General features: G+C 68.4%; 50 protein-coding genes and 2 tRNA genes (1 of these 52 running past the window's edge). 35 read left to right on the top strand and 17 right to left on the bottom strand.

What is annotated here, in order from left to right; all coding sequences use genetic code 11:
- Together AB8M85_RS09430 and AB8M85_RS09425 are read right to left on the bottom strand one after the other, a co-directional pair.
- Window positions 1-453 carry the 5' end (the start) of a LacI family DNA-binding transcriptional regulator gene (locus AB8M85_RS09430; protein ID WP_372698520.1) on the bottom strand. The gene continues 564 nt to the left of window position 1, outside the view, so the window shows 453 of its 1,017 coding nt (coding positions 1-453); the start codon lies at window positions 451-453; the stop codon falls past the left edge of the window.
- A 60-nt stretch (window positions 454-513) separates the two neighbouring features.
- The gene (locus AB8M85_RS09425; RefSeq protein WP_372698519.1) at window positions 514-2,298 is read right to left on the bottom strand and encodes a glycoside hydrolase family 13 protein; all 1,785 of its coding nucleotides are present in this window, start codon (window positions 2,296-2,298) and stop codon (window positions 514-516) included.
- A 206-nt stretch (window positions 2,299-2,504) separates the two neighbouring features.
- Between AB8M85_RS09425 and AB8M85_RS09420 the strand changes: the two genes are divergently transcribed.
- The 10 genes from AB8M85_RS09420 to AB8M85_RS09375 all read left to right on the top strand — a co-directional run bounded on the left by AB8M85_RS09420 (window position 2,505) and on the right by AB8M85_RS09375 (window position 17,127).
- Window positions 2,505-3,803: an extracellular solute-binding protein gene (locus tag AB8M85_RS09420; protein ID WP_372698518.1), complete on the top strand. Its 1,299-nt coding sequence runs from the start codon at window positions 2,505-2,507 to the stop codon at window positions 3,801-3,803.
- A 134-nt stretch (window positions 3,804-3,937) separates the two neighbouring features.
- Window positions 3,938-5,566, top strand: a complete 1,629-nt coding sequence (locus tag AB8M85_RS09415) for an ABC transporter permease subunit (RefSeq protein ID WP_372698517.1) — start codon at window positions 3,938-3,940, stop codon at window positions 5,564-5,566.
- Window positions 5,563-6,498 carry a sugar ABC transporter permease gene (locus tag AB8M85_RS09410; protein WP_372698516.1) on the top strand — a complete coding sequence of 312 codons (936 nt, stop codon included), beginning with the start codon at window positions 5,563-5,565 and terminating at the stop codon, window positions 6,496-6,498. Before AB8M85_RS09415 ends, AB8M85_RS09410 begins: the two co-directional genes overlap by 4 nt.
- A gap of 61 nt (window positions 6,499-6,559) precedes the next feature.
- Window positions 6,560-8,548 (top strand): alpha-amylase family glycosyl hydrolase, encoded by a 1,989-nt coding sequence (locus AB8M85_RS09405; RefSeq protein WP_372698515.1) that lies wholly within the window; start codon window positions 6,560-6,562, stop codon window positions 8,546-8,548.
- Window positions 8,545-9,180 carry an NTP transferase domain-containing protein gene (locus AB8M85_RS09400; protein WP_372698514.1) on the top strand — a complete coding sequence of 212 codons (636 nt, stop codon included), beginning with the start codon at window positions 8,545-8,547 and terminating at the stop codon, window positions 9,178-9,180. The genes AB8M85_RS09405 and AB8M85_RS09400 overlap by 4 nt, the downstream gene beginning before the upstream one ends.
- A gap of 278 nt (window positions 9,181-9,458) precedes the next feature.
- Entirely contained in the window at window positions 9,459-11,114 is a 1,656-nt protein-coding gene (locus AB8M85_RS09395; protein ID WP_372698513.1) for a xanthine dehydrogenase small subunit, read from the top strand.
- Window positions 11,111-13,480 (top strand): xanthine dehydrogenase molybdopterin binding subunit, encoded by a 2,370-nt coding sequence (xdhB, locus tag AB8M85_RS09390; protein WP_372698512.1) that lies wholly within the window; start codon window positions 11,111-11,113, stop codon window positions 13,478-13,480. The genes AB8M85_RS09395 and xdhB overlap by 4 nt, the downstream gene beginning before the upstream one ends.
- 15 nt (window positions 13,481-13,495) lie before the next feature.
- Entirely contained in the window at window positions 13,496-14,299 is an 804-nt protein-coding gene (gene xdhC, locus AB8M85_RS09385; protein ID WP_372698511.1) for a xanthine dehydrogenase accessory protein XdhC, read from the top strand.
- Window positions 14,296-15,606, top strand: a complete 1,311-nt coding sequence (locus tag AB8M85_RS09380) for a guanine deaminase (protein WP_372698510.1) — start codon at window positions 14,296-14,298, stop codon at window positions 15,604-15,606. Before xdhC ends, AB8M85_RS09380 begins: the two co-directional genes overlap by 4 nt.
- A gap of 93 nt (window positions 15,607-15,699) precedes the next feature.
- A complete protein-coding gene (locus tag AB8M85_RS09375; protein ID WP_372698509.1) occupies window positions 15,700-17,127 on the top strand; it encodes an NCS2 family permease in 1,428 nt (475 codons plus the stop codon).
- Between the two features lie 42 nt (window positions 17,128-17,169).
- Here AB8M85_RS09375 and AB8M85_RS09370 read toward each other — a convergent pair whose 3' ends face one another.
- From AB8M85_RS09370 to AB8M85_RS09355, 4 genes are all read right to left on the bottom strand, one after another.
- Entirely contained in the window at window positions 17,170-18,534 is a 1,365-nt protein-coding gene (locus tag AB8M85_RS09370) for a DUF4032 domain-containing protein (protein ID WP_372698508.1), read from the bottom strand.
- A gap of 100 nt (window positions 18,535-18,634) precedes the next feature.
- Window positions 18,635-19,786 (bottom strand): ABC transporter ATP-binding protein, encoded by a 1,152-nt coding sequence (locus AB8M85_RS09365; RefSeq protein ID WP_372698507.1) that lies wholly within the window; start codon window positions 19,784-19,786, stop codon window positions 18,635-18,637.
- A 62-nt stretch (window positions 19,787-19,848) separates the two neighbouring features.
- Window positions 19,849-20,622 carry a trehalose-phosphatase gene (otsB, locus tag AB8M85_RS09360; RefSeq protein WP_372698506.1) on the bottom strand — a complete coding sequence of 258 codons (774 nt, stop codon included), beginning with the start codon at window positions 20,620-20,622 and terminating at the stop codon, window positions 19,849-19,851.
- Window positions 20,623-20,624: 2 nt separating this feature from the next.
- Window positions 20,625-22,133: a trehalose-6-phosphate synthase gene (locus AB8M85_RS09355; RefSeq protein ID WP_372698505.1), complete on the bottom strand. Its 1,509-nt coding sequence runs from the start codon at window positions 22,131-22,133 to the stop codon at window positions 20,625-20,627.
- A 180-nt stretch (window positions 22,134-22,313) separates the two neighbouring features.
- Between AB8M85_RS09355 and AB8M85_RS09350 the strand changes: the two genes are divergently transcribed.
- Together AB8M85_RS09350 and AB8M85_RS09345 are read left to right on the top strand one after the other, a co-directional pair.
- Window positions 22,314-23,183 carry a DsbA family protein gene (locus AB8M85_RS09350; RefSeq protein WP_372698504.1) on the top strand — a complete coding sequence of 290 codons (870 nt, stop codon included), beginning with the start codon at window positions 22,314-22,316 and terminating at the stop codon, window positions 23,181-23,183.
- Between the two features lie 109 nt (window positions 23,184-23,292).
- A tRNA-Thr gene (locus AB8M85_RS09345) sits at window positions 23,293-23,366 on the top strand.
- Window positions 23,367-23,965: 599 nt separating this feature from the next.
- Here the strand turns inward: AB8M85_RS09345 and AB8M85_RS09340 are convergent.
- The 4 genes from AB8M85_RS09340 to AB8M85_RS09325 form a co-directional block, all read right to left on the bottom strand.
- Window positions 23,966-24,346, bottom strand: coding sequence for a hypothetical protein (locus tag AB8M85_RS09340; protein ID WP_372698503.1), 381 nt, complete (start codon window positions 24,344-24,346; stop codon window positions 23,966-23,968).
- A gap of 122 nt (window positions 24,347-24,468) precedes the next feature.
- Window positions 24,469-25,152, bottom strand: a complete 684-nt coding sequence (locus AB8M85_RS09335; protein WP_372698502.1) for a TMEM175 family protein — start codon at window positions 25,150-25,152, stop codon at window positions 24,469-24,471.
- A gap of 215 nt (window positions 25,153-25,367) precedes the next feature.
- Complete coding sequence (locus AB8M85_RS09330) at window positions 25,368-26,123, bottom strand: MgtC/SapB family protein (RefSeq protein ID WP_372698501.1); 756 nt, start codon at window positions 26,121-26,123, stop codon at window positions 25,368-25,370.
- Between the two features lie 25 nt (window positions 26,124-26,148).
- Window positions 26,149-26,349: a hypothetical protein gene (locus AB8M85_RS09325; RefSeq protein ID WP_372698500.1), complete on the bottom strand. Its 201-nt coding sequence runs from the start codon at window positions 26,347-26,349 to the stop codon at window positions 26,149-26,151.
- Window positions 26,350-26,582: 233 nt separating this feature from the next.
- Here AB8M85_RS09325 and AB8M85_RS09320 point away from each other — a divergent pair, with 233 nt between their 5' ends.
- The 4 genes from AB8M85_RS09320 to AB8M85_RS09305 all read left to right on the top strand — a co-directional run bounded on the left by AB8M85_RS09320 (window position 26,583) and on the right by AB8M85_RS09305 (window position 31,526).
- Window positions 26,583-28,613: a SpoIID/LytB domain-containing protein gene (locus tag AB8M85_RS09320; RefSeq protein ID WP_372698499.1), complete on the top strand. Its 2,031-nt coding sequence runs from the start codon at window positions 26,583-26,585 to the stop codon at window positions 28,611-28,613.
- Between the two features lie 215 nt (window positions 28,614-28,828).
- A complete protein-coding gene (locus AB8M85_RS09315) occupies window positions 28,829-30,655 on the top strand; it encodes an SH3 domain-containing protein (protein WP_372698498.1) in 1,827 nt (608 codons plus the stop codon).
- A 211-nt stretch (window positions 30,656-30,866) separates the two neighbouring features.
- Window positions 30,867-30,943 (top strand) — tRNA-Val (locus AB8M85_RS09310).
- Window positions 30,944-31,265: 322 nt separating this feature from the next.
- Entirely contained in the window at window positions 31,266-31,526 is a 261-nt protein-coding gene (locus AB8M85_RS09305) for a hypothetical protein (RefSeq protein ID WP_372698497.1), read from the top strand.
- 51 nt (window positions 31,527-31,577) lie between these two features.
- Here the strand turns inward: AB8M85_RS09305 and AB8M85_RS09300 are convergent, their stop codons facing one another.
- The gene (locus AB8M85_RS09300; protein WP_372698496.1) at window positions 31,578-32,609 is read right to left on the bottom strand and encodes an LLM class flavin-dependent oxidoreductase; all 1,032 of its coding nucleotides are present in this window, start codon (window positions 32,607-32,609) and stop codon (window positions 31,578-31,580) included.
- A 166-nt stretch (window positions 32,610-32,775) separates the two neighbouring features.
- On the opposite strand from AB8M85_RS09300, the gene AB8M85_RS09295 reads away from it, so the two are divergent.
- Window positions 32,776-35,073, top strand: coding sequence for a threonine/serine exporter family protein (locus AB8M85_RS09295; RefSeq protein ID WP_372698495.1), 2,298 nt, complete (start codon window positions 32,776-32,778; stop codon window positions 35,071-35,073).
- A 140-nt stretch (window positions 35,074-35,213) separates the two neighbouring features.
- Here AB8M85_RS09295 and AB8M85_RS09290 read toward each other — a convergent pair whose 3' ends face one another.
- Window positions 35,214-35,993: a uracil-DNA glycosylase gene (locus tag AB8M85_RS09290; RefSeq protein ID WP_372698494.1), complete on the bottom strand. Its 780-nt coding sequence runs from the start codon at window positions 35,991-35,993 to the stop codon at window positions 35,214-35,216.
- Window positions 35,994-36,140: 147 nt separating this feature from the next.
- On the opposite strand from AB8M85_RS09290, the gene AB8M85_RS09285 reads away from it, so the two are divergent.
- From AB8M85_RS09285 to groL, 3 genes are all read left to right on the top strand, one after another.
- Window positions 36,141-36,437, top strand: coding sequence for a DUF3263 domain-containing protein (locus tag AB8M85_RS09285; protein ID WP_372698493.1), 297 nt, complete (start codon window positions 36,141-36,143; stop codon window positions 36,435-36,437).
- A gap of 53 nt (window positions 36,438-36,490) precedes the next feature.
- Window positions 36,491-37,222: a LytR C-terminal domain-containing protein gene (locus tag AB8M85_RS09280; protein WP_372698492.1), complete on the top strand. Its 732-nt coding sequence runs from the start codon at window positions 36,491-36,493 to the stop codon at window positions 37,220-37,222.
- A gap of 309 nt (window positions 37,223-37,531) precedes the next feature.
- A complete protein-coding gene (gene groL / locus AB8M85_RS09275) occupies window positions 37,532-39,160 on the top strand; it encodes a chaperonin GroEL (protein WP_372698491.1) in 1,629 nt (542 codons plus the stop codon).
- 91 nt (window positions 39,161-39,251) lie between these two features.
- Here the strand turns inward: groL and AB8M85_RS09270 are convergent, their stop codons facing one another.
- Genes AB8M85_RS09270 through AB8M85_RS09250 form a run of 5 tightly spaced genes read right to left on the bottom strand, consistent with a single transcriptional unit; the run spans window position 39,252 to window position 43,420 of the window.
- Window positions 39,252-40,154, bottom strand: coding sequence for a DUF4031 domain-containing protein (locus AB8M85_RS09270; RefSeq protein WP_372698490.1), 903 nt, complete (start codon window positions 40,152-40,154; stop codon window positions 39,252-39,254).
- Window positions 40,155-40,191: 37 nt separating this feature from the next.
- Window positions 40,192-40,572 carry a flagellar assembly protein FliW gene (locus tag AB8M85_RS09265; RefSeq protein ID WP_372698489.1) on the bottom strand — a complete coding sequence of 127 codons (381 nt, stop codon included), beginning with the start codon at window positions 40,570-40,572 and terminating at the stop codon, window positions 40,192-40,194.
- Window positions 40,569-41,495, bottom strand: a complete 927-nt coding sequence (flgL, locus tag AB8M85_RS09260; RefSeq protein WP_372698488.1) for a flagellar hook-associated protein FlgL — start codon at window positions 41,493-41,495, stop codon at window positions 40,569-40,571. Before flgL ends, AB8M85_RS09265 begins: the two co-directional genes overlap by 4 nt.
- Window positions 41,496-41,506: 11 nt before the next feature.
- Window positions 41,507-42,925 (bottom strand): flagellar hook-associated protein FlgK, encoded by a 1,419-nt coding sequence (gene flgK / locus AB8M85_RS09255; RefSeq protein WP_372698487.1) that lies wholly within the window; start codon window positions 42,923-42,925, stop codon window positions 41,507-41,509.
- A gap of 9 nt (window positions 42,926-42,934) precedes the next feature.
- Window positions 42,935-43,420 carry a flagellar protein FlgN gene (locus tag AB8M85_RS09250; protein ID WP_372698486.1) on the bottom strand — a complete coding sequence of 162 codons (486 nt, stop codon included), beginning with the start codon at window positions 43,418-43,420 and terminating at the stop codon, window positions 42,935-42,937.
- 252 nt (window positions 43,421-43,672) lie between these two features.
- Between AB8M85_RS09250 and AB8M85_RS09245 the strand changes: the two genes are divergently transcribed.
- The 15 genes from AB8M85_RS09245 to AB8M85_RS09175 all read left to right on the top strand — a co-directional run bounded on the left by AB8M85_RS09245 (window position 43,673) and on the right by AB8M85_RS09175 (window position 55,815).
- Window positions 43,673-44,488: a sigma-70 family RNA polymerase sigma factor gene (locus AB8M85_RS09245; protein WP_372698485.1), complete on the top strand. Its 816-nt coding sequence runs from the start codon at window positions 43,673-43,675 to the stop codon at window positions 44,486-44,488.
- Between the two features lie 106 nt (window positions 44,489-44,594).
- On the top strand, window positions 44,595-45,449 hold the full coding sequence (locus AB8M85_RS09240) for a flagellin (protein ID WP_372698484.1): 855 nt from the start codon (window positions 44,595-44,597) through the stop codon (window positions 45,447-45,449).
- Between the two features lie 168 nt (window positions 45,450-45,617).
- On the top strand, window positions 45,618-46,493 hold the full coding sequence (locus tag AB8M85_RS09235) for a flagellin (protein ID WP_372698561.1): 876 nt from the start codon (window positions 45,618-45,620) through the stop codon (window positions 46,491-46,493).
- A 144-nt stretch (window positions 46,494-46,637) separates the two neighbouring features.
- Complete coding sequence (gene fliD / locus AB8M85_RS09230; RefSeq protein ID WP_372698483.1) at window positions 46,638-47,957, top strand: flagellar filament capping protein FliD; 1,320 nt, start codon at window positions 46,638-46,640, stop codon at window positions 47,955-47,957.
- Complete coding sequence (gene fliS, locus AB8M85_RS09225) at window positions 47,954-48,373, top strand: flagellar export chaperone FliS (protein ID WP_372698482.1); 420 nt, start codon at window positions 47,954-47,956, stop codon at window positions 48,371-48,373. The genes fliD and fliS overlap by 4 nt, the downstream gene beginning before the upstream one ends.
- 25 nt (window positions 48,374-48,398) lie before the next feature.
- Window positions 48,399-48,665, top strand: a complete 267-nt coding sequence (locus AB8M85_RS09220) for a hypothetical protein (RefSeq protein WP_372698481.1) — start codon at window positions 48,399-48,401, stop codon at window positions 48,663-48,665.
- 221 nt (window positions 48,666-48,886) lie between these two features.
- Entirely contained in the window at window positions 48,887-49,228 is a 342-nt protein-coding gene (locus AB8M85_RS09215) for a flagellar basal body rod protein FlgB (RefSeq protein WP_372698480.1), read from the top strand.
- Window position 49,229: 1 nt separating this feature from the next.
- Entirely contained in the window at window positions 49,230-49,622 is a 393-nt protein-coding gene (locus AB8M85_RS09210; RefSeq protein ID WP_372698479.1) for a flagellar basal body rod protein FlgC, read from the top strand.
- A complete protein-coding gene (locus AB8M85_RS09205; protein ID WP_372698478.1) occupies window positions 49,622-49,951 on the top strand; it encodes a flagellar hook-basal body complex protein FliE in 330 nt (109 codons plus the stop codon). The genes AB8M85_RS09210 and AB8M85_RS09205 overlap by 1 nt, the downstream gene beginning before the upstream one ends.
- Window positions 49,951-51,564 carry a flagellar basal-body MS-ring/collar protein FliF gene (fliF, locus tag AB8M85_RS09200; RefSeq protein WP_372698477.1) on the top strand — a complete coding sequence of 538 codons (1,614 nt, stop codon included), beginning with the start codon at window positions 49,951-49,953 and terminating at the stop codon, window positions 51,562-51,564. Before AB8M85_RS09205 ends, fliF begins: the two co-directional genes overlap by 1 nt.
- Window positions 51,561-52,577 (top strand): flagellar motor switch protein FliG, encoded by a 1,017-nt coding sequence (gene fliG / locus AB8M85_RS09195; RefSeq protein WP_372698476.1) that lies wholly within the window; start codon window positions 51,561-51,563, stop codon window positions 52,575-52,577. Before fliF ends, fliG begins: the two co-directional genes overlap by 4 nt.
- Window positions 52,567-53,268: a FliH/SctL family protein gene (locus tag AB8M85_RS09190; protein WP_372698475.1), complete on the top strand. Its 702-nt coding sequence runs from the start codon at window positions 52,567-52,569 to the stop codon at window positions 53,266-53,268. Before fliG ends, AB8M85_RS09190 begins: the two co-directional genes overlap by 11 nt.
- 77 nt (window positions 53,269-53,345) lie before the next feature.
- Window positions 53,346-54,626, top strand: a complete 1,281-nt coding sequence (locus tag AB8M85_RS09185; RefSeq protein WP_372698560.1) for a FliI/YscN family ATPase — start codon at window positions 53,346-53,348, stop codon at window positions 54,624-54,626.
- Window positions 54,626-55,054 carry a flagellar export protein FliJ gene (locus AB8M85_RS09180; protein ID WP_372698474.1) on the top strand — a complete coding sequence of 143 codons (429 nt, stop codon included), beginning with the start codon at window positions 54,626-54,628 and terminating at the stop codon, window positions 55,052-55,054. The genes AB8M85_RS09185 and AB8M85_RS09180 overlap by 1 nt, the downstream gene beginning before the upstream one ends.
- Window positions 55,051-55,815 (top strand): C40 family peptidase, encoded by a 765-nt coding sequence (locus tag AB8M85_RS09175; RefSeq protein WP_372698473.1) that lies wholly within the window; start codon window positions 55,051-55,053, stop codon window positions 55,813-55,815. Before AB8M85_RS09180 ends, AB8M85_RS09175 begins: the two co-directional genes overlap by 4 nt.
- Window positions 55,816-56,454 lie beyond the last annotated feature (639 nt).

Below are 56,454 nucleotides of genomic sequence, written 5' to 3'. Positions count from 1 at the left end.
TTGGGGGATGAGCCCGCCTATGGCGACGACGGGCTTGCGCACCGAGGCGAGCTGGCCGATTTCCGCCGGTTCCAACTTCAGGGTGACCGTGATGACCCCGTCCAGCCGTTTGCGCAGCAGCAGCTCGGAAAAGACCGAATCCCGGTAGCGTTGTTCGCCTCCCGTGTTGTAGAGGGTGAGGTCGTATCCGGCGTCGATGAGCGCACTCGTGGCGCCTTGGAGCACCGTCGAGTAGAACCACCGCCCCACGGTGGGGACCACCAGCCCGATGTTCCGACTCCGCCCGGAGGCCAGCGACGAGGCGTTGAAGGACACGACGTAGCCGAGGGCCTCGGCGGCTTCGCGCACGCGTTCGCGGCTGGCAGCGGAGACCTTGCCGTTCCCGCTCAGGGCACGCGAGACGGTCGCGACGGACACTCCGGCCCGTTCGGCGACGTCCTTGATGCTGGCCATCCGTTTTCCTTCCGCTGCGGCCAGGGGGCCGTCCTGGTGCTTGTCTGCCGGGTCCTGCGACTACCGCGGTGCCGGCCGGAGCCATACCGCGGCATCCGGCGCCAGCCTGGGGACCCCGCCGTCGTGCTGGATGGCCTCGGCACCACTGGTGGCCAGCACGTCCCCGGACGGCAGGGCCGCCGGGTCCTTCGACATGTTGAGCACGACGACGATGCCGGAATTCTCGAAGGCGATCACCCCGGGGTCGTGGTCGCTGGCCAGCCAGCGCAGGCCGCCGGAACCGAGCTTTAGCCTACGCCGCGCCTCCAGGGCCCGGCGGTACAGCGACAGGGTCGACGCCGGGTCGGCCAGCTGCACGGACCGAGCGAGGTCCTCCCAGCCGTCGGGTTGCGGCAGCCAGGTGGACTCCGACGGGCTGAAACCCAGTGTCGGGCCCTCCGGTGTCCAGGGCAGCGGGACGCGGCAGCCGTCGCGCCCGACCCGCTCCCCACCGGTGCGGAAGAAGTTCGGATCCTGGCGGAAACGGTCCTCGAGCATGGTGTGGTCCGGCAGGCCCAGTTCCTCGCCCTGGTAGAGGTAGGCACCGCCGGGCAGGGCCAGCATGAACAGGCTTGCGGCCCGGGCCCTGGCGCGTCCGAGCTCGTGGTCCGGTTGCGGGTCGCGCGGGCCGAGCCCATCGCCGAAGCGCACCGCGGTGGAGGAGCCGAAACGTGTCACATGGCGCGAGACGTCGTGGTTGGAGAGCACCCAGGTGCTCGGGGCGCCGACCGCGTCGAAGGCGGCCAGCGAGCGGTCCACCACGGCGCGCAGGGCGCTGGCATCCCATCCGGTGTTCAGATAGGGGAAGTTGAAGGCCTGGTGCATCTCATCGGGGCGGACCCAATCAGCGACGGCGTCGACGGGATGGGCATTGGCCTCGGCACAGAGGATGCGTTCTCCGTCGTACTCGGAGAGGATGCCCCTCCAGCGCCGGTAGACCTCGTGCACGCCGGGGCGGCCGAACATGGGGGCGGCGGAAAACGGGAAGCCGGGGGTGGGGGAGCCGTCGGCCGTCCCTCCCCAGTCGGGCAGGCCCGGTTCCTTGACCAGCGCGTGGGCGACGTCGACCCGGAACCCGGCGACGCCGCGGTCCAGCCAGAAGCGCAGGACGCGGTCGAACTCCGCGTGAACTGCCGGGCTGTCCCAGTTGAAGTCCGGTTGCGAGGAATCGAAGAGGTGCAGGTACCACTGGCCCGGCTCGCCGCCGGGGCCGGCGACGCGGGTCCACGCCGGGCCGCCGAAATGGGACTGCCAGTTGTTCGGTGGCTCGTCCCCGCCGGGGCCGCGCCCGTCACGGAAGACGAACAGGTCGCGCTCCGTGGATCCCGGGCCCGCGGCCAGGGCCGCCCGGAAGGCCGGATGCTGGTCCGAGCAGTGGTTGGGGACCAGATCGACGATGACCCGCAGGCCCACCGCGCCCGCCCGGGCGATGAGCGCGTCGAAATCGTCGAGATCGCCGTAGAGCGGGTCGACGTCCGTGTAATCGGCGACATCGTATCCGGCGTCGCGTTGCGGGGAGGGGTAGAAGGGGGAGAGCCAGATGGCATCCACGCCGAGCTCGGCGATCTGGTGCAGCTCGGCGGTGACCCCGGCCAGGTTGCCGGTGCCCGTGCCCCGCACGTCACGGAACGAGCGCGGGTAGACCTGGTAGATCACCGCGCTGCGCCACCACGAACCGTCGGCGGAGGGCGCGTGGGCCAGGGGCCCGGGGGCAAAAGACGACCGGGGCGGCGCGGCCTGCACGGTGGCGGGGGAACCGGCGGCTGGCAGGACGGTGCCCGGGGACGGGGCAGGGGGTGGGAACATGCGCTCCAGCCTAGCGTCGGATCCCACCTTTTGGAAACGCTTGCATTGGTCAACCCGGGTCATAGCGTCGGTGTGGACGTCATTGATGAAAGCGCTTACAGTTATGCCATACATCACAATGTTCCCCGCTGGTGGGGCCGGTGAGGCGGCGACGCGGACCGGTCCGGGGGCCAGGGGGCACCGTACTGAGCTTCGGAGAGGCACACATGAAGAACACCACCGACGGCCGGGCACTGGTTTCCCGACGTTCTTTCGCCCTGGGCGCCTTCGGCACCTCGGCGGCCCTGATGCTCGCCGCGTGCGGCGGCGGCACCAGCACCACCGCACCGTCGTCAAACCCCGCGTCCACCGGGGCCGCGAAGTCCACGTCGGCGACCCTGACGCTGTGGGTCGACGCCGAACGCTCCCCGGCGCTGAAGCAGATCGCTGCGAAGTTCAAGGACGAAAAGGGCATCGCGGTCAAGCTGGTCGTCAAGGACTTCGCCGCAGTGCGCGACGACTTCATCACCCAGGCCCCGACCGGCAAGGGCCCCGACGTCCTCGTGGGCCCCCACGACTGGCTGGGCAAGCTCGTGCAGAACGGTGTCGTCGCCCCGCTGCAGCTTGGTGACAAGGCCTCACAGTTCGCCGAATCCTCCATCCAGGCCATGACGTACGAGGGCCAGGTTTACGGGCTGCCGTACTCCATCGAAAACGTGGCACTGGTGCGCAACACCTCCCTGTCGGCCGAGCCGCTGAAGACCTTCGACGAGGTCGTGGCCGCCGGACGGAAGGCCGTTTCCGGGGGCAAGGCCAAGTATCCGTTCCTCGTCGGGCTGGACCCGAAGCAGGCCGACCCGTACCACACCTACCCGCTACAGACCTCCTTCGGGGCTCCGGTGTTCGCACAGATGTCCGACGGTTCCTATGACGGCACGAAGGTCATCATGGACAACGCGGGGGGCATCAAGTTCGCCGAGTTCCTGGCCAAGAACGGCGACAAGGGGACCAAGGTCTTCAACTCGAACATCACCGGGGACATCGCGAAGGAGAAGTTCCTGGCCGGACAGTCCGCCTACTTCCTCACGGGGCCGTGGAACATCCCGGACATCCAGAAGAAGGGCATCAAGTTCGTCGTGGATCCGCTGCCCACCGCGGGCGACCAGCCGGCCCAGCCGTTCATCGGTGTCAACGGGTTCTTCATCTCCTCCAAGAGCAAGAACACGCTGGCGGCCACCGAATTCGTCGTGAACTACCTCAGCCAGGAAACGGCCCAGGACGCCCTGTTCAAGACCGGCGGCCGGCCTCCGGCCCTGACATCCTCCTTCGAGAAGGCCTCCTCCGATCCGGTGGTGAAGGCCTTCGGCGAAATCGGCGCCAACGGCGTCCCCATGCCCGCGGTGCCCGCCATGGACGCCGTCTGGGCCGACTGGGGCGGCACCGAACTTGACCTCATCAAGGGCAAGGAAGCCAACCCGGGCGCCGCCTGGAAGAAGATGGTCGCCACGATCAACAAGAAGATCTAGCCGGCCCACCCGCTGCCCGGGCGCAGCACCGGTGCACGGGGCCGCCACCACGGCGCGCCCCGTGCACAGCACTTCACACCGCACCCCAGCTCGAGTCCGCCCCGCGGCCGCGCACAACGAAGGTACAGACTCTGATGGCAGGCACCACGCTCACCACCTCCAGCACATCCCGGGCCACCCCCGGACCCGGCAAGCCGCCGACACCGCGGCGGCCGAAGCGCACCCCGGACTCCTTGATGGGCACGGTGGCGAAGATCGTGCTCCTGGGTTTCGTCGACGCGATCGCCGTGTTCGTGATGTTCCAGCTGGTGGCCAGCGCCGAATGGCTCATCCTGGCGATCTGCGTCGTCGTCACCGCAGTCGTCAACTGGATCTACCTGCGCAGCGACGGGCTGCCGGCCAAGTACCTGGCCCCGGGCGTGTTCTTCCTGCTGCTCTTCCAGGTCTTCGTGATGGTCTTCTCGACCTACATCGCGTTCACCAACTACGGCGACGGGCACAACTCGTCCAAGGCCGATGCCATCGAGTCCATCCAGCTCTCCGCGCAGGAACGCGTCCCCGATTCCCCGCAGTATGCCGCGTCCGTGCTGGAGAAGGGCGGTGACCTGTACCTGCTGGTCACCGCGCCCGACGGAGCCGTGAAGCTCGGCGGAAACGACCAGCCGCTGCAGGACGCCACCGCCTCGACCACCGGGCCCACCGGCGCGGCCGCCGGCGTGGAGGGCTACACCACCCTGGACTTCGCCACCCTGCTCCAACGCCAGCAGCAGATCGCGGAGCTGAAGGTGCCCATCAGCGACGATGCCGAGGACGGCTCGCTGCGCACCGCCGACGGCTCGACCGCCTACGTCTACAAGCCCAAGCTCTCCTATGATGCCGCGGCGGACACGTTCACCGACACCACCACCGGCACCGTCTACCGCGACTCGGGCGAGGGGACTTTCGCGGCGGCGGACGGCACCGAGTTGGCCACCGGGTGGAAGATCAACGTCGGGCTCGACAACTTCACCCGGGCCTTCACCGACCCGAACCTGCAGGGCCCGCTGCTGCAGGTCGTGCTGTGGACCTTCGCATTCGCACTGCTCTCGGTCGCCAGCACCTTCGCCCTGGGCCTGTTCCTGGCCATCGTTTTCAACCGGGCTGACCTGCGGGGCAAGAAGATCTACCGGGTGCTGATGATCCTGCCCTACGCCTTCCCCGCATTCCTCTCCGGCCTGGTCTGGTCCGGGCTGCTCAACCCGGAATTCGGTTTCATCAACAACGCCCTGCTCGGCGGCGCCCAGATCCCCTGGCTGACCGACCCCGTGCTGGCGAAGGTCTCGGTGCTGGTGGTGAACCTGTGGCTGGGCTACCCCTACATGTTCCTGGTCTGCACCGGGGCCCTGCAGTCCCTGCCCGAGGACGTCGAGGAGGCCGCGCGCATGGACGGCGCCGGCGCCTGGCGGATCTTCCGGGCCATCAAGCTGCCCCTGCTGCTGGTGTCCCTGGCCCCGCTGCTCATCTCGAGCTTCGCGTTCAACTTCAACAACTTCAACGTCATCTACATGCTCACCGGCGGCGGGCCGCGCTTCGACGGCACCACGTTCGACATCGGGGGCACCGACATCCTGATCACGATGGTCTACAAGATCGCCTTCGGGGCCGGCACCGGGCGCGACTACGGGCTTGCCAGCGCCCTGGCCATCATCATCTTCATCATCGTCGCCGTCGTCTCCGCGATCAGCTTCCGGCAGACCAAGTCCCTCGAGGAGATCAACCGATGAGCACCTCCACCATGACGGCACCGGCATCCGGCGCCGGACACGACGCCGGCACCCCGGTTCCGCTCCAGCGTCGCCGGTCCTTCGGACGCTGGTTCGCGGACAAGGGCTGGCGGCACATCGTGGCCATCCTGGCCACCGTCTTCTCCGTCTTCCCCCTGCTCTATGTCCTCTCCGCGGCCCTGAACCCCGACGGCACGATGGCCGGGGCCTCCACCTTGTTCACCCACTTCGGCTGGGGAAACTTCGAGGCCCTGTTCGCCAACCAGGAACGGCCCTTCGGCCGCTGGTTCGCCAACACCCTGCTCATCGGACTGGTCACCAGCGCGCTGACCGTGTTCCTGGGGGCGATGGCAGCCTATGCGTTCTCCCGCATGCGCTTCGCCGGGCGCCGTGTCGGGCTGCTGACCCTGTTGCTGCTGCAGATGTTCCCCCAGCTGCTGACCGTCGTGGCGATCTTCCTGCTGCTGAACTTCCTCGGCGACATCATCCCGGCCATCGGCCTGGGCAGCTCGCTGGGCCTGATCATGGTCTACCTCGGCGGGGCACTCGGGGTGAACACGTACCTGATGTACGGGTTCTTCAACACCGTGCCTCTGTCCCTGGACGAGGCCGCCCGCATCGATGGTGCCTCCCACGTCCAGGTGTTCTTCAAGATCATCCTGCCCCTGGTCACCCCGATCCTCGCCGTCGTCGGGCTGCTGGCCTTCATTGCGATCTCCAGCGAATTCGTCATCGCCTCGGTGGTGCTCACCGACCCCGAGTCGCAGACACTCGCCGTCGGGTTGTACTCCTACGTCGCCCAGCAGCGCTCCGAGAACTGGGGCGTCTTCGCGGCCGGCGCCGTGCTGGCGGCCATCCCCGTGATGGCCCTGTTCCTGTTCCTGCAGCGCTACATCACCACCGGGCTGACCGCCGGCGGGGTGAAGGGCTGATCGCCGCTGCCGGCGGCCGCGGGGGCCCGGCGATGAGAGACTGTCCAGCAGGAGGACACCCATGATTTTAACGCCGCACCACGACGGCTCCGCCCTGCACGTCGACCGCCAGGACCCCGCCCTGGGCGAGACCGTCGCCGTCCGGCTCCGCGTCCCCGCCGGCCAGCCCACCCCCGGCGGGGTGTGGCTGCGCAGCATCCGCGACGCCGAACCCCACTACGACGCCGCCACCCGGCTGGGCGAGGGCGACGGCTGGGTGTGGTGGCAGGCCCGGCTGCTCGTCGTCAACCCGGTCCAGAAGTACCGCTGGCTGCTGCGCACCGGCGGCACACCCGGCAACCTCTGGGTCAACGCCCGGGGGACCGGCGCCCTGGACGTGCCCGACGTGCAGGACTTCAGGATCTGCGCCGGCCCCGCGGCGCCGGCATGGATCCACCGGTCGGTGATGTACCAGGTCTTTCCCGACCGCTTCGCCCGATCCGCGGCCGCCGCCGGGAGGACGCTGCCGGACTGGGCCGTGGCCGCCGAGTGGGACACCAGCGCCGTCATCGGCCGTGGCCCGGACACCCCGTACCAGTACTTCGGCGGCGACATCGAGGGCATCCGCGAACATCTGGACCATCTCGAGTCGATCGGCGCCACGGTGCTCTACCTGACACCGATGTTCCCCGCCCGGTCCAACCACCGCTATGACGCGGCAGCCTTCACCGGGATCGACCCGCTGCTCGGCGGCGACGAGGCCCTCATCCGGCTCGTCGAGGCCGCGCACGCACGGGGCCTGCGTGTGGTCGGCGACCTGACGACCAACCACTCCGGCGACGCCCACGAATGGTTCCGCGCCGCCTACCGCCACCCCGCCGCTCCCGAATCGGACTTCTACTACTTCAGCGCGGACAACACCGCGTACCTCGCCTGGCTCGGCGTCGAATCGCTGCCGAAGTTCAACTGGCGTTCGGAGGGACTCCGCGAGCGCTTCATCCTCGCCGACGACTCGATGGCCGCCCGCTGGCTGCAACCGCCCTTCAACCTGGACGGGTGGCGGATCGACGTGGGCAACATGACCGGCCGCGCCGGTGGCGACGACTTCAACCACGAGATCGCCGCCCTCATCCGCGACAGGATCCAGACGATCAACCCCGAGGCCCTGCTCGTGGCCGAATCCACCTCCGACGCGGCCCCCGATTTCCAGGGCGACACCTGGCACGGGGCAATGACGTACACGAACTTCACCCGGCCGCTCTGGCAATGGCTGGCCCGCCCGCACACCATGGGCGACGGCGATGCCCCCGGGGGGCACCTCGCCGGTGCCGAACCCGGCGTGACCCGCGACGGATCCGGCAACATCACCGGCCAGGCCTGGCCCGACTACTTCGGGCTGCCGCAGCGCGGGCCCGAGAGGATCGACGCCGGGGACTTCCTGGCCACCCATCTGGACTTCGCGGCCGCCTTCCCCTGGCGGGTGCGGTTGGCGAACCTGAACGCCATCGACACCCATGACACCGCCCGGGCCGCCAGCGCCATCCTTCCCGGGGCCCAGCCGCTCGCCGCCGCCCTGCAGTTCACCCTGCCGGGGGTGCCGATGGTGTTCATGGGCGATGAATTCGGCTTCGAGGGATTCAACGGGGAGAACTCCCGCACGCCCATGCCCTGGAACGCCCCGGAGCGCATCCCCGCGGACCTGCGCGGGCTCTACGCCGGGCTGTCCGCATTGCGCAGAGACCATCCGGCGCTGACCGCCGGCGGTCTGCGCTGGCTCCACGCCGCGGGCGGGACGCTGGCCTTCATCCGCGAGACAGCCGAGGCATCGGTGCTGGTGGTCCTGTTCCGCGATGCGGCCACCGGTGTGGACCTGGGCGATCTGGCCCCCGGGCTGGCTCCCGGTTTCGCCCCGCGTCGGCTCTGGGGGCACGGCACCGCCAGCGCCGTGCGCGGGGCCGGCACCGGCGTCGTGGTCTCCGGGCAGGCCCTGTCCGCGGCGGCGTTCGCGCTGCCCGGGACCATCGTGCCGTCGGCTGCCGCGCCGGGTGTTCAGCCATCGGAACGCCCATGAGCCGGGTGCCGGATCCGGTGGCTGCGGTCCTGCTGGCCGCCGGCCAGGGCACGCGGCTGGGGCGTGGCCCGAAGGCGCTGCTGCGCCGTGCAGACGGGACCACGCTGGTGGAGCATCTCTCCGGAGTCCTGCACGAGGGCGGCTGCGGCCCGGTGGTCGTCGTCCTCGGTGCCGGGGCGGCCACGGCCGCGATGCTGCCGGGGCTGGCGCGGCACCTGGTGGCGGAGAATGCCGACTGGGTGCAGGGGATGGGCAGTTCCCTGCGCGCCGGCCTCGCCGCGCTGCCCGCCGGGCACGGCGCGCTGGTTGCCCTCGTCGACCAGCCGGGGGTCGATGCGGCCATGGTTCGCCGGCTGCTCGCGGCACACCGGCCCGGGCGCATCACCGCTGCCGGATTCCGCGAGCCCCAGGCTCCGGGGGGAGTCCCGGCCGCGGGCTCCGGGTTGCGACGTGGCCATCCGGTGGTGTTCGGCCCCGGCGACCTGCCCGCGGTGCGGGCCGCCGCCCATGGCGAGATGGGGGCGCGGGACTACCTGGCGGCCGACCCGGGGCGCATCGATCTGGTGGACTGCTCCGATCTCTCCGATGGCGGCGACGTGGATGCGGTGGCGGACCTGTACCGGCTGGGCTGATCGAAGCCCCTGGCGGACCGCGGGGCCGCACTGCGCGGCCTCATGCGACTGGCCGGCAGGCGGTAGCGGGACCGGGCGCAGCACCCCTGCGAGCTCATTTTGGAAAAACTCTTCCACAATCGCGTCCGGCTGTGTAAGCTGCGTCACAGGAGCCATCCTCTGTTCGCATGGATAACCTGATGTGGCTCTCCCGACCTCGTCGGCCTCAACCATGCCCACAACGATGCTGCGACGCATCGCGACGGCATCGTTGTGCATAGGCCAGAGGAGGGTTTTCAATGACCGGATCCATGCATCCAACCGCCACGGACGCGGCCACCACGGCCGTGACCGTCAATGGCAGCGAGATGTCCGTTGCGGAGGTTGCCCCGCACACGACCACGTTGCAGTGGCTCCGTGGCAGCGGCATCACCGGGCCCAAGGAGGGCTGTGCCGAAGGGGAGTGCGGCGCCTGTGCCGTGATGGTCGCCCGCCCCGACGGCGACGGCGGAACCCGCTGGACCTCGATCAATTCGTGCCTGGTGCCCGCCGCGGCTCTCGCGGGCCAGGAGATCTACACGGCCGAGGGGCTGGCCTCCTCCGAGGCGTTGCATCCCGTCCAGCGGGAGATGGCGATGCGGGGCGGCTCCCAATGCGGATTCTGCACCCCGGGTTTCGTCTGCTCGATGGCCGCCGAATACTACCGGAAGGACCGATCGGGGTGCGCCTGTGGCGAGGCAGGGTGCGGCACTGCCCCCACCACCTCGGACATCGTCTCCGCGGCACGCATCGTGCCGTCCGGGAACGAACTGCCGTGGTCCCTGGCCGTCGACGACGATGCCCGGCCTCTCGCCCCCGGGCTGCCCCCGCGCACCGCCGTGGATCCGCCGGCCCGGACCGAACCGGCGACACGGTATGGATCGGCCCCCGGACACGAACCGGAGACCGGACCCAATGGATTCGACCTCCACGCCCTCTCGGGAAACCTGTGCCGCTGCACCGGATACCGGCCCATCCGGGACGCTGCCTTTGCACTGGGGGACGTCGACCCCCGGGACCCCCTCGCCCAACGCCGTGACCGGCCCGCACCGGCCAGCCGTCCGCTGCGCCTCGGAAGCCCGGGCAGCGCCTTCGTCCGACCGGCGGATCTCGGCGAGGCCCTCGGCCTGCTGGCCGAGACACCGGATGCCGTGCTGCTGGCCGGATCGACGGACTGGGGCGTGGAACTGACGATCAAGCACCGCCGCGCACCCCTGACCATCGCGATCGACCAGCTGGACGAACTGCGCCGGTTCAACGTGTCCGACGACCACGTGGAGATCGGCGCGGGACTCACCATCACCGAGGTCGAACGCCACCTCGACGGTTCGGTGCCCCTGCTCGCCGAGCTCGTCCCGCTCTTCGCCTCCCAGCTGATCCGCAACGCGGCCACGATCGGCGGGAACCTCGGCACCGGCTCGCCCATCGGGGACACGGCCCCCGCGCTGCTGGCCCTGGACGCCGGGCTGGTCCTCGCCTCCAGCCGGGGTGAACGCACGATCGCGTTGGCCGACTACTTCACCGGCTACCGCAAGAGCGTGCGGACGGCCGACGAGATCATCAAGTCCGTGGTCATCCCGACGCCGGTCCTGCCGCTGGCGCGGTTCTACAAGGTCGCCAAACGCAAGTTCGACGACATCTCCTCGGTGGCCGTGGCCATCGCCGCCCGCCTCACCGACGGGGAGGTCGCCGAGATCCGGGTCGGCGTGGGAGGTGCCGCCGCCACGACCATCCGCGCCCGCGAAACCGAGGCCTTCCTCCGGGGCAAACCCTGGACGGCCGAGACGTTCGAGGCCGCCGCGGAGATCATGCGGGTCGAGGGGACCCCCATGTCGGACCACAGGGCCAGCGCCCGGTACCGCAGCGCCACCCTGGCCCAATCCATCCGCCGCTTCCACGAGGAGGTCGCATCATGAACCCCTTTTCCTCCCGGCCCCTCGCCGAGATCCCCGATGGCAGTGTTGCCGGCGTCGTCATTCCCCATGACGCAGCCTGGGACCACGTGACCGGCAAGGCCCTCTACACCGACGACCTGTCCCACCGCTTCGCCCACGTCCTGCATGCGTGGCCGGTGCAGGTCTTCGTCGCCCACGCCCGCATCGATTCCCTCGACGCCGCCGCGGCCCGGACCATGCCCGGGGTCGCCGGGGTGCTCACCGCGGCGGACGTCCCGGGCATCAACGACTACGGCGAGCTCGGTGACGAGCCCCTCTTCCCCAACGAGGTGCAATTCCATGGGCAGGCGGTGGCCTGGGTACTCGCAGATACCCTCGAGCAGGCACGGCTGGCCAGCGAGGCCATCGAGGTTTCCTACACGGAGCTGCCATCCATCATCACCACCCAGGAGGCCATCGCCGCGGGGCAGTTCCAGGGGCCACGGGCCACCCTGCAGCGCGGCGACGCCGACGCGGCACTCGCCACGGCCCCGCACCGCCTCAGCGGGGGGATCGACATCCAGGGCCAGGAGCACTTCTACCTCGAGACCCAGGCATCCTTCGCCACCGTGGACGAAAGCGGCCAGGTCTTCATCCAGTCCTCGACCCAGGCGCCGAGCCACACCCAGGAGGTAGCGGCCCAGGTGCTGGGCATCCCGTCGAACCAGGTCACCGTGCAGTGCCTGCGCATGGGAGGTGGTTTTGGGGGGAAGGAGACGAATGCGAATCCGTATGCCGCCGTCGCCGCACTCGGGGCGGTGCTCACCGGCCGGCCGGTGAACGTCCGCCTGAACCGCACCCAGGACCTGACCATGACCGGAAAACGCGGCGGTTTCCACGCCACCTGGGAGGCCGGGCTGGACGACGAGGGGCACATCGTGGCCTACAAGGCCGTGGTGACGGCCGATGGCGGCTTCAGCGTCGACCTGTCGCCCGCCGTGGTCAGCCGGGCGCTGTGCCACGTGGACAACGCCTACTATCTTCCCAACGTCCACGTGCTCGGCCGGATCGCCCGCACGAACAAGACCTCGCACACCGCGTTCCGCGGCTTCGGCGCCCCCTCCGGGATGATCATCACCGAGGACCTGCTGGGGCAGGCTGCCACGAAGCTGGGAATCGGCGAGGAGGAGATCCGCCGGCGGAACTTCTATGCCCCCGGCCAGACGACCCCCTACGGGCAGGTGGTCAGCCAGGCCGGACGCATGAACGACATGTGGGACAAGCTGAAGGACACCAGCGACTACGATTCCCGTCTCCTCGAAGTCGCCGCGTACAACGAGGCGCACCGGCATTCCAAGCGGGGGCTGGCCATCACACCGGTGAAGTTCGGCGTCTCGTTCAACAAGCCGGTCCTGAACCAAGCCGGCGCGCTCGTGCTCATCTACCGGGACGGTTCGGTGCTCATCAACCACGGCGGCACGGAGATGGGCCAGGGGCTGCACATGAAGATGATGCAGGTCGCCGCCACCGCGCTCGGGCTGCCGCTGCGCCGCATCCGCCTGGCCCCGACCCGCACCGACAAGGTGCCCAACACCTCGGCCACCTCCGCCTCGACCGGCACCGACCTCAACGGCGGCGCGGTCAAGAACGCCTGCGAGATCATCCTCGACCGGCTGGCACCGGTGGCCGCCGGCCTGCTCGGCGTCAACTCCCACGACGTGCGCATCACCGGGGACGTCGTCGGCGCCCTGGGCACCGAGAAGACCGTCGGCTGGGGCGAGCTCGTCGAGACGGCCTACCTCCAGCGGGTGTCCCTGTCGGCGACCGGCTACTACCGCACCGAGGGGATCCACTTCGACCCCGCCACCTACCAGGGCAACGCGTTCAAGTACTACTCCCGCGGGGTCGCGGTCGCCGAGGTGGAGGTCGACGGATTCACCGGCGCGTACACCACCCGCCGGGTGGACCTGCTGCACGACGTCGGCAGTTCGCTCTCGCCACTGATCGACCTCGGCCAGATCGAGGGGGCGTTCGTCCAGGGAGCCGGCTGGCTCACCCAGGAGGACCTGCGCTGGGACACCACCGAGGGGCCGCAGCGCGGGAAGCTGCTGACCCAGGCGGCGAGCACCTACAAGCTGCCCTCGTTCTCGGAGCTGCCGCAGGTGTTCAACGTGGACCTGTATGTGCACCCCACCGACGACGGCAGCATCTACGGCTCGAAGGCCGTGGGCGAACCCCCGCTCATGCTCTCGATCGCCGTGCGGGAGGCGCTGCGGGCCGCCGCCGCGGCCTTCGGCGAACCGGGCCAGCAGGTGGAACTGCCGTCCCCGGCCACCGCCGAGGCCGTGTACTGGGCGCTCGACCAGGTGCGCCGACCGGCCGACACCGCGGCCGTCGCGGCCGACTGACCGGGACAGCCGACCATGGACTGGCTCACCGGCCTCACGCAGGCCCGCGCCACCGGCACCGCCGGCATCCTCGCGACCATCGTCGAGGTCCGCGGGCATTCACCGCGTGACGTCGGCGCGAAGATGTTCGTCACCGCAGACACCACCACCGGCAGCATCGGAGGCGGCAACATGGAGGCCACCGTGATCCACCGCGCCCGCACCATGCTGGCCGAGGGGGCGGAGCCGGTGGTCGAAACCGAGTTCGGGCTCAATGAATACGCGCGCGTCGCCTACGGCACTCAGTGTTGCGGCGGCACCGTGCGCGTGCTGTTGGAAACGATCGGACGGCGCCCCACCGTGGCGGTGTTCGGCGCCGGGCATGTCGGCCAGGAACTGGCCCGCATACTCAGTCGGAGCGAGGTGGTCCTCCACCTGGCGGATTCACGCCGCGGCATCCTCGACGATGCCCTGGCCGCCACGCTGCGGGACGGGCCCGCCACCGTGCACCTGCACACGCTGCCCGCACCCGAGACGCTCATCGCGACCCTGCCCGACGACGCGCACGTCCTGATCCTCACCCACGACCACGCCGAAGACCTGATGCTCTGCGACGCCGCCCTCCGCCGGGGCGGATTCGCCAGTCTCGGCGTCATCGGATCGTCGGCGAAATGGGCCAGGTTCCGCAAGAAGCTCGCGGCCGAAGGCCACCAGGATGCGGTCATCGACCGGGTCCACTGCCCCATCGGTGCCCCGGACCTCACGGGCAAGCACCCAGCAGCCATCGCCATCAGCGTCGCCGCCGACCTGATGCGCGTCTTCCAGAAAGCCACACCATGACCCACGACAGCCATCCACCCGCGGCGATTTTCCACGGCTGGATCCTCGATACACCCGATGACCCCTTCACCGGAGGCGTGCTGCGCGCCGAACAGTGCGCGCTCGCAGTGGACGACGGCGTCATCACCTTCCGCGGTTCGCTCGCCGACGCCCAACACCGCCATCCCGGGGCCGAGGTCATCGGCGTCGACGGCCTGCTCCTTCCGGGGTTCGTGGATACCCACGTGCACTACCCGCAGCCCCGGATCATCGGGGGACTGGGCATGCCGCTGCTGGAGTGGCTCGACCGGTGCGCGCTTCCGGAAGAGGCGCGCATGGCCGACCTGGCCTACGCCCAGGCCGTCGCCGGGGAGTTCGTCGGCGGGCTCATCGGGGCCGGCACCACGACCGCCCTGGTGTTCGGGTCCCACTACGCCGCCGCCACGGATGCCCTGTTCGCCGCGGCCTACGGGAAGGGGCTGCGGATGACCGCCGGTCTGGTCGTCGCCGACCAGGAGCTGCGCGCAGACCTGCACACCACCCCGGAACGCGCAGCCTGCGATGCGGCAGGGCTCATCGACGCCTGGCACGGCACGGGGAAGCTACGGTACGCCGTCACCCCGCGGTTCGCCCTCTCCGCGACCCCGGACCTGCTCGATTCCTGCCGCGGGACCCTGGAGGGCACCCCGGACGTGTTCTTCACCTCGCACGTGAACGAGAACCCCGCGGAAGTCGCCGTCGTGGCCGCACTATTCCCGGACGCCTCGAGCTACAGCGACGTCTACGACCGGCACGGCCTCCTCGGGCCGCGCAGCCTGTTGGCGCACAACGTCCATCCCACCGACGCGGAATTGGCCCGGCTCGCCGCGGCCGGTACCGCGGTGGCCCACTGCCCGTCGTCGAACTCCTCGCTGGGCAGCGGCCTGTTCCCCCTGCGCCGGCATGTCGAAGCCGGCGTGCGGGTCTCCCTGGGATCCGACGTCGGGGCCGGAACCGGGTTCAGCCACTTCAAGGAAGGCCTGCAGGCCTACTTCCACCAGCAGCTGCAGCCGGACGGCCTGGCCCTGGGCCCCGCCCACCTGCTGCATCTGGCCACCCGCGCCGGGGCCCTGGCCCTGGGCCATGCCGACGTCGGACACCTCGGCGTCGGGGCGGCCTTCGACGCCATCGAGGTCGCCCCGCCATCCGGGAGCGCCCTCCACTCCATCCTGTGCCACGCCGGAAGCGCAGACCGCGCCCTGGCCGGGGTCTTCGCCAACGGGACCAGCGCGGACATCAACCGTGTCTGGATGGGCGGTGTGCTCAGCCATGCCCGCGCCTGCCAGTGACCTCCGGGGCCACCGCGCCCCGCCGACCGGATCCTCCTCCTTCCCACCCAGTGCGCCACGCCGTCGTGGCCCACACCTGCTCAAAGGAGAGCAATGAGTACCAATACGCCCAAACGCACCAGCCCCAGGCCGCGACAAACCACCGTCCCCCGCTGGGGAGTGGTCGACCGGTACTTCGGCATCACCCGCCTCGGCTCGAGCTACGGCATCGAGATCCGCGCCGGCATCACGACGTTCCTGGCGATGAGCTACGTCATCTTCGTCAACCCGAGCGTGCTCAACGACGCCATGGCCGGCCAGATGCCCGACGTGGGCAACCTGTTCACCCAGCTGGTCATGGTCACCTGCATGGCGGCGATCCTCGGCTCGCTGTACATGGGCCTGATTGCCCGTTATCCCTTCGCGCAGGCCCCCGGCATGGGATTGAACGCCTTCTTCTCCTACACGGTCGTGCTGGGGATGGGGTACCGCTGGGAGACAGCGCTGGGCGCCGTGTTCATCTCGGGTGTCCTGTTCATCATCCTCAGTGTCCTTGGTGTCCGCCAAGCGATCGCCCGGGCCCTGTCCGGCAGCATGAAATATGCGATCACCGCGGGGATCGGCGCCTTCCTGGCTTTCCTGGGGATGAAGAACATGGGATTCGTCGTCGCCAACGAAGCGACGTTCGTCGGCATCGGGGATGTCACCCAACCGCATGTCTGGCTGGGGTTGTTCGGCCTGCTGGTCATCGCCGTGCTGATGAAGCTGAAGGTCAAGGCGGCGATCCTGCTGGGGATCATCGCCACGACGCTCATCGCGATCATCAGCCGCCTGCCGGTCTACCCCGGCGCCGAAGAGGGCACCTTCACGGCCTTCGGGGGGTTCGGGGGATCGCCCGTCCAGATGCCGATCTGGCCCGGCGACCTCGCCTTCCACCTCGACATCGGCGGGGCCCTCTCCGCGGGCCTGCTGTCGGTGGTGTTCACGTTCTTCTTCGTCGATTTCTTCGACGCGACCGGAACCCTCACCGGCCTCAGCCAGCGCTCGGGCATGATCGGCAAGGACGGCGAGATGCCACGGGCGAAGACCCTGTTCTCCATGGACGGGCTCGCGGCGATCAGCGGTGCCGCGCTGGGCACCTCGACCACGACCGCCTACGTCGAGTCGGCGGCAGGCGTCGAGGAAGGCGGCCGCACCGGGCTCACCGCAGTGACGGTCGCCGCGTTCTTCGGCCTGGCCATGTTCTTCTCACCGGTCATCGCCGCCGTGCCGGCCTCGGCCACGGCCCCGGCGCTGATCCTCGTGGGGGCGCTGATGATGGAGGGCGCCCGCCATATCGAATGGGCCGATATCTCCGAGTCGCTGCCGGCGTTCCTGACGATCATCGTCATGCCGCTGACGTTCTCGATCGCCGAGGGCGTCGCCATCGGCCTCGTGGCCTATGCGCTGATCAAGATCTGCTCCGGGCGCATCAGGGACGCCCACTGGATCCTCTACCTCCTCGCCGCCCTGCTGATCGTGCGGTGGGTCTGGCTCGGCTGACGGCGGCGCACCCGGGGCCCTGTGCGGGGCACCCGGGTGCGCTCAGTCGTCGTCGTGCCGGGTCAGGTCGATGACCTCCAGGACCTCCGAGGGGGGATTGAGCATGATCGCGGCCTCGTCGCGGCGGTGGCGCAGGACAGTGTCGATGTAGGACTCGATGGTCTCGGCCAGCGGGACGTTGCTGCCGCGGCGCTCGGAGATGAACCAGCGGTGCTCGAGGACCTCATGGACCAGCTGGGCCGGTTCGAGCTTGCCGTGCAGCTCGCGGGGGATGGCCTCGGTGATGCGCTGGAAGACGTCGCGCACCCACAAGGCGGCGTTGATCTCCTCGTCGAGCTCGGGGTGCTTGCGGGCCCGGTAGGCGTCGATGTCGTTGAGCAGCCGGCGGGCCTGGAACTCCTGGACGTCCAGGCCGGTCAGCCGCAACAGCCGGCGCTGGTGGTGCCCGGCATCGACGACCTTGGGCTGGATCTGCAGCTGCGTGCCGTCGGCGGTGGTGCGCAGGGCGATCTCATCGACGTCGAAACCCAGCTTGTTCAGCCGGCGGATGCGCTCGTCCACGCGCCAGCGTTCGCGCAGGTCGAAGGCGTCCTGGCCGGTCAGCTCCTGCCACAGCCCGTGGTAGCTGTCCATGATCTGCTCGCTGGTGGCCAGCGGGTCCACGCTCTCCTCGATGAGCCCGGCCTCCATCAGATCCATCAGCTCACCGGCGATGTTAACCCGGGCGATCTCCAGGTCGTACTCGCGCTGCCCCTCGGACAACGCGGGATAGAGCTCGCCGGTCTCGGCGTCGACTAGGTAGGCGGCAAAGGATTCCGCGTCGCGGCGGAAGAGCGTGTTGGACAGCGACACATCGCCCCAGTAGAAACCGACCAGGTGCAGCCGGACCAGCAACAGCGCCTGGGCATCGATGAGGCGGTGGAGGGTCTTGCGGCGCAGCCGTTGGGAGAACAGGGCGCGGTAGGGCAGCGAGTACTTCAGGTGCCGGGTGACCAGGACCGGGTCCAGTTCGCCGCCGGATTCGTCGGCGCGGCCGGCTATGACGGCGACCGGCTCCACGCAGGGAACGCCGAGCCGGTTGAGCTTGCGCAGCATGTGGTATTCGTGCCGGGCGATGTGCTCGCCGGTCTCCTTCACCGCGATGACCGACTCGCGCAGCAGCGCGAAGCGCACCACGTGCCGGGAGATGCCGCGGGGCAGGGCGGCGAGGTTCTTGGCGGGCCAGTCCTCCAGGCGGATGTGCCAGGGCAGGTCCAGCAGCGCGGGGTCCATGGTGGCAGAGGTGATGTTCAGCGAACCGCCCAGCGCAGGGCGGACCGGCTCGTCGACGACGGTCTCGCGCGGCAGCTTGCCCCGCTGGTCGTAGTCGGTGGGCTCGTTGTGCCAGCTGGCGTAGTGGCGGGTCATCGCTTCCTCGGTTCCGTGCCGGTCCCGGGCACTGCCCGGGAAAGCACGACGGCGGCCCCTCCTTCGCGGGGGAAGGCGGGACCGCCGTCGTCGGCAGCTGCTATTCGGACTCGGACTGCGCCAGGGCGTCGACGTCGGAGAGCGTGGCCTGCGGGGCGTTGGCGGCCTCCGGATCGCCCAGGCGGTGCCCGGTCCGGGTGTCGAACATGTGCACGTGCCCGGTCTTCGGCTGCACGTGCATGGTGTCGCCCTTGAACGGGGGCTTGCGCCCGTCGACCCGCAGGACCATCGGGTACTCCTGGCCGTCGAGGGTGGCGTGGCCGTACACGTAGGCGTCGGCGCCGAGCTCCTCGACGACGTCGATCTCCACGGGAAGGCCCTCCCCGGCCGCGACCTCCACCATGTCCTCCGGGCGGACCCCGGAGGTGATGGTCTGGCCGTTGGCCGAGGCGAGCACGTCCGCGTCCACCGGGTAGGTGTAGCTTCCGAACTGGATACCACCGGAGACGGCCGGCAGTTCGAGCAGGTTCATGGCGGGGGAGCCGATGAAGCCGGCGACGAAGACGTTCATCGGGCGGTCGTAGAGGTTGCGCGGGGTGTCGACCTGCTGCAGCAGCCCGTCCTTGAGCACCGCGACGCGGTCGCCCATCGTCATGGCCTCGACCTGGTCGTGGGTGACGTAGACCGTGGTGACGCCGAGGCGGCGGGTCAGCGAGGCGATCTGGGTGCGGGTCTGCACGCGCAGCTTGGCGTCGAGGTTCGAGAGCGGCTCGTCCATCAGGAAGACCTGCGGGGAGCGGACGATGGCGCGGCCCATGGCCACGCGCTGGCGTTGGCCGCCGGAGAGTGCCTTGGGCTTGCGGTCCAGGTAGTCCTCGAGGTCCAGCAGCTTGGCGGCTTCGCGGACGCGCTCGGCGCGTTCGGCCTTGTCGACGCCGGCGATCTTCAGGGCGAAGCCCATGTTGTCGGCGACCGACATGTGCGGGTAGAGCGCGTAGTTCTGGAAGACCATGGCGATGTCACGGTCCTTCGGGGGGACATCGGTGACGTCGCGCTCGCCGATGAGGATGCGCCCGGAGTTGACGTCCTCCAGTCCGGCGAGCATGCGCAGCGAGGTCGACTTGCCGCAGCCGGAGGGGCCCACGAGGACGAGGAACTCACCGTCCGCGATGTCGAGGTTCAGCTTGTCCACCGCGGGCTTCTGGGTGCCCGGATAGAGTCTGGTTGCGTTGTCAAAGGTGACGGTGGCCATGAGTGATCAATCCCTTCACGGGCAGGTACGTGCCCGACGATCCGTTGTGAATGGTGTCACAATCATCGCACGTCGAGGACCATTTGCAATAGGGCCGGGACATCCCCGATTCCATCGACCCTGTATCCCGCCCGCGTCCGGCCCGGGCCGACCTTCACGCCGACGTCCCGCGGCCCCAATACGGCGAAGGCATCCTCGTCGGTGACGTCGTCCCCGACGAAGAGCACCGCGTCCGCATCGACCACGTCGCGCAGCCAGGCCAGGCCCGCGCCCTTGTCTGCGTGGACGACCGAACACTCCAGGACGTTCTTGCCGTCGCCCAGGGTCAGGCCCTCCAGGTCTTCCAGCCGGTCCCGGGCCACGCGCAGGGCGTCGGCACCCACCTGCGGTTCCGCCTGCCGGACATGGAGCACGACGCCGGCGGGCTTGAGTTCCAGCGTCGTGCCAGGATGCGCTGCGGTGACCTCCTCCAACCGGGCGCCCACTGTGGTGAGCAGGCCGGCTTGGGCCTCGTCGAGTTCGATCGCGGCGCCGTCGGGCGCCAGCTCCTCGGGCGCCCAGAGCTCCGCGCCGTGGCTGCCCACGAGCAGGACCTCCGGGCCCGGCTGGGCGGCTGCGCGCAGCGAGAGCAGGTCCCGGCCGGAGATCAGGGCGGTGGCCGTCCCGGCGGTCTCGCCGAGTGCTGCGAAGGCCTCGGCGGAGGCGGGCAGCGCCCGGGCGTCCTCCGGGCGGTCGACGAATGGTGCCATGGTGCCGTCGAAGTCCATGGCCACCAGCAGCAGGCGGACATCGCGCAGGCCGTCGACTGCCCGGCGCAGTCCCGCGTCGAGGCCCATGGCTAGTCCTCCTCGTCGGTGCGCGACAGGGATTCCAGGAAGTCCCGGGACCAGCGGGCGACGTCGTTGGTGGTGACCTGTCGGCGCATGATGCGCATCCGGCGCGCCGATTCCTGCTCGGGCATGCGGATGGCCTCCATGATCGATTCCTTGAGCCCGTCGATGTCGTGCGGGTTGACGAGCACTGCGTGGCGCAGCTGGTCGGCGGCGCCGGCAAATTCACTGAGCACCAGGGTGCCGCGTTTGTCGGCGTGGGCGGCCACGTATTCCTTGGCCACGAGGTTCATGCCGTCGCGCAGGGCCGTGACCAGCATGACGTCGGCCGCCAGGTAGAGGGCGACCATCTCCTCGACGGGGTAGCTGTGGTGCAGGTAGCGCACGGCGGTGTGGCTCATCGTGTCGTATTCGCCGTTGATCCGCCCGACGCTTCCCTCCACGTCCTCGCGCAGGGTGATGTAGTGGCCGACATGCTCGCGGCTGGGACTGGCGACCTGGACGAGTGTGGCCTGGCCCACCGACAGCTCCCGGTCGGCCAACAGCTCGCCGAACGCCTTGATCCGGTGGCGGATGCCCTTGGTGTAGTCCAGCCGGTCGACGCCGAGCAGGATCACGTCCGGATCCCCGAGGTCGGCTCGGATCTCGCGGGAGCGTTCGAGGACCGCCGGGTCTTCGGCCAGCTGCGCGATGAGCGCCGAGTCGATGGAGATGGGATGGGCCTCGGCGCGCGCGATCCGGCGGGGCGAGCCGTCCTCGTCCGGAACGTGGATCCGCTGGGACTTGACCGTGAAGCCGAGGTAGCGCCGGACACAGCGCAGGAAGTTGTTGGCATCGGACTGGCGCTGGAACCCGATGAGGTCGGCGCCGAGGATCCCCTCGAGCACCCGATGACGCCAGGGCAGCTGGGCGAAGATCTCCATCGGCGGGAAGGGGATGTGGTTGAAGAAGCCGATCTTCAGATCCGGGCGCATGGCCCGCAACAGCCGCGGAACCAGCTGCAACTGGTAGTCCTGCACCCAGACGGTGGCCCCCTTGGAAGCGGAGGCGGCTGCGGACTCGGCGAAGCGGATGTTGATTTCCCGGTAGCGGTCCCACCAGGTGCGGTGGAACTCCGGAGGCATGATCACGTCGTGGTAGAGCGGCCACAGGGTCGAGTTGGAGAAACCCTCGTAGTAGAGCTCGACGTCCTCCTGGCTTAGCTGCACCGGGACCAGGTGCATGCCGTCCTCGTTGAACTCCTCGAGCTTCTCGTCGGTGGCCCCGTGCCATCCGACCCATGCGCCATCGGCGGAGGCCATGACCGGGGCCAGGGCGGTGACCAGTCCGCCGGGGGAGCGGCGCCACTCGGCGCTGCCGTCCTCAGCTGTCACGCGGTCAACGGGCAGCCGGTTGGCGACCACGACGAAGTCGAAGTCGCCGGTGACGGCCTTCTTCGCGGCGGTGACCGGCGCGCGGCGCTCGCGTAACGCCGTCGTACTGGGTGGATTCTGGTTGCTGCTTGCGGTGCTGGGCACGGCTTGCCTCCTTGGCGTGCTGGGCGGTACCTCTCGCCCCGAGCTTATGCGGCATGCCGCGCCCATGCATTCTTACGGGGCGTCATGCTACACAAGGCGTTCACGGCGGCCACACAGGTTCGGTGCCCTAAACTAGGTGGGAATTCCCCGACCGATCCTTGACCGAAGGAAAGTTCTTCCATGGCATCAAACGCCCCGCGGCCCAGCAAGGCCGAGAGGACTGCTACCGCGCGCGAACAGGCCCGCAAGCTCTACGAACAGCAGCAGGCCGCCTCCAAGCGCAAATCGCTGTTCCTGAAGCTCGGAGTCGTCGTGGCCGTCGTGGTGATCATCGCCATCGTCGCGACGATCATCGTGCAGAACAACAAGGGGAGCTTCCCGGATGCCGGTCCGGCCCCGGCCCACGGGAACCAATTCGGCGGCTATACGCTCACCTCCGACGGCCTCGTCGAGACCCCCGAACTGACGGTGGACAAGAACGAGATCCCCGAACCGGCTACCGTCGACGGCCAGCAGGTTCCGGCCGGGATCACCGAACACCAAGAGGGCGAGCCGGTCCACGTCGTGGTCTACGCCGACATGAGCTGCCCGGTCTGCAAGCAGTTCGAGGCCACCTACGGCGCCGACCTGAACAAGATGGTCGAGGACGGCGACATCACCCTGGAATACCGGATCGCCACCTTCCTGGACCGGATGTCCAGCACCAACTACTCCTCGCGGGCAGCCAACGCCGTGGCCTGCGTCGCCGATGCCAAGCCCGAGGCATTCACTGACTACCTGACGGCGCTGTTCGAGCAGCAGCCCCCGGAGGGCGGCGAGGGACTGCCGAATGCAAAGCTGGCCGAGATCGCCCAGCAGTCCGGTGCCGGGGACATCTCGGCCTGCGCGGACAGCGACAAGTTCCGCCCCTGGGCGCAGTTCGTGAACACCGGGTTCAACGAATACAAAGTCGGCGGCACGCCGGCCGCGTACATCGACGGTCACGAGTGGGACATCCAGACCGAGGACTTCAAGCAGGTCCTGGACAAGGCCGTCGCCGAGAACAAGTAGCCGCAAGCCGGCATGCAACGAGGGGCCCCGCTGGAGCGGGGCCCCTCGTTTTCCCCGTCGGCGGGCACCTGGGCTAATCTTGTTCATGCTGCCGGGCTCCGGCAGACACGCCTCCTTAGCTCAGTTGGCCAGAGCACCTGTCTTGTAAACAGGGGGTCGCCGGTTCGAATCCGGCAGGGGGCTCGAATAATCCTCGTTTGACTAGGCGTTATGCGCGCATTGAGGTTCAAGCGTTGCCCCAAATTGGGCCGTGGTATCCATAAACTTTCCACTTTGGGTTCCAGCACGGCCCCAATCTCGCTTTCCTGGTCGCCACAAATGTTGGCGCCAGATCCTCCAGTGCCCTCACTGTGTCCGGGTGGTCTATCTGCGCCCACCAGCCCTGCCGGGACAGCCGGATCTCGAAGACGGAGCGGTGCATGCCAGTCGACCGGGATGGCCCAAGGCATGGCGACCCAGTTGGCGGCGATCGCCCCGAGGGAGTCGTCCACTCCCATGCAAATGCTCTGGGCCGCCGCGGCTATCTTGGCGCGCTCTTTCCGGATTCCGACCAGAACTTCGGCGTAGGTGCATTTTCGGGAATCGGCGAGGTAGATGTCGACCCGATCGTGTCGAAGCGCCCTCGGGCATCGCCGTCGCGGGATCCGATCCCACGTGCATCGGCCCAACATGCTCGCTTCGGCGGACGGAAGGCGTCCCGTAGCGGTCCTTGGCAACCCGGAAGACCTTTTCGCCCGCCGCCTCGACCAGCCATAGCCCCGTGTCGGGGCACGGGAAGTCCGTCACACCGCGTGGATGTCGTTGACGAAGGCCTCGGCAGCACCCAGGGCCTCGCGGGTACGCTGCTGCTGGCTGACGATCACCGGCAGGTCCTCATCCAGCCGAGGATTAGACCCCAACAACCAGGCCAGCGCAACGTCCCGCCCCTCGGCCATCTCCAGGGTCCTCCACGCGCGGTAACCCAGCCGGAGCCGGCCCTCGACCTCGGCACCGGGCTGCGGCCCGTCGGGCTTGGCCCATCTGTGGGGTGACGTGCGGGTCCTGACGCCAGCCATGGTCTGGACCACCGTGGTGCCTACGTTCTCGTTCAGTTCACGGACCGGGTCGTGGATGTTCATGCGTGTGGTGTCCCCGTAGATCTCGTTCCTCGCTTGGGAATCCATGCCTCGATCATGTGGGGAACCACGTCCGAGATCAGCAGAAAAGCAACATGGATTCGACGGTGTTTCATCACACGAGAGCGGTCCTCGGCCCCTCCCCGCTACGGCGACGCCACCCTCATCGTTCAGGAGTCGTCCAGGCCCGCGTCTTCCGCGGGTTCCGGCATGCTCGGACCGGTCGGCCGGAACGGGATGAAGTAGAAGACTCCCAGCACAATGCACACCGCCAGGGTCAACAACGGCGTGAGCAATCCCAGCAACGCCGCCACCAGATAGGTCGGAACCGCCACCGCGCCGCGCAGCAGGAGGGACCGTTGTCGCCCGCGTGTCAGGGGAACGCGCAGGAGATGTGGTTTACGCACGATGATCAGGAACTGGAGCCCGAGGAACACCACGGAGGTGACAAGGAAGGAACCTGCGTAGACGACAGCGGCCAGATGTCCGCCGGGCTCGACGTCGAGGTACGTGGCGAACAGCGACGTGCTGAAGGGCAGGGCCACGATGCACAACAGGAGCAGCAGGTTCACCACCAGCAGCGTATGGTCCACCGACTTCAGCCGGCGCAGCGCTGCGTGGTGGTTGATCCACATGATGCCGATGGCCAAAAAGGAGATGGCGTAGGCGAGGTAGTTGGGCCATAATTCGAGCAGCCGGTGCGCGAGACTGCCGCCGTCGCTGGGTTCCGGGACCCGCAAGTCCAAGACGAGCAACGTGATGGCGACGGCGATGACGCCGTCGGAGAATGCCTCGACCCTGCCAATCCCATACATTTCCCGCGGCGGGCCGCTGAGCGGATGCTTGCTCCTCATGAGTCATTAAGGCATGGTCTGGACGGCCTCACAAGGCCTGAGCGACCCCTTGCCGGAGGCGTCGGACTGCGCCTGCGGCGGGGACGCGCCAGACACGCAGCAGTGGCGGCGACGGCGGACTCAGGCGAGCGTCTCCGCCCATCAGCCGACCCGGGCAGGACCGGCCGACGTCGAAGCGCAAAAGGGGAGAACCTCCAACCGGTTCGACGTGGCCCCTATTCGGTCTGGTCCTCGATGGTCACTCCCGTGACGTTCTCCAATTCGGAGAGCTGGTGGACAAGTTCGTCCAGGTCTCCGGTGCCCTCGATCTCGAGTTCCACGCTGACTTCGTCGGCGCGGATCGACCGCTCGGTCCCCTTCATGAGCCGGCTCATGGCCCCGCCGGCGCCGCTGTCGCGCTGGGTGGTGAAGCCCTGGATCTGGAAGCCCTGCTTCGTGCACGCCTGCAGGATGGACCGCAGTGCCCCGGTCCCATCGACGTAGCTAGCCTGCAAGGCGTGCTCGCTGCGGTTGCCGAGCGAGGTCCGGCGAACCAGCCACGGATAGGCGAAGGCGACGAGATAGTGGGCCAGGACAACGAACACCGCGGGAACGACCAGCCCCGCCCCGGACGCCGTACCGATGGCAGCGGTCAGCCAGATGGACGCGGCCGTCGTCAGGCCACGAACCCGGTTGCGCCGCACGAAGACCAGGCCGGCACCGATGAAGCCGATGCCGGAGACGATCTGTGCGGCCACGCGGGACGGGTCGAGGTTGATGTGATCCTGCACGCCGGCCGCGATGACGTCGGCGAAGCCATACTTGCTGACTATCGTGAACAGTGCGGCCCCCAGTCCCACCAGGGTATGCGTCCGCATGCCGGCGGACTTGGCCTTGAGCTGGCGTTCGAAGCCGATCGCCGTGGAGAGGACCAGGGCGACCGCCAGGCAGATGAGCATCTGCCACCACGTCGTTCCCACGGTGAGGATCATTGCCGGACCTGCCGAGGGGAGTGCATCACCGTGCCGGACCGATCCCGAGTTCGTCTAGCGCAGCCTGCCAGATCCGCAGCGCCTTCGGCCCCACGCCGTGTAGCTCGGCGATCTCGCTCCACGGATGCCGGGACAATTCCTCGAGCGAGGTGATCCCGGCAGTGGCCAGGGCACGCGCGGCGGGTGCGCTGGTGCGCGGCAGCTCGTGGGTGTGGTCGACATCCATGGCCCGGACTCTACCGCACGCCCTTGGAGCGGGATACGGCTTCCGTAGCCTCCCCGTCCTGCTCATCCATCAATTCGCGATACGCCTTACCGCTGCCCGTCGGTGGCCGACAGTAGCAGGCGGACACGCGCGCGAAGCATATACGTGCTGATCCGCAGGCCCGCGGCAACACGCCGAACGGACCACGTAAACGGCCCCGCAAAACGGTGGCCCCTTGAATGGAGACACCGTTGATGAAAACCGATGCGCGGCGCCTGCTTGCCGCCATGGCACTGGCGACCACCCTCGTGGCCGGCCTGGTGGTGGGGCCCGCCGCGATCCCCGCGACTGCGGCAACGACCAAGCAGACGACGGCGAACCTCAACATGCGCACCGGGGCGTCCACGTCCTACCGCGTGGTCACGACCCTGAAGAAGGGGACCAAGGTCAGCGTCTCCTCGACTAAGGGCAGTTGGTCCCGGGTTGCGGCCGGCAAGAAGACCGGCTGGGTGTCGTCGAAGTACCTGGCCAAGCCGGCCCCGGCCAAGAAGAAGGCCCCGGCGAAGAAGCCGGCCGCCAAGGCCCCGGCCAAGAAGCCTGCTGCGAAGAAGCCCGTGGCCAAGATGACGACGGCGACCCTGAACCTGCGCAGCGGTGCCTCCTCGAAATACCGGGTCGTCAAGGTCCTCAAAAAGGGGACCAAGGTCTCAGTCAGCTCCACGAAGGGCACCTGGTCGAAGGTCGCTGCGACCGGCAAGACCGGGTGGGTGTCCTCGAAGTACCTCAAGAACGTCCCCAAGCCGGTCGCGAAGCCCAAGCCGAAGCCGGTTGCGAAGCCGAAGCCGAAGCCGGTCGCGAAGCCCAAGCCCAAGCCGGTTGCGAAGCCGAAACCTGCTCCCGCGAAGCCGTCGGCCACCAACTTCGCCACCACGGTGAACCTCAACCTGCGCAAAAGCGCGCCGTCGGGCGCGGTGCTCGCGACGATCCCGGCAGGCGACACGGTCACGAAGACCGGCTCGACTGCACGATCCGGAAGCTGGACGCAGGTCAAGTACGGCACCACGACCGGCTGGGTGGCAACGTCCTACCTCAAGACGGCGGCCAAGCCGTCGTCGACCAGGGTTCCCTCATCCTTCGCGGTCTCCGGTGCCGGATGGGGCCACGGCGTGGGCATGAGCCAGTACGGCGCCCAAGGCCAGGCCAAGGCCGGGCGGAGTGCAAAGCAGATCCTGAACCACTACTACGCCCCGGCGACGATGGCCTACACGAGCTCCCGGGCAGCATCGGACATCCGCGTGCAGATCCTGGCGGCATCGACGTCGTCCATTGATGCAGCCAACGGCTCGCTGCGTCTCCTCGACGGGACGAAGGCGCTGGCCACCACGACCGGCAAGGTCGCGCTGGCGGTGAAGTCCGGCAAGGTGAGCGCGAAGGTGGGGTCCAAGACCTACACCCCGCGCGGGAAGCTGACCGTGGTCTGGCAGAACACCCGCTTCTGGCGTTCGGGTTCGCAGCCCACCACGGTGGCGGTCCCGAAGGCCAATGACGGCTCCGGCACGGTGAACTACCGGCACGGCAAGCTCGAGGTCGGCGTCCTGAACGGCAGGCTCAACCTCGTCAACGTCGTGCGGCTGAACGACGAGTACCTCTACGGGCTCGCCGAGATGCCCTCTTCCTGGCAGCCGGCCGCCCTGCAGGCGCAGGCCGTGGCCGGACGCACCTACGCCATGAGGAACATGTCCACGCTGAAGAAGGGCTGCGACTGCAACGTCTACGACGAGGTCGCCTCCCAGAAATTCACCGCCTGGAACAAGGAGAACGAGGGATCCAACGCGTACTACGGCAAGCGCTGGAAGGCCGCCGTCGACGCGACGAACCGCCGCAGCGCCAACCGCACGCCTACCTCCGGGGCGGTCCTGCTCTACTCGGGGTCGCTGATCGACGCCGTCTACTCCTCCTCCACCGGCGGCAAGACCCGCAGCTCGGCCACCGTCTGGGGCAGCAACCATGCCTACCTGCAGTCGCGCGATGACCACTGGTCGCTGCTGCCCTCCAGCGGCAACCCCAACCGGTCCTGGACCAGCACGGCGTCCCAGGCGCACATGGCCAGGGCCTTCGGCACCGGCAAGGTCACCCGCGTGAAGGTCTCCCGGAACAGCGACCTGACGATCAAGTCGGCCACCGCGACGACCGCGACCGGCGCGGTGCGCACCATCAGCGGTTCCACGTTCCGCTCCGCTGTTGCCACACGAAGCGCCTGGATCACCGGCGTGGCGGGCCGCTAGGTGGTGCGTGGGCCCGTCGGGCAGAACGAGATCCGGGCCATACCGCGATCACCGATCCTGCTTTATCATCAAAAGTGCGCCGGAACTGGGTGGTCCGGCGCCGCTTGCGGCCATCTGCCGGCAAGCAGGGGGGAAGCGGCGTTTTCCGCTGCCCATTCCATCCACATCAAGGGCAGTACACCGTTATCCCTACTTGTGAATGTCGAGCGCGAAAAATGAACAAGACGAAAAAGCTGCTGTGGTCCACCATGTCCGCAGTCGCCCTAGTTGCCGGCGCCATCGGCGCCGGGCCGGCCTACGCGGCACCGGCTAAGGACGCCGTGGTGTCGCCGCTGAAGCCCAATACCTATCGGTTCTCCTCGACCCAGGGCCCGCGTTGCATCCCGGTGCGCAACGGCACCACGATGCACCTGGGCCAGGACCTCCCGGCCGACAACGGCAGCCCGATCTACGCGGTGGCCAACGGTGTGGTGACCGCAACGCACAATGGCACGCGGGGCGGCTCCGCCGGCTACATCGTCGTGCGCCACGTCCTCGGCGGCAAGACCTACTACACCGCTTACATCCACATGTACAACGCGGCGAAGTACGTCCGGACGGGCCAGAGCGTCGAGGCCGGCCAGCGGATCGCCGACGTGGGCAGCTCCGGGGCTTCGACCGCCCCGCACCTGCACTTCGAGGTCTGGGGCTCCGCCGGCTGGATGAAGGGCCCGACCATCGATCCGATGGCCTGGTTGAAGCGCTACGGCGTCGACATGAAGCGGCACGCCACCACCGTCTACAACTTCACCCTGCCCAAGAGCTGCAGCTACTGGGCCGCGAGCGACCTGAACCTGCGGGCCTCGGCGTCCTCGTCGTCCAAGCTGGTCAAGGTGGTCCGCAAGGGCACGCCGATGACCTCGGTGCCCGGCGCCTACGCCAACGGCTACGTGAAGGTGCAGGCGTCCGGCACCAACGGCTGGGCCGTGCACGGCGCCATCTCGCCGACCCGGGTGGCCGCCAACCCGCAGTCCATCGACGTGAAGCCCGTCGCCGCGAACCTCTACTACTACGCCACCGCCAACGTGAACTTCCGCCAGGGTCCCTCCACCGGGTACGCCGTGCTGGGCACGGTGCCCCAGGGCGGCCGGGTGAAGGTCACCGGCACCGCCAGCGGCTGGATGCGCGTCACGTACGGCTCGAAGACCGGGTTCATCTCCGCCAGCTACCTCACCCGGACCCGGCCGGCCACGCCGCCGGTGAAGGCGCCGGCGAAGACCCCGGCCAACCCGGCCCCCAAGCCGGCCCCGAAGCCGGCCGCGAAGCCGGCTGCTCCGGCGAAGTCGGTGTCCAAGCAGGTCAAGTCCAACGTGAACCTGCGCAAGGGGGCCGGGACGACCCACGCGGTGGTACTGGTCCTGCCGAAGGGTGCCAAGGTCGCCGAGACGTCTGCGTCCAAGGGCTGGTCGAAGGTCACCTACAAGGGCAAGACCGGCTACGTCGCGTCGTCCTACCTGACGGCCCCGGCCAAGGCCCCCGCCAAGCCGGCCACGAAGCCTGCCCCCAAGCCGGCCGCCAAGCCCAAGCCCGTCGTCAAGGCGCCCGCGAAGGCCCCGGCGAAGTCCGTCACCCGGCAAACCACCGCGAACCTGAGCCTGCGCAAGGGCGCCTCGACCTCGACGGCGCGCCTGCTGGTGATCCCGAAGAACGCCAAGGTCTCCGTCGCCTCGACGTCCAGGGGCTGGTCGAAGGTCAGCTACAAGGGCAAGACCGGCTACGTCTCGGCGTCGTACCTGAAGAACGTGCCCGCGGCGAAGGCCGCAGCGAAGAAGCCCGTGGTGAAGAAGGCCGCGGCCAAGGCGCCGGCCAAGAAGACCACCAAGAAGACCACCAAGAAGACGACGGCGAACCTCAGCCTGCGCGCGGGAGCCTCGACCTCCAAGAAGCGCGTGCTGGTCATCCCGAGGAACGCCAAGGTCACCGTGACCTCGACGTCCAAGGGCTGGTCGAAGGTGACCTACAAGGGCAAGACTGGCTACGCCTCGGCGAAGTACCTGAAGTAGGACCGCAGGAAAAGTAGCTGCAGGAAAAGCCACAGCACGACGGCGGTGCCTCCCTCGGTGCCCCTCCCACCCCGGCAGGGGACGGCGGGCACCCGGGAGGCACCGCCGTCGTACATGGTGGGGGAGGGCGGGTGAACTCGGCCCGCGTGAATTTGGTGCCCGGCGGGGGCTCCGGTACCCTTTCTAGGTACGCCTTCTCGGCGGACCACCCGGATCTTTAGCTCAGTTGGTTAGAGCGTTCGCCTCACACGCGAAAGGTCGCTGGTTCGAGTCCAGTAAGATCCACCACACGAAAAACCCTCGGCATCCATCGGGGGTTTTTCGCTGTCGGAAGCCGGGGGGATCGCTCGTTTTCCACAGGCTCACGCTTCCTCCTTTCGGTGTCGTTGACGCCGCACCTATGGTGACTCCATGGGATCGGGGGCTCTGCCCAGCTGGCGCGGCAAACGTGCATTTGCAATGACTTCGCCCGGCTTGGCGTCTCCCTTGCCGGCGAGCTTCAGGTCTCGTACGCTCCCCGTTATCCGGGTCAGCCGGGGTAGGTGAAGAAGCTCGATCGGCGCATACTTAAAGGACTTGACCGGAAGCGATCCTTGGTAGGAGGGGAACCATGACTTCTCATCGAAAAGTAAAGAATGCCGGAGGGGTCGTGTCCGAGAGCCAGGTGCCGCGTTCCTATCTTCAGCCCTCGAGCGCAAAGACCGGCCGTTTCATCCGCGGGTCCGTGGTCAGGGTTCCGTTGGGGGCACGAACCTACGACGCGACCGTGATCGAGGAACGCAACGGCAGGGTCCGCGTAGAAATCGATGTTGCCGGAAGTGACGAACCGATTACCTCCTCGTATGCGATCGAGGAACTCTCCGCTACGTAGGTTTCGGCGTCGGTGTGCAGTCAATGGGAGGTTTCGCCTTCCGGCACCGGTTCAGCCCTCGAGCATGTCCAACACCATCGGCTTGACCTTCTCGCCGAGCAGCTCGATGCTGCGTTGCATGGGTCCGTGGGGGAGCGTCCCGGCGCTGTACTTGATGTCGACGCGGGACAGGCCCAGCGTTGTGGTGATCGTGGCCATCTTGCGGGCCACGGTTTCGGGGGAGCCGAGCAGCAGGTTGCCGTTCTCCCCGGCGGAGGCGTTGAAGCGGATCCGGCTGGCAGGCGGCCACCCGCGCTCGGCCCCGAGCCGGTCCATGGTCCGCTTGTAGTGCGGCCAGAGGATCTCGGCGGCCTCCTCGTCGGTGTCCGCGACGAGGCCGTGCAGGTGCGCGCCGATCTTCTGCGGGGCCTGGCCGAACTCCTCGAGCGAGCGGTGGTAGAGCCGGGTCAGCGGCTCGAACGCCAGCGGGTTCCCGCCGATGATCGCCAGGAACAGCGGCAGGCCGTGCCGGGCGGCGCGGACCACCGATTCGGGGCTGCCGCCCACGCCCACCCAAGCGGTCAGGCCGTTGGCCGTGGGCGGGTAGACGCGTGTCCCGCTCAGCGGTTTGCGCGTGCGCCCGCTCCAGGTGACCGGTTCCTCCTTGAGCAGCTTCGCGAACAGGGCGAGTTTCTCCTCGAAGAGGACCTCGTAGTCGGCCAGGTCGAAGCCGAACAGCGGGAACGACTCGATGAAGGAGCCGCGGCCCAGGATCGTCTCGGCCCGCCCGTTGGACAGTGCGTCCAGGGTGGCGAAGCGCTCGAAGACCCGGATGGGGTCGTCCGAGCTGAGCACGGTGACGGCCGAACCGAGCCGGATGTGCTCGGTCCGTGCGGCGATGGCCGCCAGCACGACCTCGGGGGCGGTGACGGCGTAGTCGTCGCGGTGATGTTCGCCGACGCCGAAGAAGTCCAGGCCTGCCTGGTCGGCGCTCACGGCCTCCTCGACGACGTCGCGGATGACCTGGGCATGGGGGAGCAGGTTGCCGTGTTCGTCCTCGGTGCGGTCGCCGAAGGTCTCGACGCCGATCTCAAGCTGTGCCATGGGGCCTCCTGTTTGGTTTAGATGCATTCGCATACAATAACCCGTTCGGGGCACCCGGTATTCCCACCCCGATTGACGTTGGACACACCTGCCCCCGGCGCCCCCTGCCGGACCGTGTCGCGGCTGTAGAGTTGGCTGCAGAAACCCCGTCAGAACAGGAGACTTCGTGTCCGACCGTGACAAGCCGGAGCCCTCCGAAACCACCACGCGCCCGGAGGACCCGAACCCGCCCGTCGGATCGATGCCGCGCATCCCGACGTCGGAAATCAAGCAGCCGGTCGGCCTGCTCGGACGCCTCGGCCTGGCCGGTTCCCGGACCACCGGGGACGACGGCGGTGCCTCCGCCGAGGCCGATGTCGCCCCGGGCTTCCACGACGACTGGGTCAAGACCGAACCCACTGGCGCCCTGGCCTACACGCCCGAGGCAGTCGAGGTCGACGAGTCGCGTCCCCGCACCGACCACGTGCTGCCCAGCGGCAGCGTGGACCTGCCCGGCTCCCCGGACGACCGCTCCAAGACCGAACCGGACTGGGACGGGGTCACCCCGCGCACCGCCGAGGCGCCCGTCGTCGTGCCCGGGAAGAAGACCGCCACCACCGACTCTGGCAGCACTGCCGACGCAGCGTCCGGCCGCCAGGCCGGCACCGGAAAGCCAGCCGACAGCGCAGCGGCCGACGTGGCCGCCAAGGCGGCCGGTGCCTCGCCCGCCCGCCCCAAGGGCCAGGGCCGCAAGACGCGTCCGGGCTGGCCCGTCCGCCCGGGCCGGCCCTCCAGCCGCCCGGCGGCATCCTCGGGCTTCGACGGTCCCGCAGCACCCCGCACCGGCACCGCCCGCAAGCCGAACGCCTGGAAGATCCCCGCAGCCCGCCGGCCCAAGCCAACCCCTGCTGCCCCGCCGACGACCAGCACCGTGCCGATCGACCCGGCGGTGGCACGCGTCTCCAACGTCCTGCCTCCGGAGGCCCGCACCAGCCCGCAGACCGCGGCGCAAACGGTCGTTCCCCCGACGCCGACGCGTCCGGCGAGCCCGCTGCCGACCGTCGCGCGTGCAGCCAGCAAGGCCAACCCGGCGGCCCGGCGCATGTTCTCCAAGATCATGCAGACCGAGTCGCCACCAACCCAGGCGTTCTCGATCGTGGACCGGCTGGTGGGCAGCCCGTACGCCAACCCGACCATCCAGCAGCCCGCCGAGTACGACGCCAACGCCCGGCAAACCCTCGAGTTCGCCCTGGACCTGGCCGAGTCCATGTTCCGCTTCGGCGCCGGTGCCCTGCAGGCGGAGACCAGCGTCATCGCGGTCACCGCCTCACTGGGGCTGCGCAACGTCGACGTGGAGATCACCAACCAGTCCATCCATATCAACTACGCGCCACAGGACCAGAACCCGGTCTCGCTGCTGCGCGTCGTGCGATCCTGGACCGGGAACTACCGTGGCCTGGCCCGACTGCACCGGCTGGTCTCCGAGATCGTCGCCGGTGGGGTCACGCGGACCCAGGCGGCGGACCGGCTGCACGAGATCCTCCGCCAGCCCAAGCCGTTCCCGCGCTGGATGGCCACGGCCGGCGGCGGCGGGTTCACCGCTGCCTTCGTCGTCTTCATCGGCGGCAACTGGCTCGGTGCCCTGCTGGGGTTCCTCTCCTTCGCCCTGATCACCAAGATCATGAACGTCGTCGGCGCGTGGCGGGTCCCCGAGTTCTTCACTATCGGGCTCGGCTCCGCGGTGACGACGGCGATCGCGATGCTCTTGTGGGCGGTCCACGCCCCGATCTCCCCGGCGGTGGTTGTCGCCGGCGGGATCATGCTGCTGCTGCCCTCGTCGAGATTCGTCTCGGCGGTGCAGGATGCCATCAACGGCTTCCCGGTCACCGCCGCTGGCCGTTTCTTCTCGTCCTTGCTGATCTACGGGGCGATCATTGCCGGGATCACGGCGGCCCTGGTCGCCGGGGCGATGATGGGCATGCCGCGGCTGGACGTGGCCAATGTGGCGCAGATCGACTACCCGAAGCCGTTCCTGGTGTTCCTCGTCGTCGTGGCCGTGATCTGCGTGGGCGTGTTCGAGCAGACCTCGCATTCGCTGGTGCTGCCCACCGCGGGCGTCGCGCTGGCCGGGTACCTGGCCTATCTGCTCGCCGAGCAGCTCGGCGTGGGGGAGCGGTTGACCCCCGCGGTGGCCGCGGTGGTGGTCGGCGGGTTCGGCCGCTGGGTGGCCATGAAGATGGGGGCCCCGCAGCTGGTGGTCGCCGTTCCCGCGGTGACGTTCCTGCTGCCCGGTCTGATGATCTTCCGGGCGATGTACGGGATCACGATCGATGCCGGCCAGGTGTCGGTCGGCCTGATCCAGATGTTCAACGCCTTCACGATCATCCTGGCCATCGCCGGCGGCGTCGTGCTCGGCGACACCGTCGCCCGCCCGTTCACCAAGGGCTGGATCACCCACGAACGCCGGCGCATCCGCCGCCGCTAACCCCACAGCGCGCTCCGCGCGGGCTGCAGCTGGCTGGCTATCCGGGTTATCGCCCTCCGAAGCATCGCCAACGGGCGGTTTCCCGGACATCTACCGGGTGGTTACGGACCGTGGGCCCACCAAGCGCCCCAAAGGCGCCCCTACAACCCGGGCAGCGGTGCGTCCCCCGGCCCCTCCGGAGCAGGCCCGCCCGGCGGCCGTACGGCTCCGGCGGCGCCCACGGACGGCGCGGCTTCCGCCGCCGGCAAACGCCAATCCACCGGCTCGCCACCCTGGGCCTCGAGCAGCTCGTTGGCGCGCGTGAAGGGCCGCGAGCCGAAGAACCCGCGCCGGGCCGACAGGGGAGAGGGGTGCGGGCTGGTGATCACCGGCGTCGTGCCCAGCAGGGGTTCGAATCGCTGGGCGTGCCGGCCCCAGAGGATCGAGACCAACGGAGTGCCCCGGCCGGCCAGGGCCGTGAGCGCGGCGGTCGTGATCTCCTGCCAGCCGAGCTTGCCGTGCGATCCGGTGTCCCCGGCGCCCACCGTGAGCACCGGGTTCAGCAGCAGCACGCCCTGATCGGCCCACGGGGCCAGATCCCCGCTGGCGGGGAAGGGGTAGCCGGTATCGGCCACGTATTCGGCGAACATGTTGGCCAGGCTCCGTGGCAGGGGCCGCACGGCGGCGTCGACGGCGAAGGCCAGCCCGATCGAGTGCCCCGGGGTCGGATACGGGTCCTGGCCGAGGATGAGGACGCGCACCTCGGACATCGGCCGGTGGAAGGCCCGCAGCACATGTTCGGCGGCCGGCAGGACCAGCTCCCCGTCCGCGCGTCGCCGGTCCAGTTCGGCCTCCACAGCTTGCAGCCGGGGCAGGACCGGCTCCAGCGCCCGGGCCCAGTCCGGGGCCATCGGCCAGGTGGCCTGCGCATCATTCTCCATGGGGCCATTTTGCCCGCCGGCATGCACCGGGCGCCAAATGACATCATTGTCATTCGCCACTACCATGGAGGGTGGGGAAGAACCCCGCGACCCGGCCATGCCCGGGTGGGGGCATGCAGGATCGGAGACGGGCCGAGGAGGCACATCATGGCAGTTCAGGCCGGCGAGCTGGAGTTCGACATCGACGAATCCAGCGACTTGGACGAACGCGACCAGCGGATCCTGGCCCTCGAACGCCAATGGTGGAAGTACGCCGGGGCCAAGGAGCAGGCCATCCGCGAGCTCTTCGATCTCTCGGCGGCGAACTACTACCAGCTGCTCAATGCGCTGATCGACACGGACGCCGCGCTGGCGCATGACCCGATGCTTGTCAAAAGATTGCGTAGACTTCGATCGACGAGGCACCGCGCACGCAGCGCCCGCCGCCTGGCCGGCGACGCGTAGGGCCGCTGCCCCGCCACCACCTGCCTGACGGACCAAAGGAACCAAGGACTGCGATGACGAAGTACCCCAACGACGAATTCGACAGGGTCCCCGAATTCACGAACCGCAAGGGTGTCCACCGCCAGGCCGTCGCCGGGGAAGCGGCCCGCCGTTCCCCGCTGGGATGGATCGTGGCGTTCGGCATCCTGGCCCTGGTCGTCGGCCTCTTCAGCTACTTCGTCCTGCCGCAGCTCACCGGCCAGCCGGTCGCCACCACCGCTGCGGCCTCCAGCTCGGCCAGCGCACCGGCCTCGCCCACCCAGGACGACGCCGATGCCTCCTCCGCCTCGGAGGCCCCCTCCGGTGGTGCCTCCGAGGGGGCTGCCGCCTCCGATGAGGCAGGTGCCTCGGAAAGCGAAGCAGCCGAATCCTCGCGCGCCGCCGAGGAATCCGCCGCCGCGTCCGAAGCCGCTGCTTCGTCCAGCGCCGCCGCGGCCAGCTCGGCTGCCGCGGAATCCAGTGCCGCAGCCGCCGAACCGGACCTGTCCACCAGCATCGGCGTCTACAACGCCTCGAACCGCTCCGGCCTGGCCGGCTCGGGCCGCAGCGAGCTCGTCGGTGCCGGGTTCACCAGCGTCAGCGCGGGAAACTGGACCAAGCACGTAAACAACTCGGTGGTCTACTACAAGTCGGAAGCCGACAAGGCCACTGCCCAGCAGGCCGCCGACGTCCTGGGGATCGGGACGATCTACCAGACCGCGAACATCCCCGGGCGCATCGCCGTCGTCCTCGGCTCGGGCTACTGAGTTCTTCCGCGGCCTACTCGGAACCGTCCCGGACGGCACGAGTTTTCCCGAATACCGTCCCACGGCTTGCACTCTCGGGTAGGGAGTGCCAATAATTGACTTAGCACTCGGGTGTTGAGACTGCTAAGCGCGGCGCGGACCGGATCCGCGACGGTGCCTCGCCGTCGAACACACCGGGTGAACCCCGGATCAGTTGCAGCGAGGGTGTGGGCACGGCGTTCAGACAACGCAGGGTCCCGCCCGTCCGTCGCGGGCGTTTCAGCTGGTTCATGAACTCGCATGACTGTCCCGAAAGGACCACTAGCCACCATGGCCAAGATGATTGCATTTGACGAGGAAGCACGCCGCGGCCTCGAGCGGGGTCTGAACACCCTGGCCGACGCCGTCAAGGTGACCCTCGGCCCGCGCGGGCGCAACGTCGTCCTCGAGAAGAAGTGGGGCGCCCCCACCATCACGAACGACGGCGTCTCCATCGCCAAGGAAATCGAGCTGGACGACCCGTACGAGAAGATCGGCGCCGAGCTGGTCAAGGAGGTCGCCAAGAAGACCGACGACATCGCGGGCGACGGCACCACCACCGCCACCGTGCTGGCCCAGGCCCTCGTCAAGGAAGGCCTGCGCAACGTTGCCGCCGGCGCCGACCCGCTGTCGCTCAAGCGCGGCATCGAGAAGGCCGTCGAGGCCGTGACCACCGAGCTCTTCGACTCCGCCGTGGAGATCGAGACCAAGGAGCAGATCGCCGCCACCGCGTCGATCTCCGCTGGCGACTCCCAGATCGGCGAGCTCATCGCCGAAGCACTGGACAAGGTCGGCAAGGAAGGCGTCATCACCGTCGAGGAGTCCAACACCTTCGGGCTGGACCTCGAGCTGACCGAGGGCATGCGCTTCGACAAGGGCTACCTCTCGGCCTACTTCGTCTCCGACGCCGAGCGCCAGGAAACGGTCCTCGAGGATCCGTACATCCTGATCGTCAGCTCCAAGATCTCCTCCGTCAAGGACATGGTCGCCGTCCTGGAGAAGGTCATGCAGTCCGGCAAGCCGTTGCTGATCATCGCCGAGGACGTCGAGGGCGAGGCCCTGGCCACCCTGGTCGTCAACAAGCTCAAGGGCACCTTCAAGTCCGTCGCCGTCAAGGCCCCGGGCTTCGGTGACCGCCGCAAGGCCATGCTGGCCGACATCGCCATCCTCACCGGTGGCCAGGTCATCTCCGAGGAAGTCGGCCTCTCGCTCGAGGCCGCCACGCTCGACCAGCTGGGCCAGGCCCGCAAGGTCGTCGTCACCAAGGACGAGACCACCATCGTCGAGGGTGCAGGCGACGCCGAGGAGATCGCCGGCCGCGTGTCCCAGATCCGCGCCGAGATCGAGAACTCCGACTCCGACTACGACCGCGAGAAGCTGCAGGAGCGCCTGGCCAAGCTGGCCGGCGGTGTTGCGGTCATCAAGGCCGGTGCCGCCACGGAGGTCGAGCTCAAGGAGCGCAAGCACCGCATCGAGGACGCCGTGCGCAACGCCAAGGCCGCTGTGGAAGAGGGCATCGTCGCCGGCGGCGGCGTGGCCCTGATCCAGGCCGGCGAGAAGGCCTTCGCGAAGCTGGCACTTGAAGGCGACGAGGCCACCGGCGCCAACATCGTCAAGGTCGCCGTCGAGGCACCGCTGAAGCAGATCGCCTTCAACGCCGGCCTCGAGCCCGGCGTCGTCGCCGACAAGGTCAAGGGCCTGCCCGCGGGCCACGGCCTGAACGCGGCCACCGGCGTCTACGAGGACCTGCTGCAGGCCGGCGTGAACGACCCGGTGAAGGTCACCCGCTCTGCCCTGCAGAACGCCGCCTCCATTGCGGGCCTGTTCCTCACCACCGAGGCAGTTGTCGCCGACAAGCCGGAGAAGGCCGCTCCGGCCATGCCCGGTGGCGACGACATGGGCGGCATGGGCGGCTTCTAGCCACCCCGGCTTCCCAGCCTTCATCAGCACGACGCCGGCGCGGTCACCTCATCGAGGTGGCCGCGCCGGCGGCTTTAAGGCGCGGCACGGTTCAGGGTGCCGGAAAGCCGAGATCGGCCAGTTCCGCTGTGAGGTTCTCCCGGGCGGCGACTTCCCAGAGGTCCCTTCCGGTGGCTGTCGCGTAGAGCGGTTCGGTGGCCAGCAGCGTGCGCAGCACCTGGGCCCGGCCGACGGCGAAGTCCGCGGCGGGGACGTGCGAGTACTCGCGGCGTACCGCGGCGGCATAGCGGGTGTAGGCGGGCCGCGGACGGGCCAGGACCTCCAGATCCGCGTCGCACAGCAGGCGCCCGGCGGCGTCGTCCGCTTCCGGCCAGTGGGTGGCCGTCAGCCGGACCAGGCGGGCAACCTCGGCCACCTCGTCCGCGGGGACCCCTGCCTGCGGCAGCAGCTGTTCGGCCAGGCGGGCCGATTCCTCCTCATCCTGGCCGGCGACACCGGCGTAGACGGCGTCGTGGAACCAGGCGGCCAACCACGGTGCCCGCGGATGGGGCCCGACCGCCTCGCCCCGAGACCGCAATAGGTCCAGGGCGCGCAGCACGGCCAGCAGGTGGGCCCGGTCGTGGTACTGCCGGTGCGGTTCGGACCACCGGGTGATCAGCTGTGCAGCGAGCCCCGCGTGGCCGGGCAGCAGGCGGTCCCACGCATCGGCGAGGACCCCGTCGAGGCGCTCGGGGCGTTGCCGGGCCGGGATGCGCACCCCGGAACGGATGAGGCGCCGCGCCAGCTCGGTGGCCGGGACGGGCAGGGCCCCGCGTGCGACCAGGTCGTCAAACCGCTTGCGAGGTACGTCGTAGTGGTCACGGTCGAAGGCACGTGCGGGCAGGTCGGCGGCCGCGGCAAAGGCATGGAGTTCCTCGACCGAGATGTCGGAGACCAGATGTGAGAACTCCGTGCCGTGGGCGGGCCACAACGGGGGATCGATGAGGATGGCCATGCGCCCAGATTACCCGGGGGAGCGGGGGAGTGCCCTGTCAGGCGGTGGCGCCGAGGGGCGAACGCAGCGGCCAGTCCTGACCCTCGAGGATCACCTGTGCGCACGCGCCGGTCTCCGGGTTCACGAGCACCGGGGCCAGCAGGTTCACGGTGGCCTCGCGGTCGGACGTGTTCACCATGGCCAGGACCGTGGGCTTCTGCACGGCAGCCGCGCCGACCAGTGCCAGCTGCTCGCGGGAGAAGCGCGGGGCATAGTCCGGCAGGTGGGTGGCGGCGTCGAGCACGAAGAAGCGGATCTCCGGGCGGTCGGCCGAATCCAGCGAGTAGAGGCCGACGGCGTCCTCGACGGGCTCGAGCGTGAACTCGGTGAGGTCGGCGAGGCCGGGGAGCGGGGCGGCGAAAGCGAGGCGTGTGCTCATCGGAGGAAGTCCATCAGGGTCGGTTGGAGGATGCGCGCGGAGGCAGCCAGCGCTGCCTGGTAGGCGACCTCCTGCGTTTTCAGGTCCAGGATGGCGGTTCCCAGGTCGATGTCCTCGACCGCCGAGCGCCGACCCTCCAAGGCTACGGCGTTGTCCATCAGCGTGGACTCGGCAGCCAGCACCGTCGCGTGCCGGACACCGACGGAGGTCTGGGCATCGCGGACATTCTGCATGGCAGCGTCCACTTGGTCGATGCGCTGTGAGATGTTGTCTCCCCCGCGGAGGTCCTTGATGATGTTGGTGATCAGCGAGAACACGTCGTCTCCGCCTTCCGTGATCGGGCCGAAGGCCTCGGCGGCGTCCGTGTCCACTCGGACAGTCGTGTTGGGTCCGGTGCGCCGGTCGACTTTGCCGCCAGTCGCCGTGAAAGTGACGGTGACGTCGTCCGTTTCCACCGTCGTCTCGTCCGGCTTCACAGTGACGGCTGCGGACGCATCGGCCGTGCCCGCGAACACGAGCCGTCCCGCGTACTGGGTGTTCGCGGCATCGGCGAGGCTGTCGCGCAGCGTCTCGAGCTCGATCGCGATGGCCTCCTTGCCGTTGGCGTTGATGCTGCCGTCGTTGGCGCCGCGGACCGTGAGCTCGCGGATGCGGTTGAGGATCGTGGTCGCCGAGGACAGTGCCGAATCGGCCGTGGCCAGCCAGCCCTTCGCGTCTCCCACGTTGCGGCTGTACTGCTCATTGGCCCGGGCCTCGGCTCGGACGGCCATCGAGGTCGCGGTGCCGGCCGGGTTGTCGCTGGGCCGGGAGATGGCCTCGAGTGAGGACGCCTTCGTCTGCGCGGTGGCCAGGCGCTGCATGGCGGTCTGCAGGTTGCGGGTGGCGGCTGCGCTGATGCCGGCGTTCGTGATGCGGTTGATCATCGTTCCCTTCCTTAGCGTCCGACGATGCCGGTGCGGTTGATCAGGGTATCGAGCATTTCATCGACAGCGGTCATGACGCGCGCTGCCCCCTGGTAGGCATGCTGGTAGGCCAGCAGTGCGACGTTCTCCTCATCGAGGGACACGCCGGCGGATGCCTGCTGCTGGGCGGCGGCTGCCGAATGTGCGACGGCGGCAGTCACCGCTTGCTGCGCCTCGGCTTGCGCTGCCAAACCAGCAGAGACGACGACGCCGGACCACACCTTGTCGGGACCGCCATCCTCGTTGGCGAGATCGGCTAGTTTCAGCGCGTTGGAGCCGTCCAATTTCCCAGCGCCCGCAGAGGATTTCGTGGCAAGCTCAGCGGCAGAAGAAACGATCACCGAGAGCCCGGCCGCTGTCGTCTGGTCTGGATCGAAGAAGTTCTTCTGTGTCTGATCAGCTACGGTGAAGCCCTCCTTGTGCACCGTGTTGACGGTTGTCACCAAGTTCTCGGCGACAGCGTCCAACGATGCGGCCATCTCGGCAATCGCACCACCCGTTCCGTTCCCTTCGGGATCCGCTGGTGCTAGCAAGGAGAGCGCTCCAGCGACCCGTCCGCCGACCGAGTCGACGTCGTTACCGTCCAACGTCAACCGCGGCGGGTCATTTGTCGCCCCGGAGAGCTGCTCCGATCCGGTGGCCTTCAATTCGCTGTGGCTGGTGCCGGCGACGAGCGACTGGTTCCCGAGTTTCACCTCAATGGTGCCGTCTGCGTTGGTCGCACTGGTGGCACCGGACAGCTCGGCCAGACGGTTGACGAGCATCGCTCGCCGGTCCAGCATCTCGTTGGCGTTGCCTCCGGCGGTCATCGTCGCCCTGATATTGCCATTCAGCTCAGCAACCTGGGCCGCAGTCGAGTTCACCTCCGAGACCATCGTGTTGAGCCCGGAGCGCTGTGTGGACCACTGGTCGGACAGCTCGCCGTGCATGAGGGCGAGCCGGGACGCGACGTCTTTTGCGCTGGAGATGAGCACCGTGGCTTGCGATGCCTCCCCGGGGTGGTTGGCCACGCCCTCCCAGGCATTCCAGAACTTGCCGAGCAACGCCGAGAGGCCGTTTTCGCCCGGTTCGCGCAGCGTGTTTTCGATGTCCATCAGGGCAGCAGCACGGGTATCTGCCATGCCGACGGCGCCGGAGGTCGCGTTGAGCCGGGCATCCAGGTGTGCGTCGGCCAGCCGCGCGATGCCACTGACGGAGACACCCTGGCCCAAGCTGGGGCGGGTGACGATCAATCCCGTGGAGGCCAGTGCCCCGACGGCTGACAGCTCGGCACGCTGTCGGGTGTAGCCCGGCGTATTGACGTTGATGATGTTGTTGCCGGTGGTCTCGATGCCGATGCGCGCGGCATTCAACCCGGTCATCGCGGTGTTCAATCCACTGAAGGTGCTCATATCCGTCCCCTACAAACTCGTGTCGATGATCCGCGCGCCATCGCGGGCAGCGGTACCGGCGCCCGTGCGGTCGTAACCGGGCCGTTCGTCGTCGAGCGTGGCCAGTGTCTCCTGCGTGGAGCGCTGGGCCGCGCGCAGGTACTGCTCGTTGGCCTCTCGCAGTGCGGCGATCTCGCTGGTGGTCTCGCGCAGCGCGGTCAGGTGCGCTCCGAGGATGTCGGTCCAGGGTCCCTGGGGAGCTTGTGCGGCGATATCTGCCAGCGGCGCGTCATCGGCTAGACCCCAGGCTGCGGCCACCGAAGCGGCTTCGACGGACCGGGCCAGGCTGGCAGCGTGGACCTTGTCCAGCACGCTTTCCACCTCGCGGGTGGCCATGCCGATCCAACGGCTCTTCCCGGAGACCAAGAGGAGTTGTTCCTCCTCGAGCTTGAACTGGAGCAGCTCCAGCAACTCCCGCTCTTTCCACAGCAACGCGGATAATTCATTGGCACTCATGCGCCATCGATCCCCTCAGCTTGTCGGGTAGACCCCACGCCTATCTTCCATGTAGCCCCCCGGCATACAAGAGTCTATCGGCCGAGTTTTCAGCACCGTTAGGAAGACTTTGTGGGTAGGAGAAAATTGGGGGTATCCAAATTCCACAAAGTTAAACTAATATCTCCTGTGGGGGGGAATTTCGCTCCGCCCCAGCGGTCAGTATGGCTGGCCGCTATTTACTTGGAATGGGGCGAGTCAGTGGATAGATCTGTGCGCAATCAGATGGTTGTCGACAATCTGCCGTTAGTGGGTTATCTCGCTGCGGAGATGTGTGCGAAGGCAACGCATCTCTCGCGTGAGGACCTGGCGTCGGTCGGTTCGATCGCCCTGGTCACGGCAGCAGATTCCTTCGATCCTGCCCTCGGCGTTCCCTTTGGCGCCTACGCACGCCGACGCATCGTCGGCGCTTTCGCCGACGACATGCGCTCCAGCGACTGGGCGACCCGCGGTGCACGCAAGCGCATCAAGGAAACCAAGGTCGTCCAGGAGACCCTGACGGCAGCCCTCGGCCGTACGCCGACGACGGCGGAACTCGCCCAGTCCCTCGGTGTCGCCGAAGACGAAGTGCACGCTGCCATGCAGGATGCCGCCCGCACTGTCGTCGGCATCGACGATGTCATGGCCGACTACCTCGTCGCCGAGACCGAAACACCCGAGCAGCGGCTGCTTGCCGACGAGCGCACCGCAATGGTGCGTGCCGCCGTGGAAGTCCTGCCGGAGAAGATGCGGCACATCGTCCAGCGCATCTACTTCGATGGTTCGACGGTCAAGGAAGTTGCAGCAGAGTTGGGCATTACCCACTCCGCGGTGTCCCAGCAGCGATCCGAGGCGATGCGTTTGCTGCGCGACGGCATGCAAACCCACTATGCCGATTCGGAGCAGATCAAGAACTCGGAGCCGGTATCCCGCGTTGCTGCGCAACGGCGGACGAACTACCTGGCCGCGTTTGGCGAGCAGGCAGCCGGCGGAATTACCCGCACGGCCCAAGCGGTTCACCGCATCAGTCCGGCTGCCGCTGCTTTGTAGAAGATTTCCACTTCTCGGCTAACGCCCAGAAAGTTCCTGCCGATAGGTGTGGTTGAGGTCCACGGACGGACCTCGCACGAACACCCACTTCACGGAGGAATTCACCATGGGTATGACCGTTAACACCAACCTTTCTGCGATCAACGCGCAACGCAACCTCGCGAACACGCAGAACGACCTTTCCAAGTCGCTGGAGAAGCTCTCCAGCGGACTGCGCATCAACCGGGCCGCCGATGATGCGGCGGGCCTGGCGATCTCCGAGGGCCTGCGCTCGCAGGTCAACGGCTACACCGTGGCAGCTCGCAATGCCCAGGACGGCATCTCGGTCATCCAGACCGCTGAAGGCGCCCTGACCGAGGTCCACTCGATCCTGCAGCGCGTCCGCGATCTGGCCGTGCAGGCCGGCAACGACTCCAACAACGCAGATTCCCGCACTGCGATCCAGACCGAAGTGGAACAGTTGGGTGCAGAACTCACCCGAATTTCTGAAACCACGAACTTCAACGGAATTGACCTGCTGAAGGGAGCAACCTCCGGAGACGGCACGGGGCAGTTGAGCTTCCAGGTAGGAGCAGGTGGGGCACCCAGCAACCAGATCATTGTCGATCTGACGTCGGCCGATGTGGCCGCCATCGGGACGGCGATCACCGGTTTGGCTGCCGCAGGGTTTGCTACTGCGACTGCTTCTGCCGCCTCGATTACAGCCATCGACACCCAGATCGAGAACGTGTCGACCGCACGTGCTGGCCTTGGTGCCTCGCAGAACCGTCTCGAGTCTGCCATCAACTCCCTGAATGTCGGACGCGAGAACCTGACCGCCGCCGAGTCCCGCATCCGAGACGTCGACATGGCCGCAGAAATGGTCAAGTTCACCCGCTCGAACATCCTCTCCCAGGCCGGCACCTCCATGCTGGCCCAGGCGAACCAGTCGAGCCAAGGTGTGCTGCAGCTCCTCCGCTAAATCGTTCGAGCCTAGGCAGCGAGTGAATTAATTCGACTGCGGGACCGATGCTCGTATCGAGACGGAGAAACGTTCCCAGCCACGTTCCTGTGCTCGCACAGAGGACGTATCAAGGCGACGTTCATGGATGAACGCCGCACCAACACCCACTTCACGGAGGAATTCACCATGGGTATGACCGTTAACACCAACCTTTCTGCGATCAACGCGCAACGCAACCTCGCGAACACGCAGAACGACCTTTCCAAGTCGCTGGAGAAGCTCTCCAGCGGACTGCGCATCAACCGGGCCGCCGATGATGCGGCGGGCCTGGCGATCTCCGAGGGCCTGCGCTCGCAGGTCAACGGCTACACCGTTGCTGCCCGCAACGCCCAGGATGGCATCTCGGTCATCCAGACCGCTGAAGGTGCCCTGACCGAGGTCCACGCGATCCTGCAGCGCATGCGCGACCTTGCCGTCCAGGCCGGCAACGACTCCAACAACGCCGAGTCGCGTGAGGCCATTCAGAAGGAGGTCACCGGCCTGACGGACGAGCTGGTCAGGATTGCGGACACGACGAACTTCAACGGGAAGGACCTGCTGAAGGGGGCCACCATGTCCTTCCAGGTAGGGGCTGATGGAGGCGCATCGTCGCAAATTTCCGTGTCGATGACTGACATGAAGACATCGTTGGCGTCCATTACCAATATCACTTACGGGGCGACATCGGCTGATGCCAGCACGCACGAGCCCGACGCAACGAACTTCCTGTTTGATTCGGCGGCGAACGCAGCCTTGGCTATTACGGCCATCGACACGGCAATCACTGCGGTTTCGACAAACCGAGCTGAGCTCGGTGCTGTCCAGAACCGCTTCGAGTCGGCCATCAATTCACTGAATGTCGGTCGCGAGAACCTGACCGCCGCCGAGTCCCGCATCCGAGACGTCGACATGGCCGCGGAAATGGTCAAGTTCACCCGCTCGAACATCCTCTCCCAGGCCGGCACCTCCATGCTGGCACAGGCGAACCAGTCGAGCCAGGGCGTTCTGCAGTTGCTGCGTTAGTACCTTGACGTAGTGAAGTAAAGAGTTCCGCGAACGGTGCGTGGCGGCCGGCCCGGCCCCCCGCCAGATAACGGTCGCCACCGCCGTTCACGGGACACCTCCAGCATTTCCGCAGTCGTAGGCAGTCATAGAAGGGAAGAGAACTTGGGCATCTCGCTCGACGGATTGTCATCCGGTCTGGATACCACAGCCCTGATCAACACCCTGATGCAGGCCGAGGCCATTCCGCAGAACATCCTCAAGAACAAGGTCTCTGCGGCACAGACGATGGTTTCTGCCTTGCAGGCGCTGAATACCAAAGTCTCTGCACTAGGCGAACTGGCAGAGAAAGCAGCCAAACCGGACTCCCTGCAGCTTTTTACCACCACAAGCAGCTCAGATGCCGCGAAGGCTACCGCGGGTAGCGGCGCTGCCCCTGGTTCCGTGGACATCACCGTCAACCAGACGGCACAAGCACAGGTGTCGGTCTCTGGGAAAGTCAGCGAGTGGACCGAGGCATCCTTTACCATCACGAAGGCCGACGGGTCCGTCATTTCCATCGCGGCAGATTCGACGTCACTTGATGACGTAGTCCGTGCCGTCAACAATTCCGACGCTGGCGTCAAGGCTGTCATGGTGGCAGCAGGCGATGGCACCTTCCGCCTACAATTCTCAGCCGCCGACACCGGAACCAGTGGCAAGTTCACCATTTCTGGAACTGCAGGCTCCAACCTCACCGAAGCGAAGACTGCACAGGATGCCAGCATCACGCTGTGGTCCGGGGTGACGGGAGTCGAACAAGAAGTCATTTCGTCCAGCAACACGTTCGAGGACCTGCTGCCCGGTGTCGACATCACCGTCAGCAAGGCCTCCACGTCTCCGGTGACCATTACGGTCGCACGCGACGACGAGGCCGCCGGCAAGGTCGCCGAGGACCTGGTCGACAATCTCAACAGCCTCTTCGGCTTCATCTCTGCCAACTCGTCCGTGACATCCGATCCCGACGGCACCACGAAGGGCATGATCTTCACCGCCGACAGCACCGCCCGCGATGTGAACCAGCGGATCCTGTCCGCGGCCACGATGCCGGTCAACGGCAAGTCGCCCTCGGAAATCGGCATCAGCATCACCAAAACCGGAACCATCGAGTATGACGCCGAGAAGTTCCAGCAGGCGCTGACCGAGAACCCTGCCATGGTGGAGGCTACACTCCAGGAGATCGCCTCCCGCGTGCATTCGACCGCCTCCGCACTGTCCGACAAGTACGACGGCCAGATCACCGCCCGCATCAAGGGCCAGGAATCCACCATCACCCGCCTCGACGACCAGGTCATGGACTGGGACCGCCGTCTTGCCACCCGCCGGGCGACCCTCGAGAAGACCTACGCGGCCATGGAAGTCCAGCTCAGCGCCCTGAACGCCCAGTCCTCCTGGCTCACCAGCCAACTGTCCTCGCTGCCGAGCACGAACGGAAGCTCTTCATGATGATAAACCCAGCCCAGAAGCGCGCCCAGCTGGAACGCGAGGCCATCCTCTCCGCCAGCCCGGCCCGACTGCTGACCATGCTCTACGACCGGTTGCTGCTGGACCTGTCCCGGGCCGAAGCCGCCCAGCAGAACGAACAGTGGTCCATCGCCTCGGAGAACCTCATCCACGCGCAGGCCATCGTCGCGGAACTGTCCTCCACGCTGAAGCTCGACGTGTGGGACGGCGCCGCAGATCTGCTGGCCGTCTACACCTACGCCACCACCGCCATGTTGAATGCCAATACAAGCCGGGACGCCGCCAAGACGCGCGAATGCATCGAGCTGCTCGAGCCGTTGCGCCAGAGCTGGCACGAGGCCGCACAGGCGCAGAACGAATCCGCGCCGGCACCGGCCGGAGCCCTGCGCGTTGGATAGGGGAACCGATGATGCGTGGACACGCGTGCTGGAAGACCTTGAGCACCAGCTGGAGGCGGCCCAGGCACTCGAGGCAAGCACCGGCGTCGTGCCCTGGACACCGCCCGCCGGGCTTGGTCCACTGCCCGCGGAACTGGCGCCCCGTGCGCAAGCACTCGTCGCCGCGCTGAACGACGCTGCGGTTCGCACCGTTGCCGCACGGGACGAGATCGCCCGGCAGCTCGCCGCGGTGCGGTCCGTGCCGCTGGCCGAGGACGGCGGATCGTCCGTTTACCTCGACGTCGCTGGCTGACACATACCGGGCTGAGATTCGGCAGGCCAACACTGGCTGGCTGGCACCGGGCTGGCGGGCGCAACGCGCGCTGACCAGCGGCTATCTGAAAACTTTTCGTCAATTACCCATCGCAACCGCTAACGGGCCGACCGGCCCGGCCGATGGTTGCCAGTGAGCACGGATTGCTCACACCTTGTGGCCCACGGACGGGCAGTGTCTCGACCCTGGAGCAGTAAGCCGTGTTCGAATCCGTCACGTCGGTCGCGCTGGAAAGCGCCCTCGATGGCCTGGCCATGCGCCAGCGTGCCATCGCGAACAACATCGCCAACGTCAACACGCCGGGCTACCACGCCGAACGCGTCTCCTTCGAGGACACACTGGCCCGCTCCGTGGCCCATGGCGACGGCCACGCGACGGCCACCACGGCCCGCTCGCTGGAACCGACCCGGCTCGACGGATCGAACGTCAACATGGACACCGAGACGCTGTCCAACATCGACACCGTGCTGCGCTACCAGTTCGCCACCCAAGCCGCCTCCGGCACGTTCAGCGGGATCCGCACCGCCCTGAGGAGCAGCTGACATGCCCCTCGACGCCATCGGCATCGCCGGCACCGCGCTGACCGTGCACCGCAAGTGGCTCGACGCCGTCGCGGACAACCTCTCCAACATCAACACCGCCACCGCCACGAACGAGGACGCCTTCCGTGCCCGCTACGTCCTGGCCCAGGCCGGTGGCGAGGACAACGGCGTCTACGTCGCCGGCACCGAACTCGGCGACTCCGAGGGCCGTGTGGTCCACGAACCGAACCACCCGCTGGCCGACGAGAACGGCAACGTGCGCTACCCGGACATCGACTACGCCGAGCAGATGGGCGCCCTGATCATGGCCCAGCGCGGCTACCAGGCCAACGCCGCCGTCGTGGACCGGGCCAAGGAAACCTACCAGGCCGCCCTGCAGATCGGACGCAACTGATGCCCGCCGTCGTTCCCCCCATTGCGGGGTCCATCCCGTCCGTCACCTCGGTGGCACCGACGACCCCCACCGGTTATGCCGGCAAGGCCGAGGGGCCGTCCACCGACGGCAGCCAGTTCGCCTCCACGCTCGCCGGCGCCGTGGACAATGTCCAGGAACTCAAGGGCGTCTCCAACGAGCTGGCCATCCAGGCCGTCACTGGCGACCTCACGGACATCCACGCCGCCACGCTGGCATCGGCCCGTTCCTCCATCGCCCTTGAAATGGCCGCCACCTTCCGCAACCGCGGGGTCGAGGCGTTCAACGAGATCATGCGGATGCAGGCCTGATGGCCGTCCCCGCGCCGCTGGCCAAACTCGGGCAGACCATCGGCGGCTTCAGCATCGGCCAACGCACCGTGGCCATCATCGGCATCGCCGTGCTGGTCCTCGGCGGCATCGCCCTGGCCACCTTCGTCACGCAGCCGCGCTACTCGCCGCTGTTCACGGGCCTGCAGGCCGCCGACGCCTCCGCCATCGTCGAGCAGCTCAAGACCGACGGCATCCCGTACGAGCTCTCCAACGGCGGAGCGACCATCATGGTCCCCGAGGAGAACGTGTACGACGCGCGGCTGAAGGCCGCCGCCGCCGGCATGCCCACCGCGGGCCAGGGCGGCTACTCCCTGCTCGACGACATGGGCGTCACCTCCAGCGAATTCCAGCAGTCCGTCACCTACAAGCGCGCCCTCGAGGGCGAACTGGCCAAGACCGTCGAGGCGCTCGACGGCGTCAAGATGGCCTCGGTGAAGCTCGCCATCCCGGAGGAGACCGTGTTCGTAGACTCCAAGGTCGATCCGACCGCCTCGATCTTCGTGGAGACCACACCCGGGACCACGCTGACTCGCGACCAGGTCCAGTCCGTGGTGCACCTGGCCTCGGCCGCCGTCGACGGGCTCAAGCCCGAGAACGTCGCCGTGGTCGATGCCGCCGGCACGCTGCTCTCCGCCGTCGGCGTCGGGGCCACCGGGGGAGTGGACGCGCAGGCCTCCGACTACGAGGAGCGGATCCAGGCCGCGGTCCAGGGCATGCTCGACCGCGTCGTCGGCCGGGGCAACGCCACCGTTGCCGTCGCCGCGGACATGAGCATGGAATCGGCCGAGCGGACCGAGGAGTCCTTCACCGACCCGAAGGGCGCCCCGGCCCTGACCGAATCGACCAAGACCGAGAACTACGAGGGCACCGGCGGCGGCAGCGCCGGCGTGCTGGGGCCGGACAACATCGCCGTCCCGGAGAACTCCACCGGCGACGGGACGTTCACCTCGGAGACGTCCGACCGGACCAACGCGGTCAACAAGGTCACCGAGAACCGCAGCATTCCCGCCGGTTCCCTGGAACGCCAGACGATCTCCGTGGCGTTGGACGCCGCCTCCACCCAGGGCCTGGACGTCGACAAGGTCACCGAGATGGTCAGTGCAGCCGCCGGGATCAACACGGACCGTGGCGATCTGGTCAGCGTGAACGTGATCCCGTTCAACGCCGAAGACGCCACCGCGGCCCAGGATGCCCTGGCCGCGGCGAACGCCGACGCTGAAGCCGCGCGGAAGGCCGAACTGATGCGGACCCTGGTCATCGCCGGAGCCTCGGTGCTCGCCCTGCTCCTCATTCTGGCCGTGATCCTGTTCCGCCGCCGGAACAAGCAGAACCGCGAGCCGCTGGACATCGGCGAATTCCACGAATACGAGGCGCTGCCGGATAAATTCCAGTCCCTCGACGCCCCGGCCACCACGTCGATCCCCAGCATCCCCGTCCCGGCCGCCGTGGCGGCACCTGTTCCCGTTCCGGCGTTCGGAGCCGATGAGGATTCGGCCCGCAAGCGCAGCGATCTGGATGCCATGGCCGCTTCCGATCCCGCGATGATGGCCGATTACCTGCGGACCGTCATGGATGATCGGGCGAACGCATGAGTCCCACCGTCGAATTGACCGGCACCCAGAAGGTCGCCGTCGTGCTGATGCAGATGGACCGCGCCAACGCCGCGGCCGTGATGCGCCAGTTCTCCGAGGAGGAGGCCGGCGAGATCGCCGCCGAACTAGTGCGTCTGCGCCGGGTGGACAGCGAGGTCGCCGAGCAGGCCCTCTCGGAGATCTACGAACTGACGAGCACCGGCAAGGCCGGCACGCGCGGCGGCAAGGACTTCGCCGCCGGACTGCTGGAGGCCTCCTTCGGGTCGGAGAAGGCCACCTCCGTGCTGGACCGCATCGCGTCCACGAACGCGGGCAGGAGCTTCGAGTTCCTGGCCACCGCCGAGGCCACCCAACTGGTCTCCCTGCTCGACGGCGAGCTGCCGCAGACCATCGCCCTGGTCATCGCCCACCTGCCTCCCGACGTCGGCTCCGCCGTCATGGCCGGTTTCGAATCCGAACTGCGCACCGCCGTCGCCCGGGCCCTGGCCACCATGGGCAACGCGTCGCCGGAATACGTGAAGATCGTCGCCGAGGCGCTCAAATCCCGCGCCGGGTCCATGGTCGGTCCGAGGGAGGAGGCCGACGTCGTCGGCGGCATCCAGCCGCTGGTCGACATCATCAACCGCTCCGACGTCGCCATGGAACGTGACCTGCTGGAGAGCCTGGACGCCAACGATCCGGAACTGGCCGAAGAGGTCCGCTCACGCATGCTCACCTTCGCCGACCTGGTGAAGTTCGAGCGCCGCGATGTGCAACGCGTGCTGCGTGGCATCGACCCCAAGGCCCTCGCGCTGGCCATGAAGGGTGCCGCGGCACCCGTCGTAGAGACCATCCGGGCCAACATCTCCGACCGCACCCAGGAGATCCTCAAGGGCGAAATCGAGGCGATGGGGAAGGTCCGCGTCTCGCAGGTGGAGCAGGCCCGCGCCGACATCGTGCGGTCCATCCGCGAACTCGAAGCCCAGGGCGAGATCACCGTGCAGCGTGGGGACGATGACGACTATGTTGTCTGAAACGTCCCCCACCCGGCCCTCCTGGTCCCAGCCGGCTGCCACGACGGGCAAATCGGCCGGCCAGACCGGCGGTACGATCGATCCGGAGCAGTTCCGTCCCGTCGTCTTCTCTTCCCTCGGGGCCACCGCCGCCGATACCACGGACCCGGAGACCTCGAGTGCGCGCGCCCGCGGGTACGCCTCCGGCTACGCTGCCGGCCGCCGCGCCGCCGAAGCGGACGTCCGTGCCGAGCGCGAGGAACTCCAGCGCCGGCACCACGCCGCCGAAATGGCCCGCCAACGCGATCTCGCCGCAGCAGTGGCCACCCTCAACGGTGCCGCCGTCGCGCTGCACCGGCGCATGCTGCCGGTCCTCGAGGATGCCTCCCAGCTGCTGGCCGAGTCGGCCCTCCATCTGGCCCAGGCCGTGCTGGGCACCGAACTACTGGACACCGAGCACGGCGCCCGCGCAGCCCTGGCCCGCGCCCTGGCCGGCGTCGAGGCCGCCACCGTCCACGCGGTGCACCTGCACCCCGAGGACCTGGCGGCCTTGCCCGCCGGACTCGACCTGGACGGGCGCATCAACCTGGTCGCCGATCCCCGGCTGGAGCGCGGCGACGCGATTACCGAGTTCGAGGACGGCTACCTCGACGCGCGCATCGGCGAGGCGCTGGCCCGCTGCCGGGCCGCCCTGCAGAGTGGTGACACATGAGCACCCTCGCCATTGAAAACAGGCCGGGCTCAAGGACCGGAACCAGCACGGGATCCAGACTGCCCCAATTGCGCGCCATGATCACGGCCGCACCCCCGGCGCGCATCGGCGTGGTCACCTCCATCCTGGGCCTCGGCCTCGAGGTCGCCGGGCTGTCCTGCCCGGTCGGCGCCGTCGTGCACATCGGCGAGGCGCGCGTCCCGGCCGAGGTCGTCGCCGCCACCCGCACCACCTTGCACTGCATGCCGTTGGGCCCGCTGGAGTCGATCTCCGCCGGTGACCACGTGCGTACCACCGGGCGCCCGGCCCTGATCCCGGTCGGCCACGCGCTCATGGGCCGCGTCATCGACGGCCTCGGCCGCCCCATCGACGGCAAGGGGCCCCTCGGCGACCACGAGCTGGTCGCCTTGGAAAACGAACCGCCCTCGCCGATGGAACGCACACGCATCAGCGAACAACTCCAACTCGGGGTCCGCGCGCTGGACACCATGACCGCGGTCGGCCGCGGCCAGCGCATCGGCCTGTTCGCCGGCTCCGGCGTCGGGAAGTCCTCGCTGCTGTCCATGGTCGCCCGCGGCACCAACGCCGCCGTCAACGTCATCGCCCTGGTCGGCGAGCGCGGCCGCGAGGTGCGCGAGTTCCTCGAGGAAGACTTGGGGCCCGAGGGCCTGGCCCGGTCCATCGTCGTCGTGTCCACCTCCGACGAGCCGGCGCGCATGCGCCTGCGCGCGGCCTTCGCCGCCACCCGCATCGCCGAGCACTTCCGTAACGGCGGCTCCGACGTGCTGCTGATGATGGACTCGCTGACCCGCGTGGCCATGGCCCAACGCGAGATCGGCCTCTCCGCCGGCGAACCACCGGCCACCCGCGGCTACCCGCCCTCGACCTTCTCGCTGCTGGCCCGGCTGCTCGAACGCGCCGGCACCGACTCCTCCGGGTCCATCACCGGGATCTACACGGTCCTGGTCGACGGCGATGACCACAACGAACCCATCGCCGACTCGGCGCGTTCCCTGCTGGACGGGCACGTGGTGCTGGACCGCAAGCTCGCCGTCGCCGGGCACTTCCCGTCCATCGACGTCCTGGGTTCGGTTTCCCGCGTCGCCTCCCGCGTCACCACCCGGGACGCCGCGGCCACCGCCGCCTCCTTGCGCCGCATCCTGGCCGCCCGCCGGGCCGCCCAGGACCTGCTCGACGTCGGTGCCTACCAGCGCGGGACCAACCCGCTGGTCGACGCAGCCGTCGACCACGAGGACGCCATCAACGAGTTCCTGTGCCAGCGGCTCGATGCCCCGGTGCCCGCCACCACGGCGTGGACCGAGCTCGACGCACTGGTGCGCGGCATGGGGGTGGCCTGATGTCCCGCGCGTTCCGCCTGGCCGGGCTGTTGCGGCTGCGCGAATCCCAGGAGGCCCAGGCCGCCGGCAAGCTCGCCGTGGCCAACACCGGCCTGCGCGAGGGAACCGCCCGGGTCAACCGGCTGCGGACCCGCGCCGGGGGCACCCCGACGGACGTGGACAGCGTCGCGGCCCTGCAGGCCGTCGCCGCCGTGCGGGCCTCCACCCGCGGGATGCTGGTCGAACTCGATGGGCTCGTCGAGAGCCTGGCCGACGAGGCCGAAACAGCGCGCGACACCTATCGCCAGGCGCGCCGCGACGCCCTGATGCTCCAAAAACTGGGCGAGCGGCACCAGACGGCCCTGGTCGCCGACGACTTGGCCCGCGAACAAGCGGCCCTCGACGAAGTGGCCTCCCGGGCACGTAGCGGACAGGAAGGCACCCCATGAGCATCACCGAAGCGCTCGGGCGCATCAACTCCATCCAGTCGACGCTGGCCCAGGTCTCCGGGGCAGCCCAACGGCCCGCCACCACCGCGACGGGCGCCGCAGCGGGCAGCACCTCGTCCAACACCGCCGCCTCGGCCGCCGCCCAGCTGGCCGCGGCGACGCTGGCCGGATCCGGGGCCTCGCCGACGGCCGGAACCGCCGACGCGTTCTCCGGGGCCCTAGCCAGCGTCCTCGCGCCGGGATCCGGGACGACCGCGGGGGCAAAGGCCACCGGCGCCGACGAGGTCGGGCCGGTGAAGAAACACGGCTCCACCACCGGCGCCGACGTCGTCGCCACCGCCAAGAAATACCTGGGCGTGCCCTACGTCTGGGGCGGGAACAACCCGGCGATCGGCCTGGACTGCTCCTCGCTGGTCCAGCACACCTTCCGCGACCTGGGCATCGACCTGCCCCGCGTGGCCCGCCAGCAAGCCACCGTCGGCACCGAGGTCCCCTCGCTGTCCCAGGCCAAGCCCGGCGACCTGCTGGTGCTGCGCAACGGCAAGCACATCGGCATCTACCTGGGGGACAACAAGATGATCCATGCACCGCGACCTGGCGAAAAGGTCAGCATCCGCGAGCTGTTCGAAACCGACAAGGACATCATGACCATCCGCCGCATCGTTCCGGCAGAGACGCCGGCACCCACCGTGGCCCCGAGTGGCTCGGCTGCCGCATCGTTGGCCCTGCAACAGGCGGCCTTCGCCGGGGCAGCATCATGAACGCCATCGTGACCGCGTCGTCGGCCCCCACCGCAACGGGGATGCGGCCATCCGGTCCGACGTCCTCCACCGCGCACGACGGCGCTGCCTCCTTCGGCGATGCCCTCGCCACCGAACAGCACGGCCTGGCCCGACGCGGCAACGAACCCCAGGGCACCAGGACGGACACCCAGCCTGGGGGAGCGCCAGCCTCGTCCCCGGCGGTTCCACCAGCTGTTCCGGGTGTCTCGACGGAGGCGGGTTCAAGCGCTCCCGCGGGAGCAGTGCCTTCAGCAACTCCGGCACCCCCGGGACCGGGCTCCACGGTTCCCGGTCCGTCCGGTCTGGAACCCGGTGTTGCTGCCATGCCCGGTGCCGCACCAGCCCAGCCGGAAGCCCCCGAGGCTGCCCCGGCCGATCCAGCCTCCACTACGACAGGTGCCGACGGCATCACCGACCCGGTCCCGCCTGCCGTGGACGACATGGTGGCCCAGACCGGACCTGGAACCGGCAACCCCTCTCGCGACGCGGTAGCTGACAACACAGCCCAGCAGCCTCCTGCCTCCCTCGCCGCTCCGATCGGCCCGGGCGGGCAGCAGCCGCTGCAGGAGACTGGTTCTTCGGCCCCGTCCCCGGCTCCAAGTGCCGCTGCGTCCACCA

Source organism: Arthrobacter sp. JSM 101049, from assembly GCF_041679245.1.
Taxonomy (GTDB): Bacteria; Actinomycetota; Actinomycetes; order Actinomycetales; family Micrococcaceae; genus Arthrobacter_H.
The sequence above is the reverse complement of the archived record's forward strand: the minus strand, read 5'-3'. Positions and strand labels throughout refer to the sequence as shown.

What these genes read in the sequence shown, in the direction of transcription:
- AB8M85_RS09400 (WP_372698514.1), top strand. Translation starts at nt 8,545, where the DNA reads ATGAGCCGGGTGCCGGATCCGGTGGCTGCGGTCCTGCTGGCCGCCGGC.
- AB8M85_RS09285 (WP_372698493.1), top strand. Translation starts at nt 36,141, where the DNA reads ATGGCAGTTCAGGCCGGCGAGCTGGAGTTCGACATCGACGAATCCAGC.
- fliG (WP_372698476.1), top strand. Translation starts at nt 51,561, where the DNA reads ATGAGTCCCACCGTCGAATTGACCGGCACCCAGAAGGTCGCCGTCGTG.
- AB8M85_RS09175 (WP_372698473.1), top strand. Translation starts at nt 55,051, where the DNA reads ATGAGCATCACCGAAGCGCTCGGGCGCATCAACTCCATCCAGTCGACG.
- AB8M85_RS09240 (WP_372698484.1), top strand. Translation starts at nt 44,595, where the DNA reads ATGGGTATGACCGTTAACACCAACCTTTCTGCGATCAACGCGCAACGC.
- AB8M85_RS09190 (WP_372698475.1), top strand. Translation starts at nt 52,567, where the DNA reads ATGTTGTCTGAAACGTCCCCCACCCGGCCCTCCTGGTCCCAGCCGGCT.
- AB8M85_RS09325 (WP_372698500.1), bottom strand. Translation starts at nt 26,349, where the DNA reads ATGGATGTCGACCACACCCACGAGCTGCCGCGCACCAGCGCACCCGCC.
- AB8M85_RS09330 (WP_372698501.1), bottom strand. Translation starts at nt 26,123, where the DNA reads ATGATCCTCACCGTGGGAACGACGTGGTGGCAGATGCTCATCTGCCTG.
- xdhB (WP_372698512.1), top strand. Translation starts at nt 11,111, where the DNA reads ATGAACCCCTTTTCCTCCCGGCCCCTCGCCGAGATCCCCGATGGCAGT.
- AB8M85_RS09425 (WP_372698519.1), bottom strand. Translation starts at nt 2,298, where the DNA reads ATGTTCCCACCCCCTGCCCCGTCCCCGGGCACCGTCCTGCCAGCCGCC.
- fliF (WP_372698477.1), top strand. Translation starts at nt 49,951, where the DNA reads ATGGCCGTCCCCGCGCCGCTGGCCAAACTCGGGCAGACCATCGGCGGC.
- AB8M85_RS09380 (WP_372698510.1), top strand. Translation starts at nt 14,296, where the DNA reads ATGACCCACGACAGCCATCCACCCGCGGCGATTTTCCACGGCTGGATC.
- AB8M85_RS09410 (WP_372698516.1), top strand. Translation starts at nt 5,563, where the DNA reads ATGAGCACCTCCACCATGACGGCACCGGCATCCGGCGCCGGACACGAC.
- xdhC (WP_372698511.1), top strand. Translation starts at nt 13,496, where the DNA reads ATGGACTGGCTCACCGGCCTCACGCAGGCCCGCGCCACCGGCACCGCC.
- AB8M85_RS09185 (WP_372698560.1), top strand. Translation starts at nt 53,346, where the DNA reads ATGATCACGGCCGCACCCCCGGCGCGCATCGGCGTGGTCACCTCCATC.
- fliS (WP_372698482.1), top strand. Translation starts at nt 47,954, where the DNA reads ATGATGATAAACCCAGCCCAGAAGCGCGCCCAGCTGGAACGCGAGGCC.
- AB8M85_RS09210 (WP_372698479.1), top strand. Translation starts at nt 49,230, where the DNA reads ATGCCCCTCGACGCCATCGGCATCGCCGGCACCGCGCTGACCGTGCAC.
- AB8M85_RS09405 (WP_372698515.1), top strand. Translation starts at nt 6,560, where the DNA reads ATGATTTTAACGCCGCACCACGACGGCTCCGCCCTGCACGTCGACCGC.
- AB8M85_RS09340 (WP_372698503.1), bottom strand. Translation starts at nt 24,346, where the DNA reads ATGGATTCCCAAGCGAGGAACGAGATCTACGGGGACACCACACGCATG.
- flgL (WP_372698488.1), bottom strand. Translation starts at nt 41,495, where the DNA reads ATGATCAACCGCATCACGAACGCCGGCATCAGCGCAGCCGCCACCCGC.
- AB8M85_RS09375 (WP_372698509.1), top strand. Translation starts at nt 15,700, where the DNA reads ATGAGTACCAATACGCCCAAACGCACCAGCCCCAGGCCGCGACAAACC.
- AB8M85_RS09420 (WP_372698518.1), top strand. Translation starts at nt 2,505, where the DNA reads ATGAAGAACACCACCGACGGCCGGGCACTGGTTTCCCGACGTTCTTTC.
- AB8M85_RS09350 (WP_372698504.1), top strand. Translation starts at nt 22,314, where the DNA reads ATGGCATCAAACGCCCCGCGGCCCAGCAAGGCCGAGAGGACTGCTACC.
- otsB (WP_372698506.1), bottom strand. Translation starts at nt 20,622, where the DNA reads ATGGGCCTCGACGCGGGACTGCGCCGGGCAGTCGACGGCCTGCGCGAT.
- AB8M85_RS09395 (WP_372698513.1), top strand. Translation starts at nt 9,459, where the DNA reads ATGACCGGATCCATGCATCCAACCGCCACGGACGCGGCCACCACGGCC.
- AB8M85_RS09415 (WP_372698517.1), top strand. Translation starts at nt 3,938, where the DNA reads ATGGCAGGCACCACGCTCACCACCTCCAGCACATCCCGGGCCACCCCC.
- AB8M85_RS09305 (WP_372698497.1), top strand. Translation starts at nt 31,266, where the DNA reads ATGACTTCTCATCGAAAAGTAAAGAATGCCGGAGGGGTCGTGTCCGAG.
- flgK (WP_372698487.1), bottom strand. Translation starts at nt 42,925, where the DNA reads ATGAGCACCTTCAGTGGATTGAACACCGCGATGACCGGGTTGAATGCC.
- AB8M85_RS09280 (WP_372698492.1), top strand. Translation starts at nt 36,491, where the DNA reads ATGACGAAGTACCCCAACGACGAATTCGACAGGGTCCCCGAATTCACG.
- AB8M85_RS09180 (WP_372698474.1), top strand. Translation starts at nt 54,626, where the DNA reads ATGTCCCGCGCGTTCCGCCTGGCCGGGCTGTTGCGGCTGCGCGAATCC.
- AB8M85_RS09320 (WP_372698499.1), top strand. Translation starts at nt 26,583, where the DNA reads ATGAAAACCGATGCGCGGCGCCTGCTTGCCGCCATGGCACTGGCGACC.
- AB8M85_RS09290 (WP_372698494.1), bottom strand. Translation starts at nt 35,993, where the DNA reads ATGGAGAATGATGCGCAGGCCACCTGGCCGATGGCCCCGGACTGGGCC.
- AB8M85_RS09235 (WP_372698561.1), top strand. Translation starts at nt 45,618, where the DNA reads ATGGGTATGACCGTTAACACCAACCTTTCTGCGATCAACGCGCAACGC.
- AB8M85_RS09365 (WP_372698507.1), bottom strand. Translation starts at nt 19,786, where the DNA reads ATGGCCACCGTCACCTTTGACAACGCAACCAGACTCTATCCGGGCACC.
- AB8M85_RS09370 (WP_372698508.1), bottom strand. Translation starts at nt 18,534, where the DNA reads ATGACCCGCCACTACGCCAGCTGGCACAACGAGCCCACCGACTACGAC.
- AB8M85_RS09300 (WP_372698496.1), bottom strand. Translation starts at nt 32,609, where the DNA reads ATGGCACAGCTTGAGATCGGCGTCGAGACCTTCGGCGACCGCACCGAG.
- AB8M85_RS09335 (WP_372698502.1), bottom strand. Translation starts at nt 25,152, where the DNA reads ATGAGGAGCAAGCATCCGCTCAGCGGCCCGCCGCGGGAAATGTATGGG.
- AB8M85_RS09315 (WP_372698498.1), top strand. Translation starts at nt 28,829, where the DNA reads ATGAACAAGACGAAAAAGCTGCTGTGGTCCACCATGTCCGCAGTCGCC.
- AB8M85_RS09270 (WP_372698490.1), bottom strand. Translation starts at nt 40,154, where the DNA reads ATGGCCATCCTCATCGATCCCCCGTTGTGGCCCGCCCACGGCACGGAG.
- AB8M85_RS09265 (WP_372698489.1), bottom strand. Translation starts at nt 40,572, where the DNA reads ATGAGCACACGCCTCGCTTTCGCCGCCCCGCTCCCCGGCCTCGCCGAC.
- AB8M85_RS09205 (WP_372698478.1), top strand. Translation starts at nt 49,622, where the DNA reads ATGCCCGCCGTCGTTCCCCCCATTGCGGGGTCCATCCCGTCCGTCACC.
- AB8M85_RS09250 (WP_372698486.1), bottom strand. Translation starts at nt 43,420, where the DNA reads ATGAGTGCCAATGAATTATCCGCGTTGCTGTGGAAAGAGCGGGAGTTG.
- groL (WP_372698491.1), top strand. Translation starts at nt 37,532, where the DNA reads ATGGCCAAGATGATTGCATTTGACGAGGAAGCACGCCGCGGCCTCGAG.